Origin of the sequence: Streptomyces sp. NPDC004658 (assembly GCF_040609555.1) — a bacterium.
GTDB lineage: Bacteria > Actinomycetota > Actinomycetes > Streptomycetales > Streptomycetaceae > Streptomyces.
The window spans coordinates 54,891-111,979 of record NZ_JBEXKG010000006.1 but is presented as its reverse complement, the minus strand read 5'-3'; the positions used below and the strand labels follow the sequence as shown (position 1 = coordinate 111,979).

The following is a 57,089-nucleotide window of genomic DNA, read 5'->3' as shown; positions in this document are numbered from 1 at the left end:
GCTGGTGAAGACCATCTCGGAACTCGACGAGCGCGGTGAGCTGCCCGACGTGGTGGTCGCGGACGTACGGATGCCGCCGACGCACACCGACGAGGGCGTCCGGGCGGCCGTACTGCTGCGCCGGCTCCACCCGGGTCTCGGGGTGCTGGTGCTGTCGCAGTACGTCGAGGAGCGCTACGCCACCGAACTGCTGGCCGGTTCCAGCCGGGGCGTCGGTTACCTGCTCAAGGACCGGGTGGCGGACGTCAGGGAGTTCGTGGACGCGGTCGTGCGGGTCGCCGAGGGCGGTACGGCGCTGGACCCGGAGGTGGTGGCGCAGCTCCTCGGCCGCAGCCGCAAGCAGGACGTGCTGGCAGGGCTGACGCCCCGGGAGCGCGAGGTGCTGGGGCTGATGGCGGAGGGGCGGACGAACTCGGCGATCGCCCGGCAGCTGGTGGTCAGCGACGGTGCCGTGGAGAAGCACGTCAGCAACATCTTCCTGAAGCTCGGTCTGGCCCCGAGCGAGGGGGACCACCGGCGGGTTCTGGCCGTTCTCACCTACCTGAACTCCTAGTCGGCCGGTCCGGTGCCAGCCCCCCGTCAGCGCCGCGTCAGCCGCTCCCGCTTCGGTGGAGGGCGGGTACCCGGGAGGAAGGCCGGAGCGGCCCGCGAGGGGCGGCCGGAGGTCCGGACGGGAGCCGGAGGAGAGAACCTGCACACGCGCGGGGAGCGCCTTGACCGGTGCTTGGGCGATGCGGGACATGATGTGCACACAGCGCGACAGGCCGTCTCGAAATGTCGTCCAATCCATGGACGGCCTCGGGAAGGCGACCCTAACCGACGTAGGGTTGATCCTGGGATGGTCCGTGGGACGACCAGGCCCCGGACAGCCGCCTCGAAGGAGGTCCAGTTCAGTGACCAGCCAGGTCAGCAGCCCAGCGGAGCAGACCGACGGAACCGTCGTGGGAGAGCAGCGCAAACCGGGCGGCGTGAAGGACGTGCGGCGCTTGGACCGGGTGATCATCCGGTTCGCGGGGGACTCGGGTGACGGCATGCAGCTCACCGGGGACCGTTTCACCTCGGAGACCGCTTCCTTCGGCAACGACCTCTCCACCCTCCCGAACTTCCCCGCCGAGATCCGCGCCCCCGCCGGCACCCTGCCGGGTGTCTCGTCCTTCCAGCTCCACTTCGCCGACCACGACATCCTCACCCCGGGCGACGCGCCGAACGTCCTGGTGGCGATGAACCCGGCCGCTCTGAAGGCCAACATCGGCGACCTCCCGCGCGGGGCCGAGATCATCGTCAACACCGACGAGTTCACCAAGCGCGCCCTGCAGAAGGTCGGGTACGCGAGCGACCCCCTCCAGGACGGCTCGCTCGACGGCTACAGCCTCCATCCGGTGCCGCTGACCACGCTCACGGTGGAGGCGCTGAAGGAGTTCGACCTCTCCCGCAAGGAGGCCGAGCGCAGCAAGAACATGTTCGCGCTGGGCCTGCTGAGCTGGATGTACCACCGGCCCACCGAGGGCACCGAGAAGTTCCTGAAGTCGAAGTTCGCGAAGAAGCCGGACATCGCGGAGGCCAACATCGCGGCGTTCCGCGCGGGCTGGAACTTCGGCGAGACGACCGAGGACTTCGCGGTCTCCTACGAGGTCGCGCCGGCCACCAAGGCCTTCCCGGTCGGCACCTACCGGAACATCTCGGGCAACCTCGCCCTGGCCTACGGCCTGATCACCGCCTCCCGCCAGGCGGATCTGCCGCTGTTCCTGGGGTCGTACCCGATCACGCCGGCCTCGGACATCCTGCACGAGCTGAGCAAGCACAAGAACTTCGGCGTGCGCACCTTCCAGGCCGAGGACGAGATCGCGGGCATCGGCGCGGCGCTGGGCGCGGCGTTCGGCGGCTCGCTGGCGGTGACCACGACGAGCGGCCCGGGTGTCGCCCTGAAGAGCGAGACGATCGGTCTCGCGGTCTCGCTGGAGCTGCCCCTGCTGGTGGTGGACATCCAGCGCGGCGGCCCGTCGACGGGTCTGCCGACCAAGACCGAGCAGGCCGACCTGCTCCAGGCGATGTACGGCCGCAACGGCGAGGCGCCGGTGCCGGTGGTCGCGCCGAAGACCCCGGCCGACTGCTTCGACGCCGCCCTGGAGGCGGCCCGGATCGCGCTGACGTACCGGACGCCGGTGATGCTGCTGTCGGACGGCTACCTGGCCAACGGCTCCGAGCCGTGGCGCATCCCCGACCTGGACGAGCTGCCCGATCTGCGGGTGCAGTTCGCCGCCGGCCCGAACCACACGCTGAAGGACGGCACCGAGGTCTTCTGGCCGTACAAGCGGGACCCGCAGACCCTGGCCCGGCCGTGGGCGATCCCGGGCACCCCGGGTCTGGAGCACCGCATCGGGGGCATCGAGAAGCAGGACGGCACGGGCAACATCTCCTACGACCCGGCCAACCACGACTTCATGGTCCGCACCCGGCAGGCCAAGGTGGACGGCATCGACGTCCCCGACGTGGAGGTCGACGACCCGCACGGCGCGCAGACACTGGTCCTCGGCTGGGGCTCGACCTTCGGCCCGATCACGGCGGCGGTACGGCGGCTGCGCGCGGCCGGCGAGTCGATCGCCCAGGCCCACCTGCGCCACCTCAACCCCTTCCCGCGCAATCTCGGCACGGTGCTGAAGGGCTACGACAAGGTCGTCGTCCCCGAGATGAACCTCGGTCAGCTCGCCACCCTCGTGCGGGCGAAGTACCTGGTCGACGCCCGCTCCTACAACCAGGTCAACGGCATGCCGTTCAAGGCGGAACAGCTCGCCGCGGCGCTGAAGGAGGCCATCGATGACTGACGCCACCAACGGGCTGCTCCAGCTGGTCCCCAAGGCCGAGGCCAAGCAGTCGATGAAGGACTTCAAGTCGGACCAGGAGGTGCGCTGGTGCCCGGGCTGCGGTGACTACGCGATCCTCGCGGCCGTCCAGGGCTTCATGCCGGAGCTGGGCCTCGCGCGGGAGAACATCGTCTTCGTCTCCGGCATCGGCTGCTCCTCCCGCTTCCCGTACTACATGAACACCTACGGGATGCACTCCATCCACGGCCGCGCCCCGGCGATCGCGACGGGCCTGGCCTCCTCCCGCCGGGACCTGAGCGTGTGGGTGGTCACCGGTGACGGCGACGCGCTGTCCATCGGCGGCAACCACCTGATCCACGCCCTGCGCCGCAACGTCAACCTGAAGATCCTGCTGTTCAACAACCGGATCTACGGCCTGACGAAGGGCCAGTACTCGCCGACCTCCGAGGTCGGCAAGATCACCAAGTCGACGCCGATGGGCTCGCTGGACGCGCCGTTCAACCCGGTGTCGCTGGCGATCGGCGCGGAGGCGTCCTTCGTGGCGCGCACGATCGACTCCGACCGCAAGCACCTGACCGAGGTGCTGCGCGCCGCCGCCGACCACCCGGGCACGGCGCTGATCGAGATCTACCAGAACTGCAACATCTTCAACGACGGCGCGTTCGACGCCCTGAAGGACAAGCAGCGGGCCGAGGAGGCGCTGATCCGGCTGGAGCACGGGCAGCCGATCCGCTTCGGCGCGGACGGCGCCAGAGGGGTCGTGCGCGACCGGCAGACCGGCGATCTGAAGGTGGTGACCGTGACCCCGGAGAACGAGGCGGACGTCCTGGTGCACGACGCCCACGCCGATTCGCCGACCACGGCGTTCGCGCTGTCCCGGCTGGCCGACCCGGACACCCTGCACCACACCCCGATCGGAGTGTTCCGCTCCGTCGAACGGCCGGTCTACGACACGGCGATGGCCGAGCAGCTCGACACCGCGATCGAGCAGCACGGCAAGGGTGACCTGGCCGCGCTGCTGGCGGGTGGGGACACCTGGACGGTCGTCGGCTGATCCGTCCGTCGGCTCAGGAGGCCCGGGGCTGGTTTCCCCGGGCCTCTTCGTATGCGCGGCGGCTGTCGTCGTAGGCCCGGCGGCTCTCGTCGTAGGCCCGGCGGGCCTCCTCCACCGCGTCCATGCGGGCGTGCGTCCACCGGGCGAGGGCCCGGACCTGCTCCGCCGCCTCGCGGCCGAGGTCGGTGAGCGAGTAGTCGACGCGGGGCGGGATGACCGGCTTGGCGTCCCGGTGGACCAGGCCGTCGCGCTCCAGGGTCTGGAGGGTCTGGGTGAGCATCTTCTCGCTGACGCCCCGGCCGCCGAGGCCGCTGATCGCACGGCGCAGCTCGCTGAACCGGTACGGCCGCTCCAGCAGTTCGATCAGGACGAGGACGCCCCAGCGGCTGGTGACGTGTTCCAGGACCAGGCGGTGCGGGCACATCGCCTCGGCATCCACCGCGTTCTTGCTTACCGACATACCAGTACCTTACCTCAAAGTGGGTACTTTCGCTGGGTTAGTGCAGCTCCTAGGGTGAGTGACATACCCACTGGAGAAGGAGTCACCCACCATGAGCATCGTCGTCACCGGAGCCACCGGACACCTCGGCCGGCACGTCGTGGAGCAGCTGCTGGAGAGGGTCCCGGCCGATCAGATCACCGCCGTCGTGCGGGACGAGGCGAAGGCCGCCGGCCTCGCCGCCCGCGGAGTGAAGCTGGCCGTCGCCGACTACAACGCGCCCGAGACCTTCGACGGCCTGTTCGCCGCCGGTGACAAGGTCCTGCTGATCTCCGGCAACGAGTTCGACAAGGGCCGGGTCGGACAGCACACGGTCGTCATCGAGGCGGCCAAGGCGGCCGGCGTGGCACTGCTCGCCTACACCAGCGCCCCCGGCACTCTGACGGCCGCCCTGGCCGACGACCACCGGGCGACCGAGCAGGTGCTGCTCGCCTCCGGCCTGCCCTACAGCCTGCTGCGCAACGGCTGGTACCACGAGAACTACACCGAGAACCTGGCGCCGGTGCTGGAGCACGGCGCGGTGGTGGCCGCCGCCGGCGACGGCCGGCTCTCCTCGGCCGCCCGCGCCGACTACGCCGCCGCCGCGGTCGCGGTGTTGACCGGTGAGGGCCACGAGAACACGACGTACGAGCTGGGCGGCGACGAGGCGTGGAGCTTCGCCGAGTACGCGGCCGAGCTGAGCCGGCAGACCGGCCGGGAGATCGCCTACAACCCGGTCTCGGTGGAGGTGCTCACCGGCATCCTGACCGGCGCCGGGGTGCCCGCGCCGGTGGCCGGGATCCTGGCCGGCGTGGACGCCTCGATCGAGAAGGGCGAGCTGGTCGTCTCTTCCGGTGACCTGTCCCGGCTGATCGGCCGCCCGACCACGCCGCTCGCGGAGGCCGTCACCACCGCACTCAAGGGCTGATCCGGGCGGACCGCCCCGGTTGTCATGACCGTATGGCGATACGAGCATGACAGCCGGGGACGCCCGGCGTTACCTTCGTTCTCGTGCGTCCACGCCGGACGCGGAGCGAGAAGGAGGGGACGTGGCCGGGACATCCGAGGGTGAGCACCGCACAGGCCTGCTGAACGGCTTCGCCGCCTACGGGATGTGGGGGCTGGTGCCCCTGTTCTGGCCGCTGCTCAAGCCGGCCGGCGCCATGGAGATCCTGGCCCACCGCATGGTGTGGTCCCTGGTGTTCGTCGCCGCCGCGCTGCTCTTCGTACGCCGCTGGGCCTGGGCCGGAGAGCTGCTGCGCCAGCCCCGGCGGCTCGGCCTCGTCGCCGTGGCGGCCGGCGTCATCACCGTGAACTGGGGCGTCTACATCTGGGCGGTGAACGCCGGCCACGTCGTCGAGGCCTCGCTCGGCTACTTCATCAACCCGCTGGTCACCATCGCGATGGGCGTGCTGCTCCTCAAGGAGCGGCTGCGGCCCGTGCAGTGGGCGGCGGTCGGCATAGGCCTGGCGGCCGTGGTCGTGCTGACCGTCGGCTACGGCCGCCCGCCGTGGATCTCCCTCTGCCTCGCCTTCTCCTTCGCCACCTACGGGCTGGTGAAGAAGAAGGTGGACCTCGGCGGTGTCGAGTCGCTGGCCGCCGAGACCGCCATCCAGTTCCTGCCGGCGCTCGGCTATCTGCTGTGGCTGACCGCGCACGGTGGGGCCAGCTTCGTGAACGAGGGCGCCGGACACGCGGCCCTGCTCGCCTCCACCGGCCTCGTCACCGCTCTCCCGCTGGTCTGCTTCGGCGCCGCGGCGATCCGCGTGCCCCTGTCCACGCTGGGCCTGCTCCAGTACCTGGCCCCGATCTTCCAGTTCCTGCTCGGCATCCTCTACTTCCACGAGGCCATGCCGGCCGAGCGGTGGGCCGGGTTCGCGCTCGTCTGGCTGGCGCTGATCCTGCTCACGGGCGACGCGCTGCGGTGGGCGAGGCGCCCGGTGCGGATCGCGGTGCCGACGGCCCGCACGGCCGAGACGTCGGCACCGGCATCGGCACCGACATCGGCATCGGCATCGGCATCGGCATCGGCATCGACGCCGGCTTCCGCGTCGGCGTCGACTCCGGCGGACGCCTGACCCGGCGGGGCACGGCAGCGCGAGCGGGCGGAGTTCCCCCCTCCGCCGGCGCGTCCGGCTATAAGTGGGAGCCATGACCACTCAGGCGCCCGCCCCGCTGCACTGGAAGCTCGTCATCGACGCCGCCGACCCGCACGCCCAGGCCGACTTCTGGGCCGCCGCGCTGCACTACACCCCCGAGGACAACAGCGCCCTCGTCGAACGGCTGCTGTCCGTCGGCGCGCTGTCCGGGGAGGCCACCGTCGAGTACCACGGGCGGGCCGCGTTCCGTGATCTGATCGCCGTACGGCACCCCGACGACCCGTACGACCCCGAGACCGGCACCGGGCTCGGGCGGCGGCTGCTGTTCCAGCGGGTACCGGAGCCGAAGACCGTGAAGAACCGGCTCCACCTCGATCTAGACGCCGGCCCGGAGCGGCGCGCGGAGGAGGTCTCCCGCCTTCAGGCGCTGGGCGCCCGGGTGGTGCGCGAGGTGAAGGAGCCCGCGGGCCAGTGGGTGCTGATGGCGGACCCGGAGGACAACGAGTTCTGCGTGCAGTGACCCGGGGCCCTTGCACTCCGCGCGGGACGGGGCCGGTCAGGCCCGCGCCGCCGCCTCGGCCGCGCGGTCGGTCAGGCGGACCATGCGGGCGCGGGCGGACTCCAGCGGGCCCGGGTCGTCCGCGGCGGGTCCCGGCTCGGCGGTGAGGTCCGTCCACAGGTCGATCAGGTCGCGGCCGAGCCGCAGACCCTCCTCCGGGTCGCGGACCGCGCGCCAGGCGGTGGCCGCGCTCCTGACGTTGTCGTAGGCGGCCTCCCCGTCCCGCGCCTGGCGGCGCAGCCGGGCGACGTCCAGGGACAGCCGGAAGGCGCGGACCGGGTCACCGGCCAGGTAGGCGATGTAGGCGGACAGTTCGCGCAGGTGCAGCACCTCGGCGTGGTGCGGGCCGAACACGGCGGAGGCCTCGGCGAGCGTCCGGTCGGTCAGTTCCGCCGCCGTGTCGATACGGCCCGCGCGCACGGCCTCGTTGATCCGGCTCATCGGCTCGGTGAGCAGCCGCGCACCCTCGGCGGTCTCGGTCAGCGGCCCGTCCCCGAGCACCTCCTCGGCGACGGCGTCGAAGCCACGGGCCGGGGTGGGGGTGGGCGCGGAGGGCTCCGGCGGTACGGCGGCGAGGGGGCTGGGGGCGGCGGGGCCCTGGCTGTCCGTGGCGGGCCCGTCGGTCACCGGCGCCGGTCCGGACTGCCCGGTCGGGGCCTGCGCGGTGCCCGGCGTGCCGGCCGCCGGCCGCGGGGTCAGCCGGACCGGCTCCCCCGTCACCCGGCTGGAGCCGTCCGCGGAGACCTCCAGGGGGACCACGCAGCCGGCGAGGTCGTCGTGGACCGTGGCGCGTATGGGCGCGCCGACGCTGATGGCCAGGCGCTGAAGGTGGTCGAGCACGGTCTGCTGGATCTCCTCGCCCGGTGCCGCCGCGACCGACACCCCGTCCACCGACGCGTCTCCCGCGCCGAACACCCGGACGGACACCGCCGCCGCGGGTCCCACGGGCTGCCGCGCCCGCTTCTTCTCGAAGCTGACTCCAGCCATCGGTGTCCCTCACTCCCCCGGCGTCGCAGTCCGGTCGTACGCGTCCTGCCCACCAGTGTGTCCGCTCCCACGAGGTTTCCACGTCACCGCGACGTCACAGCCTCGCACCAGCCGCACCCTGGCCAAAATTAATTGCTTATGCATAGAATGCACACGCATTCATTGCGGTACGACATGACGCGTCTGGGGGACCCATGAGCCGCCGCTTCCTCTTCGTCCTGGGCAGCGCCCGCGAGGCGGGCAACACCGAACTGCTGGCCCGGGAGGCCGCCGCGCAGCTGCCCGGCGACACCGAACAGCACTGGATCCGCCTCGCCGACCACCCACTGCCCGACTTCGTCGACCTGCGGCACGACAGCGACCACGTCCGGCCGTCCCCGGACACCCCGGCCGGCCTGCTGCTGGACGCCACGCTGGCGGCGACGGACATCGTGATCACCTCGCCGCTGTACTGGTACTCGGTGTCCAGCCTCACCAAGCGCTACCTGGACTACTGGTCGGCCTGGCTGCGCACCCCGGGCGTCGACTTCAAGGCGACGATGGCCGGCCGCACCCTCTGGGGCATCGCCGCGCTGGCGGACGACGAGCCGTCCGTCGCCGACCCGTACGCCGGCACCCTCAACAACTCTGCCGCCTACCTGCGGATGCGCTTCGGCGGGGTCCTGCTCGGCAACGGCAGCGCGCCCGGCGACGTACGCAGGGACACCGAGGCGCTGGCGCGCGCGAAGACGTTCTTCGCGCAGGACGCGCCCCTCGCGCGCTTCCCGTACGAGGCCGCCGGCGCCCGACTCCGGTGAGCGGACGCTAGGCGTTGATGTCCTTCGCCGTGAACCGCGCCCAGGCCGCCGCGCCGAACACGGCCGCGTACAGCGCCTGGAGACCGAGGTTCCTCACCAGGTCGTCCCAGTAGACGGGGTCGCGCATCAGGTCGGCGAAGGACAGCCAGTAGTGCGAGAACAGGTACGGCTGGAGCGCGTGCAGCTGGGGTATCTGGTCGACGATCTGCACGGTGATGAGCAGGCCGACCGTCGTCGCCATCGCCGCGATGCCGCTGTTGGTGAGCGTCGACACGAACAGGCCGAGGGCCGCCACCCCGACCAGTGACGCGGCGACGACCAGGGCGATCAGCAGAGCGCGGCCGAGTCCCTCGGCGAAGCTGATCCGGGTGCCGGAGATCGTCGTCAGCTCGCCGAGCGGGAAGAGCAGCGCGCCGACGAGCAGTGCCGAAACGGCGACGACCAGCGTGGCCAGCAGACAGAACGCCAGCACGGTCGCGTACTTCGTGAGCAGCAGCCGGGTGCGGCCGGCCGGGGCGACCAGCAGATAGCGCAGGGTACCCGCGCCGGCCTCCCCGGCGATCGCGTCGCCCGCGACGACGCCGACGGCCATCGGCAGGAAGAACGGCAGGGTCGCGGCGAGCGCGGTGAACACCAGGAACAGACCGTTGTTGGTGATCTGCGCGATGAACGCGGGGCCCTCGCCGCCGCCTCCGCCCGCCGGCCCACCGTCCCGCGTCTCGATCCTCACCGCGATCCCGACCAGCACCGGCACCGCGGCCAGCACCCCGAGCAGAGCGAGCGTGCGCCAGCGGCGGACGGTGGTGACCAGCTCGCTGCGCAACAGCCCGAGGGCCCACAGGGGGTTCGGCCGGCGCCCGGCGCCCGCCGGGTGCACATCAGCCCGCGACATCGAAGCCCTCCCCGGTCAGCGCCACGAACGCGTCCTCCAGCGAGGCCCGTTCGACGGTGAGGCCCCGCACCCGCACGCCCGCCGCGACCAGGGCCGCGGTCACCTCGGCGAGATCCCGCGCCGGGGGTTCGCCGGTGACCCGGTCACCGTCGGCCGTCACGTCCCCGACACCCAGCTCCTTCAGCACCCGTGCCGCCTCGGCCGGGTCCGGGGTGGTGACCACCAGCCGGTCGCGCGCCCCGGCGGCCAGGTCGGCCACCGCGCCCTGGGTGACGAGCCGGCCCTGTGCCATGACCGCCGCGTGGGTGCACACCTGCTCGATCTCGTCGAGGAGGTGGGAGGAGAGGAAGACGGTCGTACCGTCGGCCGCCAACTCCCTGACCAGGGTGCGGATCTCGCGCATGCCCTGCGGGTCGAGTCCGTTGGTGGGCTCGTCCAGGACGAGCAGTCTGCGCGGCTGGAGCAGCGCGGCGGCCAGTCCCAGCCGCTGCTTCATGCCGAGCGAGTACGCCTTCGCCTTCTTGCCGGCGGCGGCCGCGAGACCGACCCGGTCCAGTGCCGCGGCGACACGGGCGCGCCGGGTGCGCGGGTCGGCGGTCGGGTCGGCGGCGTCGTAGCGCAGCAGGTTGTCCCGGCCGGAGAGGAAGCCGTACAGGGCGGGGCCCTCGATGAGCGCGCCGACCTGCGGGAGGACCGCACGGGCCGCCCGCGGCATGGGCCGGCCGAGCACCCGGGCGGTGCCCGCGGTCGGCTCGATCAGGCCCATCAGCATGCGGATGGTGGTGGTCTTGCCGGAGCCGTTCGGGCCGAGGAAACCGAAGACGCTGCCCGCCGGGACGGTCAGGTCCAGACCGTCCACGGCGAGCTGTCCGCCGCGGTAGCGCTTGGTGAGGCCGCGCGTGGCGATCACACTCGCCGTCGCGTCGCCCGGGTCCGGCTGCGTGGCGGACGGTTCGTCCATCGGCTCCCCTCGGTTCATCCGGTACGTCTCATCCGGTGCGCCTCACCTGGTGAGTCTCATCCGGTGCGTCTCACCCGGTGCGACCCGCCGGTGAGGTCACTTCCCCGCGTCGGCCGCCTTCACCAGGGCGTCCTTGGTCACCGCGCCGGCGTACACCTTGCCGTCGTCGGTGATCAGGGCGTTGACCAGGCGGGTGGAGAAGACCGTGCCCTTGCCGAACTTCCCGGAGACCGGGTCGCCCAGCGAGCCGAGGAAGCCGCCGAGGTCACCGCCCTGGGAGCCGGTCGGCAGGCCGCCCTTGGCACCGGTGTCGAAGGTGGCGACGGACGTCCAGCCCTTGCCCAGCACGTTCAGCCCGTCCATGCCCTTCAGGCCCCCGGCGAGGTCCTCGCCGTGCTCCGGGGCGTGCTCCCGGGCCCCGGCCGCGTCCTTCTCCTCGGTGACCTTCGCGCCCTTGGGCGGGGTGAAGTCGAACGTGGAGGCGGCCGGCCGGGCGAAGGAGACCTGGGTGAAGCCCGCGTCGAGCACGGCGGCGCCGCCGCTCCTCGGGGTCAGCGTGAACTTGAGCGGCATGCCGGTCTTCGCGTCCACGGCGATGCTGATCGCGCCCACCGTGGTGCCGGACTGCCTGGGCCGGATCAGCAGCTTGTAGGCGTCGCGCCCGGCGACCTGCGCGGTGCCGTCGACGGTGACGGAGGTCGTGTCGTCCACCGACTTCAGGGCCTGGTCGGCGAAGTCCTTGGGCGTGGCCGGCGGCTCCGCCTCGCGGTCCTTGCCGGAGCGGGCCCCGGTGGAGTGGTAGACCTCGTTGCTCTTGCTGTCGTAGCCCCAGACGTCCTTGCCGTCGTGGATCAGGCTGTACTCGGCGCCGCTCTCCAGCAGCGACAGCTTCTGCCGGTCCGGGCCGTCGGCCGCGACGCGCAGGGTGTGCGTGCCGGAGACCAGCTCGGTGAGCTTGGCCTGCGGGTCGGCGGAGGAGCCGTCGCCCGAACCGCCCCGGTCCGCGCCGGACATCAGGCCGTTCTCCAGGCCGCCGAGGTCGGGCAGGCCGAGGTCGGTGCTGATCTTCACCGTGCCGGACAGCTGCTGCACGTCCGACTTGGCGATCTTCTCGATGAGCTGCTGCGCGCTGATCTTCGGCAGGTCGGGGTCACCGGAGTCGGCGAGCGCCGGGACCAGCCCGATCGTGGCCGCCGCCACCCCCACCACCGCGACCGGCACGGCGTACCGGGCGGCCTTGCGCCGGCCGGAGCGCGAGTGCTCGTCCCGCGCGGCGCCCACTGCGTCGTCGGATTCGTACGGTGCCATGTGTGCCTTACCTCCGTCGTCGGCGGCGGCTGTCCTCACGCTGGTCCGCTGGTTCCGCTGGTCCACCCTGAGCCGCCATTCTCACCCGAAACGGTGAGGAGTGGTGATTTCCGTGGTGTCCATCTGACCAAATCGCCCGTGAACAAGCGTCAGACCTCGGAGCCAACTCCGTCTACACCTGCGGTATGACACCCGGGGGTGGTTTCTCCCCCGACCCGTAGGGGTCGCCCCGGCCCGAAGGGGTCGTCCTGGCCCGTAGGGGTCGCCCCGACGCGTAGGGGTCGCCCCGACGCGTAGAGGTCCGCCTGACCCCAAGGGGCCGTCTCGGGCACCGGCGCCCGTACGGGTGACGACCGGGTCAGCCGGCGCGGTGCACGACCGCGTCGCACAGCTCCAGCAGCGCCGCCTTGGCGTCGCACTCGCGCAGCGGGGCGAGCGCGGACCGCGCCTCCTCCGCGTACCGGACGGTGTCCCGGCGGGCCTGCTCCAGCGCGGGGTGCGCGCGCAGCGCGGCCAGCGCCTCGGCGTGCCGGGCGTCGTCGCTGAGGTCGGAGTCCAGCAGCTCGCACAGCGCGACGTCCTCGGCCAGCCCCAGCCGGGCGGCCCGCTCGCGCAGCCGGAGCACCGGCAGGGTCGGGATGCCCTCGCGCAGGTCGGTGCCCGGGGTCTTGCCGGACTCGTGGGAGTCGGAGGCGATGTCCAGGACGTCGTCCGCGAGCTGGAAGGCGACCCCGAGCCGCTCCCCGTACTGGGTGAGCACGTCGACGATCCTCTCGTCGGCGCCGGACATCATCGCGCCGAACCGGCAGGACACCGCCACCAGGGAGCCCGTCTTGCCGGCGAGCACGTCCAGATAGTGCTCGACCGGGTCTCGGCCGTCCGAGGGACCCGCGGTCTCCAGGATCTGGCCGGTGACGAGGCGTTCGAACGCGAGGGCCTGCACCCGGACCGCCTCGGGTCCGAGGTCGGCGAGGATCTGGGAGGCGCGGGCGAAGAGGAAGTCGCCGGTGAGGACGGCGACGGAGTTGCCCCAGCGGGTGTTCGCGCTGTCCACACCACGCCGTACGGCCGCCTCGTCCATGACGTCGTCGTGGTACAGCGTGGCAAGGTGGGTCAGCTCCACGACCACGGCCGACGGCACCACGCCCGGCGCGTAGGGGTCGCCGAACTGGGCGGCGAGCATCACGAGGAGGGGCCGGAACCGCTTCCCGCCCGCCCGCACGAGGTGCTGCGCGGCCTCCGTGATGAACGGGACCTCGCTCTTGGTGGCTTCGAGCAAGCCTTCCTCGACAGCCGCCAATCCGGCCTGGACATCGGCTTCCAGAGCCTGGTCCCGCACGCTCAGCCCGAACGGCCCGACGACGGTCACGAGGGGTCTCCTGTCTGCTGGTGTCTGCTGGCGATTACACGGTTTGTCGATAGGTCGCTGCCATCACTCAAGTCAGCGTATCCGGTCCTCTTTCGATCACCGATAGCGCCCACCGGTCCAGCCCGGGCGATACCGGATCATGACCGGCATGGTTTTGATCACACGGTGTGAACGGATATTTATCCATATAAGAGTAATCCGGACACTGTGCCCTCACCTCCGCAACGACGCGCCCCGCACGCCAGGTTTCACCATCTCCCCGACTTCCGGTGCGAATCCCCCTAATCCCCCTTGTCCGATTTAAAACCGTTTGCTATTTCGTGAATTGGGTCACGCGACCAGCCGACCCACTCCCTCCCCCAGGCCCCCCTGAGCCCTTGCGTCATCGGCGAGTTGAGGATTGGCAACCGCAAAGGATCAAGCACCTCATACACCGTCGATCAAGGTCAAATCGCACGTTGTATGAATCCGGCCCTTGTTCCCGACATGTGCTCTCGCATACGTTCCGGGCCGTCGGGCGGACGCCGAATCCTGCCGCCGCCCGCATACCCATCGACGAACTCATTCGCACGGCAGGAGCGGGGGACCCAGGTAAGCCGCCGGTCCGGAACGGCACACGCCGCGCCGGGACGGCTAGGGGTGAAGCCATGCCTCCGTCAGGGGCACGGCCGGGCACCTCCCCGCCCGAACCCGACAGCTCACCTCGCAGGCGCCGGAGAGGAACGCCCCCATGTCTGCTGTCGCTCAGCCCCGCCGTACCCGGAACAGCCGCCTCGTCCGTGTGCTCACCGCCGCCGGCACCGGCGCCGCCGTCCTCGCCCTGCCGCTCATCGGCGCGACCAGCGCCTCCGCGGCCCCGAGCACCGTCACCACGGCCGCCACCACCCCCGCCGGCTACCCCAACAACCTCGACGGCTGGATCCGCGAGTCGCTCGCGATCATGGCCGAGAAGCACATCCCGGGCACCTACAACGGCATCTACCGCAACATCATCCGCGAGTCCTCGGGCAACCCGAAAGCCATCAACCTGTGGGACTCCAACGCCGCCAAGGGCATCCCGTCCAAGGGCCTGCTCCAGGTCATCGACCCGACGTTCAACGCCTACCACGTGGCCGGCACATCCTTCGACATCTACGACCCGGTCGCCAACATCACCGCCGCCTGCAACTACGCGGCCGCCCGCTACGGGTCCATCGACAACGTGTTCGGCGCGTACTGACCCGCACCGGCGGCCTGACCGGGCGCCCCGGAGATTCCGGCCCGTCGCCCTCCTGGCGTTCCGGTCAGCCGCGCCCCTGGCGTTCCGGTCAGTCGCGCTACTGATATTCCGGTCAGTCGGTCGGGAAAAGTCTTTCGAGGACGACGGCGATGCCGTCGTCCTCGTTCGACAGGGTGATCTCGTCGGCCACCGCCTTGAGTTCGGGATGCGCGTTGGCCATGGCGACACCGCGCCCGGCCCAGTCGAACATCGGGATGTCGTTGGGCATGTCACCGAAGGCGAGGGCCTCGTCGGCCACGATCCCGAGCCGCTCGGCGGCCAGCGCCAGCCCGGTCGCCTTCGTCACCCCGCACGGCTGGAGCTCCACCGTGCCCGGCCCCGACATCGTGACCGTCGCCAGCGAACCCACCGCCGCGCGCGCCACGGCCGCCAACTCGTCGTCGGACAGGGTGGCGTGCCGCAGCAGCACCTTGCTGATGGGCGCGCACCACAGATCGTCCCGCCGGCCGACCCGCACCGCCGGCAGCGTCGGGTGGGGCATCCGGTAGCCGGGCTCGATGAGCGTGAGCCCGTCCACACCGTCCTGGTCGACCGCCGCGTAGACCTGTCCCACCTCCGCCTCGATCTTGCCGAGCGCGGTCTCGGCCAGCTCCCGGTCCAGCCGGACCGACCACAGCAGACGGTCGGACCCGGCGTCGTACACCTGCGCCCCCTGTCCGCACACCGCGAGTCCCACGCAGCCGAGGTCCGCGAGCAGCGGCCGTACCCGCGGGGCCGGGCGGCCCGTCACCACCAGATGCCGGGCGCCGGCCCGCGCCACCCGCGCGAGCGCGGCGAGGGACCGGTCCGAGACGGTGTCGTCGCCGCGCAGCAGCGTCCCGTCCAGGTCCGTGGCGATCAGTGCGAATGCCGGGGTGGGTGCCATGATCAGAGAATACGGACAGGACACCCCGCCGACTCACCCGTCATGGCCCGCACTTACGTGCCGCTTCGTCCCAACCCCGCGCCGTGGACCGCGCGATGGGCGACATCAGGGCCGTGGGTCGGGGCCACGTGTGCGACCAGGCCCGGCGGAGCCGGTTCCGCACCGCAGGGGCAGGGCGTCACCGGCTGTACGACGACGCGGCACGCGAACTCTTCTGGCACGGCGCGAGCAGCCGTGCGCGCACCTGGTGAGGCACTGCCCAAGACACGCAGCTCCGCCGTAACGTGTGGCCCGACCACATGGAACGCACTGCCATGCATGGCCCGGATGAGAGTGAGGCAGCACCCCATGCCCCCCTTCGACGTCCCCGAGGGCGACCCCTTCGGCCCGCACAACCTCCCCTACGGCGTGTTCTCGCCCCCCGGCAGCACGGAGCGGAGGGTCGGCGTCCGGCTCGGGAACCACGTCCTCGACGCGGGCGCCGCAGCCGCCGCGCTCGGCTCGCCCCACCAGCCGCTGCTCGCCCGGCCCACCCTCAACCCGCTGCTGGCCGCAGGCCGCTCCACCTGGTCGGACGTACGGCGCGCCGTCACGTCCTGGGTCACCGACCCGGCACACCGCGCGACCGTCGAGCCGCTGTTCCACCCCCTGTCCGAGGTGACCCTGCACCTGCCCTTCGAGGTCGCGGACTACGTCGACTTCTACGCCTCGGAGAACCACGCCCGGAACGTCGGCCGGATCTTCCGCCCCGACGCCGAGGACTCCCTCACCCCCAACTGGAAGCACCTGCCGATCGGTTACCACGGCCGCTCCGGCACCGTGGTCGTCTCCGGCACGGACGTCGTACGGCCCTCCGGGCAGCGCAAGGGTCCGACCGACCCCGCGCCCGTCTTCGGCCCCTCGATCCGGCTGGACATCGAGGCCGAGGTCGGCTTCGTCGTGGGCGTGCCGTCGCGGCTGGGCACCCCGGTCGCGCTCGGTGACTTCCGGGAGCACGTCTTCGGGCTGTGCCTGCTGAACGACTGGTCCGCACGCGACATCCAGGCCTGGGAGTACGTCCCCCTCGGCCCGTTCCTCGGCAAGTCCTTCGCCACCTCGGTGTCGGCGTGGATCACCCCGCTGGAGGCGCTGGAGCACGCGCGCGTGGCGCCTCCCGAGCGCACCCATCCGCTGCTGCCCTACCTGGACGACTCGGCGCCCGGCACCGAGCCCGGCGGGTACGACCTCCGCATCTCGGTCGCGATCAACGGCCATGTGGTCTCCGAACCGCCCTTCTCCACCATGTACTGGACCGCCGCCCAGCAGCTCGCCCACATGACCGTGAACGGCGCGTCCCTGCGCACGGGCGACCTGTACGGCTCCGGCACGGTGAGCGGCCCCGCCGAAGGCCAGCGCGGCTCCCTGCTGGAACTGACGTGGAACGGCCGTGACCCCCTCGACCTCCCGGACGGCAAGCGGACGTTCCTGGAGGACGGGGACGTGGTCACCCTGTCGGCGTGGGCACCGGGCGCGGACGGGCGCCGGGTGGGGCTCGGGGAGGTCAGCGGGCGGGTGGTGTCGGGCTGACGCCACGGGGGTTGCCGGACGGCGCGCCCTCCGGGGGTTGCGCCGGCCGGGCGGCTCGTGTGGCGGGCCGGGCTGGCCGGGCGGCCGGGCACGAAGGAAGGGCCGGGGGCCTGGGCCGGGCACGGCGGGGCCGCGGGTCCGGGCCGGGCACGGCGGATCGGTATCGGCACCTGACTCCGACCGCCCGTCTTCGTCATACTGACGGGGACACGCACCACGCGCGAGCCGCCGTCGCGTGACGCGTGCCCGGCACCACCGTCACCCGCACACCTCTCCGACCAGGAACCGGAGCCCCGGCATGACTGTCTGCCTGCTCCTGCTGAGCGTCGTCGCCTTGACGGCCGCCGTACCGGCGCCGCGCGCGCTGACCCGTGCCGCCTGGCCCGAGCGGGAACCCGTGGTCGCCCTGTGGGTGTGGCAGTGCCTGGTCGCGACCGTCCTGCTGTGCTGCCTGACCGCGCTGGTCCTGGGCGCGGCGGCCGTCTTCCACACCGTCCGCGACCGCGTGTTCGCACCGGCACCGCCCGCCGTCACGGCCGCGTACGACCTGTCCACGGCACCGGTGTGGGCCGCCGCGCTCACCGTGCTGCTGGCCTGCGGGGCCGCCTGGACGACGGCGATGCTGGCCCGCGAACTCGTCGAGGCCCGCCGCAGCCGGGGCCAGGCCCGGGCGCACCTGCGGGAGCGCGCCCCCGAGCTGCCGGCCGGGCTGCCGGCGGCGCGCGGGCCGATGCTGGTGCTGGAGGACGAGTACCCGGACGCCTGGTGGATGCCGGGGCACCCGCCGCAACTGGTCGTCACCACGGGGGCGTTGCACCGCCTGACCGACCTCCAGCTGGACGCCGTCCTCACCCACGAGCGCGGGCACGCCCGCGCCCACCACGACTGGCTGCTGCATCTGTCCACGGCCCTCGCCACGGGCTTCCCGCGCGTGCCGCTCTTCGCCCACTTCTGCGACCAGACGCACCGCCTGGTCGAGCTGGCCGCCGACGACACGGCCTCCCGGCGCTGCGGGCACCTCACCACGGCACTCGCCCTGATCGAGCTGAACCAGCACCGGGGCGTCCTGTCCTGCGACTCCAGCCGCCGTCTCCTGGGCGAGCGGGTGGACCGCCTGCTGCAGCCGCCGCCTCGGCTGCTGCGCCGGCACCGGGCGCTGACGACGACGGTGGCCGCGCTGGTGCCACTGCTCCCGCTGCTGATCACCTTCGCGCCTGGTTTGACGGCACTGTCCTGACCGGGCCCACCGGGTGGCAGATCTTGCCCCGGAACAGGAGAACGCCCAGGTCAGCGACCCGCTCAGTGTGGCCTGACCTGGCGCAACACTTCAGCAACACGCCATTCCCTACCGCATGGGTATGGTTCCAGCCATGCCACCCACCGACCGCCCCCGAGACCATGCCGGGCAGGGCGCCGCGAACACCGTCGCCGCCCACCGCGCACGGCGCCGGCTGCGGGCGGACCGGGCCAGGCAACTCGCCGACCTGCTGCGCCGCCAGATCCTCACCGGCGCCTTCCACAACGGCAGCCTCCCCCACGAGTCCACCCTCGCCACCGACTACCGCGCCTCCCGCAACACCGTCCGCCAAGCGCTGGACCTGCTCCGGGCCGAGGGCCTGGTGGACCGGCTGCCCGGAGTCGGCACCGTCGTCGTCGCCCGTAAATACCCGCACGGGCTCGACCGTCTGATGGGCCTCGCGGAAACCCTCCGCGAACACGGCCGCGTCACCAACGAGGTCCGCACCATGGGCCCCGCCCCGGCACCCGTCCCCGTGGCCGAACGCCTCCGCGTTCCGGCCGGCGCCGACGTGCTGTACATCGAGCGCCTGCGCCGCCTGAACGGCCTCCCGCTCTCCCTCGACCTCACCTACATCCCGCTCGACATCGGCACCGGCCTGCTCGGCGCCGACCTGGAGAACACCGATGTCTTCCGCCTCCTGGAAGCCATCACCGGCCGGCGTCTGGGCCACGCCGAGATCACCCTGGAGGCGGTGAACGCGGACGCCCACTCCGCAGCCGTACTCCAAGCTCCCCGCGACGCCGCCGTACTGATGCTGGAACGACTCACCCACCTCGCCGACGGCCGCCCCGTCGACCTGGAGTTCATCCGCTTCCGCGGCGACCGCATCACGATGAGCGGCCTGCTGAACCGGTCGTAACCGCCCCCGCCTGCACGCTTCCTGGAGACAGCCATGCCCTTGGCGCCCCAGCGGGCCGACGTGCCCGTGACCATCGACGAGTCGAAGTGCATCGACGGCTGCACCCTCTGCGTGGACATGTGCCCGCTGGACTCCCTCGCCATCGACGTCACCAGCGGCAAGGCGTACATGCACGTCGACGAGTGCTGGTACTGCGGCCCCTGCGCGGCCCGCTGCCCCACCGGAGCCGTCACGGTCAACATGCCCTACCTGCTGCGGTGAGAGGTACCACCATCATGAAACGCACGACAGTCGCCCTGTCCGCCGCCGCGCTCCTGCTGCCCCTGTCCGCCTGCGGCGGCAGCGCCGAGGCGGGCAGCGGCTCCACGGTCACCGTGACCGTCGGCTACCAGTCCAAGACCATCAACACCGTCACCGCGGGGACGCTGCTGCGCTCGCTCGGATACTTCGAGAAGCAGCTCGACTCCCTGCACGACGGCCACACCTACAAGGTCGACTGGCAGGACTACGCCACCGGCGCCCCGATCACCGCCCAGATGACCGCCGGGAAGATCGACATCGGCTCGATGGGCGACTTCCCGCTGCTGCTCAACGCGGCCCGCGGCAAGCAGCTCGGCCGGCCGACGCACCTGGTCTCCGTCACCGGCTACAACCTGCGCGGGGGGCTCAACACGATCGTCACCGCGCCGGACTCCACGCTCACGTCCCTGAAGGACCTGAAGGGCAAGAAGGTCTCCACGAGCATCGGCTCGGCCGCCGACGGCACCCTCGTACGCGCCCTGCGACAAGCCGGCATCGACCCGGACAAGGGGATCTCCAAGCTCAACCAGCAGCCGGCGGTGGGCGCTTCGGCGCTGTCCGCCGGCAGCGTGGACGCGCTGTCCCAGTTCGTGGCCTGGCCGGGCCTGCTCGCCCGCCAGGGCAAGGCCAAGGCCCTGTACGACGGAGCCCAGCTGAACCTGCCCACGTTCCACGGCGTGACCGCACGCGAGGACTTCGCCCAGCAGCACCCGGCCGTCCTGGAGGCGTTCCTCACAGCGCAGGCCCGGGCCACGGACTACCTCAACGGCCACCCCGTCGCGGCGGCCGAGAAGGTCGCCGAGGCCACCGGCCTGCCTGCGGAGGTCGTCTACCTGTACAACGGCGCCCACGGCATCGCCACGTTCAACCCGGCGATCACCCCTCAGCTCGTCTCCGCGCTGAAACAGGACGTGTCCGTACTGAAGTCGGCCAAGCTGACCGGCGACATCGACGTGGACGCCTTCGTCGACGACCAGTACGTGAAGAAGGCCCTCACCACGTCGTACGCCAAGCGGCTCGCCGCGTCGCTCCCGCCTGCCGCGAGCGAGGTGTGGCCCAAGGGCAGCAGTAGAACGCTCTCCTACAAGTCCCCGAAGCAGCTGCTGGCCTACGTGGCCGCGCATCAGGGCGGCATCCGCGCCGCCTACGTGCCCGACGCCACCACCGGCACCCTCTGGTTCGCCGACAAGGCCGTCTGGGTGGCCGACGGCGACCGGCTGCTGCCCTTCGTCACCCCCGCCACCGCGCGGGACTACGTCTCCGCCCACGGCGGTGCCCGCACGGTGTCGTACCGCGAGGCTCTGGAGCGGGCCTCATGACCCGGCCCCTGTCCCGGTATGCGCTGCGGGCGGTGTCGCTGGCCGCCGCCCTGGGCCTGTGGCAGCTGCTGACCGGCCTGAACGTCGACCTGTGGCTGCGGTTCTCGCAGTTCCCGACGGTCACCGACGTGGCCCGCGCCTTCGCCGACCGGCTCTCCGGCGGCGACTACTGGACCGACCTCACCGACAGCCTCACCCGTATCCTCACCGGCTTCGCGCTGGCGGCGGTCCTCGGCGTGGCGGCCGGCGTGCTCGTGGCCCGCTCCCGCCTGGCCGAGGACCTGCTCGGCCCGGTGCTGGAAGTGGTCCGCCCGATCCCGGCGATCGCCCTCGTCCCGGTCGCGATCCTCCTGTTCCCGTCGAACGAGCAGGGCATCGTCTTCATCACCTGCACCGCCGCCTTCTTCCCCGTACTGGTCTCCACCCGGCACGCGGTCCGCGCGCTGACCCCGGTCTGGGAGGAGGCGGTGCGCACCATGGGCGGCGGCCGGCTCCGGATCCTCGGCTCGGTCGTGCTGCCGGGGGCGCTGCCCGGCGTCTTCGGCGGGCTGTCGGTCGGCATCGGCGTGTCGTGGATCTGCGTGATCTCCGCGGAGATGATCTCCGGCCAGTACGGGGTCGGCTACCGCACCTGGCAGGACTACACGGTGGTGAACTACCCGGGCGTCTTCGTCGGCATGGTCACCATCGGCGTCCTCGGCTGGATCACCTCGACGGCCGTGGAACTCCTCGGCCGCAGGCTGACCCGCTGGCTTCCCCGCACCTCGTACGTCCCCGGAGGGCGTCCCCGCGCGCCCCGGCCGCTCGCCGCAGCCGCTCGTCCCGAAGGCGATGCCCAGCAGCAGGCCAAGTCCGAGCAACACGGCGAGAACGACACCGAGGAGGCCCGTGATGAGCACCTCGTCTGAGACCGTCACCGCTCCCGTCGCGCCGGTACCGGCGGCCGTGCGCGGCACCCGGCTGGCCTTCCGGTCCGCCGTGCTCGGCCGCCCGGGCGCGCCGGTCCTCTCCGACGTCGACCTGGAGGTCGCTCCCGGTGAGATCCTCACCGTCGTCGGCCCGTCCGGCTGCGGCAAGTCCACCCTGCTGCGTACGCTCGCCGGGCTGCTGCCACCGCTGGACGGCGCGGCCGAGGCGGACGGAAGCCCGCTGACCGGGCCGTCGGCCGACCGCGCGCTGGTCTTCCAGGAGGACGCGCTGCTGCCCTGGCGCAGCCTGCGCGGAAACGTCGAACTCCCCCTGGCCATCGGGGGCGTACCGCGTGCGGAACGGCGTTCCCGGGCCGAGTCCTGGCTGGCACGGGTCGGAGTCAGCGCACAGGCGGGGCAGTTGCCGCACCGGGTGTCCGGCGGGCAGCGCCAGCGCGCCCAGTTGGCCCGGGCGTTGGCGGACAGCCCGCGGGCGGTCCTCATGGACGAGCCGTTCGGCGCCCTCGACGCGCAGACCCGGTCCGGCATGCAGGACCTGCTGGTGGAGGTGTTGCGGGGCACCGGAGCGACCGTCGTGTTCGTCACGCACGACGTGGACGAGGCCCTCTTCCTCGGCGACCGCGTGGCCCTGCTCGGTTCGGGACGGGTGTCCTGCGTACGCGAGGTGCCGCGCCCCCGTGATCGTGCGGCCTTCGACGATCCGGCCCGTGTGGCGCTGCGCCGCGCCGTCCTCAGCTCGCTCGGCTCCTGAAAGGCATCCCGGTGACCACCCTCGCGTCCGACTCCCTGCAGATTCCCGCCGTCACCGATGCCGAGGAGCTGATCTGCGACGTCCTCGTCGTCGGCGGCGGTACCGCCGGCACCATGGCCGCCCTGACCGCCGCCGAGCGCGGCGCCAACGTCCTGCTGCTGGAGAAGGCCCACGTCCGGCACTCCGGCGCGCTCGCCATGGGCATGGACGGCGTCAACAACGCGGTCGTCCCCGGCCGTGCCGAGCCCGACGACTACGTCGCCGAGATCACCCGCGCCAACGACGGCATCGTCGACCAGTCCACGGTCCGCCAGACCGCTACGCGCGGCTTCGCGATGGTGCAGCGGCTGGAGTCGTACGGGGTCAAGTTCGAGAAGGACGAGCACGGCGAGTACGCGGTCCGCCAGGTCCATCGCTCCGGCTCGTACGTACTGCCGATGCCAGAGGGCAAGGACGTCAAAAAGGTCCTGTACCGGCAGTTGCGGCGGCGGGAGATGCGGGAGCGGATCCGGATCGAGAACCGGGTGATGCCGGTCCGGGTCCTCACCGCCGACGGACGGGCCGTGGGTGCCGTCGGGTTCCAGACCCGTACCGGCGCGTTCGTCACCGTCCGCGCGGGTGCGGTGATCCTCGCGACCGGTGCCTGCGGCCGGCTCGGTCTGCCGGCCTCCGGTTACCTTTACGGCACCTACGAGAACCCCACCAACGCCGGTGACGGGTACGCCATGGCCTACCACGCGGGCGCCGAGCTGACCGGTATCGAGTGCTTCCAGATCAACCCGTTGATCAAGGACTACAACGGACCGGCCTGCGCCTACGTCGCCAACCCGTTCGGTGGCTACCAGGTCAACCGGCACGGCGAGCGGTTCGTCGACTCCGACTACTGGTCGGGGCAGATGATGGCCGAGTTCGCCGCCGAGGTCGCCGGTGACCGGGGCCCGGTCTACCTCAAGCTGAGCCATCTGCCCGAGGAGTCGATCTCCGCCCTGGAGTCGATCCTGCATTCCACCGAGCGGCCCACCCGCGGCACCTTCCACGCCGGGCGCGGGCACGACTACCGCACCCACGACGTCGAGATGCACATCTCCGAGATCGGCCTGTGCGGCGGCCACTCCGCTTCGGGCGTCCGCGTCGACGACCACGCGCGTACGACCGTGCCCCGCCTCTACGCCGCCGGCGACCTCGCCTGCGTCCCGCACAACTACATGATCGGCGCCTTCGTCTTCGGTGACCTCGCGGGCGCGGACGCCGCCCGGTACAGGGCGTACGACGGTGAGCTTCCCGCGGACCAGGTGCGCGAGGCCCACGAGTTGATCTACCGCCCGCTGCGCAACCCGGACGGCCCGCCGCAGACCCAGGTCGAGTACAAGTTGCGCCGCTTCGTGAACGACTACGTGGCACCGCCGAAGTCCGGCGCGCGGCTCTCCCTCGCGCTGGAGGCGTTCGAGCGGATGCGCGCCGACATCGCTTCGATGGGGGCCCGGACTCCGCACGAGCTGATGCGCTGTGCCGAGGTCACCTTCATACGCGACTGCGCGGAGATGGCCGCCCGCGCCTCTCTGGCCCGTACCGAGTCCCGCTGGGGGCTCTACCATGATCGTCTCGATCATCCCGGGCGCGACGACGTCTCCTGGTTCCACCATCTCGATCTGCACAAGTCCCCCTCTGGTGCGATGGAGTTCACGGCCCGTCCCGTGGCTCCCTATCTGGTGCCGGTGGAGGAGTTCACGCCTGTCGGCGGTCCCTCCCGGCCACTCGGCGAGGTCCGTCCCGAGCACGTGGCCACGGCCGGACCGCGTGAGGTGGCGCCGGTGGCCGTGCGGGCCGCGTCCGCGCCCGCCGCCGGTTCCGCGGACCGGGCGCACCCGCGGGGTGCCGCCTCGCCCCGGCTGCTGGAGCTGCTCGGGCTGGCCGAGGCGGAGCCGGAACTCGCGGCGGTCGAGCCGTACCTGGCCGACTCGGATCCCGCTGTGCGCCGTACGGCCGTCGCGGTGCTCACGGAGACCGTGCCGCCCGGCACCGGGCGGGCCCTCGCCGGTGCGCTCACCGACCCCGATGCCGAGGTCCGCGCGGCTGCCGCGGCCTCACTGCGGGAGCTCGTCGAGACGCTGCCGCCGGAACCGGCTCTGGGCGCCGCCCTCGTCGGTGCCCTCGCCGAGGCCGACCCCGTCGTCCGGGCCGCCGCCCTCGATGTGCTGCGGGCCCTGCGGCTCGGCGAGGCCCGGGTGTTCGCGGCGGCGCTGGACGATCCCGACATCGCCGTCCGGACGGAGGCGGTGCGGGCGCTCGTCTCGGTGGACGCGGTCCGGGCACTGGCGGGCGCGGCGGACGACGCCTCCCGGGAGGTCCGGGTCACTGTGGCGAAGGCCCTGGCCACGGTCGGTACGGCGTCCCTCGCCGCGGCCGACCGGGACCTGCTCACCGCGGCTCTGGGACGGCTGACCGAGGACGGTGATCCTCTGGTGCGCGGCACGGCGCTCGGTGCGCTGGCCGCCACCGGCTGCCCGGCGCCGCTGGCCGCACGTGCCGTGGCCGCGCTGTCCGACCCGGCCTGGCAGGTGCGGTCCGGTGCCGCGACCGCGCTGTCGGCCGCGACCGCCGACACGGCCGTCCCGGCCCTCGCCAAGTCTCTCGCCGACCCGAACGCCGACGTCCGTAAGGCGGCGGTGCTGGCGCTGGGCCGGCACCGGGCCTCGGCGGAGGCCCGCGCGGCCCTCGCCACGGCCACGTCCGACTCGGACGCGGACGTCCGGGCCTACGCGGCGCGGGGGCTGTGAGTCCCGCACCGTGCGGGCACGTGCCGGGCTATATCCAGTCGTCCGGCTCCGGCTCGTCGGCCGGTTCGGGCCAGTCGGACTCCGGCGTGTCGGCGGCGGCCGGGGCTTCGTCGGCGGCCTTGGCGGCTCCGTCCAGGGAGGCCAGTACGTCGAGCAGCCCTTCGCCGTACGTCGCCAGCTTCTTCTCACCGACGCCGTTCACCGTGCCCAGCTCCCGCACCGAGCCGGGCCACCGGGTCACGATCTCGCGCAGGGTGGCGTCGTGGAAGATGACGTACGCCGGGACGCCCTGTTCCCGGGCCTGTTCGGCGCGCCAGGCCCGCAGGGCCTCGAACGCGGGGAGCAGTGCCTCGGGAAGCTCGGCCGCGACGGCCTTGGCCTTGCGGTCGCCTCCGGAGGAGCCGGCGGACCGCGACCGTGAGGTGGCCGGCTTTTTCGGCTCCTTGCGCAGGGGCACCTCGCGCTCGCGCCGCAGCACCGAGCCGCTCGCCTCGGTCAGCACCAGCGTGCCGTACTCCCCCTCGACCGCGAGGAGCCCCTGGGCCAGCAGCTGCCGGATGACCCCGCGCCACTCGCCCTCGGAGAGGTCCTGGCCGATGCCGAAGACGGACAGCTGGTCGTGGTCGAACTGGATCACCTTGCCGGTGCGCTTGCCGAGCAGGATGTCGACGATCTGCATCGCGCCGAACTTCTGCCCGCGCTCCCGCTGCAGCCGCACCACCGTGGAGAGCACCTTCTGTGCGGCGATCGTGCCGTCCCAGGTCTCGGGCGGGGTGAGGCAGGTGTCGCAGTTGCCGCAGGCCGCGGCCTCGGGGTCCTGGCCGAAGTAGGCGAGCAGCTGGCCCCGGCGGCACTGGGCGGTCTCGCACAGCGCGAGCATGGCGTCGAGGTGGGCGGCGGCCCGGCGGCGGAACGCCTCGTCGCCCTCACCGGACTGGATCAGCTTGCGCTGCTGTATGACGTCGTTCAGGCCGTACGCCATCCAGGCCGTGGACGGCAGGCCGTCGCGGCCCGCCCGGCCGGTCTCCTGGTAGTACCCCTCGATCGACTTGGGCAGGTCCAGGTGGGCGACGAAGCGGACGTCCGGCTTGTCGATGCCCATGCCGAAGGCGATGGTCGCGACCACGACCAGGCCGTCCTCGCGCAGGAACCGGGCCTGGTGGGCCGCGCGCGTGGCCGCATCCAGGCCCGCGTGGTACGGCACCGCCGCGATGCCGTTGGCGGTCAGGAACTCCGCCGTGCGCTCCACCGAGTTGCGCGAGAGGCAGTACACGATGCCGGCGTCGCCCGCGTGCTCCTCCCGGAGGAAGGCGAGCAGCTGCTTTTTGGGGTCGGCCTTGGGCACGATCCGGTACTGGATGTTGGGCCGGTCGAAGCTGGCGACGAAGTGCCGGGCCGTCGGCAGGTTCAGCCGTTGGGTGATCTCCTGGTGGGTGGCGCGGGTGGCCGTGGCGGTGAGGGCGATCCGCGGGACGTCCGGCCAGCGCTCGCCGAGCAGGGAGAGGGAGAGGTAGTCGGGGCGGAAGTCGTGGCCCCACTGGGACACGCAGTGGGCCTCGTCGATCGCGAAGACGGAGATCTTGCCGCGGGAGAGCAGGTCCAGCGTGGCGTCGACGCGCAGGCGCTCCGGTGCCAGGTACAGCAGGTCCAGCTCGCCGGCCAGGAACTCGGCCTCGACCATGCGCCGCTCGTCGAAGTCCTGGGTGGAGTTGATGAAGCCGGCGCGGACACCGAGGGCGCGCAGGGCGTCCACCTGGTCCTGCATGAGGGCGATCAGGGGCGAGACGACCACGCCGGTGCCGGGCCGGACCAGGGCCGGGATCTGGTAGCACAGCGATTTGCCGCCGCCGGTCGGCATGAGGACGACGGCGTCGCCGCCCGCCACCACGTGCTCGATGATCGCCTGCTGCTCGCCTCTGAAGGCGTCGTATCCGAAGACCCGGTGCAGCGTGGCCAGCGCCTCGCTGTCGGTCGTGCCCGGCCCTTCGGTCACCCGTGCCATCTCGCTGATCCCGCCCGTCACGCCCATCGTCCTGTCCCCCGTCGGTCCCCCGTGTGTCGTCTCTCGACCGCTGCATCCACCATAGGGGTCCGGACCGACAGCCCCGGAGTTATCCACAGGCTCGGTCGTTTCCGTGCGCCACCGGTCAGCCGCGGCCGGCGGGACCCGGAGAACGCCGCTGCCCGGCGCCCTCCGGTGAGGGTGCCGGGCAGCGGCGCGGGTGACGCGGGGGTCAGCGCACGAAGACTCCCGCCTGGTTCGCCAGGTCCAGGAAGTACTGCGGCGCCACGCCGAGGACCAGGGTCACGGCCACGCCCAGGCCGATCGCGAGCATGGTCAGCGGGGACGGGACGGCGACCGTCGGCCCTTCCGGTCGCGGCTCGCTGAAGAACATCAGCACGATCACGCGGATGTAGAAGAACGCGGCGATCGCCGAGGAGATCACACCGATCACGACCAGTGGGGCCGCGCCGCCGTCCGCCGCCGCCTTGAACACGGCGAACTTCCCGGCGAACCCGGAGGTCAGCGGGATGCCGGCGAAGGCCAGCAGGAACACGGCGAACACGGCCGCCACCAGCGGCGAGCGACGGCCGAGGCCGGCCCACTTCGACAGGTGCGTCGCCTCGCCGCCCGCGTCGCGCACCAGCGTGACCACGGCGAACGCGCCGATCGTCACGAAGGAGTAGCCCGCCAGGTAGAAGAGGACCGACGACACGCCGTCCTTCGAGGTGGCGATCACACCCGCGAGGATGAAACCGGCGTGCGCGATGGACGAGTACGCCAGCAGCCGCTTGATGTCGGTCTGGGTGATGGCGACGATCGCACCGCCCAGCATGGTGACGATCGCCACGGCCCACATGACCGGCCGCCAGTCCCAGCGCAGCCCGGGCAGGACGACGTACAGCAGGCGCAGCAGCGCGCCGAACGCGGCGACCTTCGTCGCCGCCGCCATGAAACCGGTCACCGGGGTGGGCGCGCCCTGGTAGACGTCGGGCGTCCACATGTGGAACGGCACCGCGCCCACCTTGAACAGCAGGCCCATCAGGAGCATGGCGCCGCCGACCAGCAGCAGCGCGTCGTTGCCCATGGTGTTGGCGAGGGCCGGGTCGACGTCGGTGACGGTGCCGTCGACGACCTGGGCGATGCGCGCGTACGACATCGAGCCCGCGTAGCCGTACAGCAGCGCGATGCCGAACAGGGTGAACGCGGAGGCGAACGCGCCGAGCAGGAAGTACTTGACCGCGGCCTCCTGCGACATCAGCCGCTTGCGGCGGGCCAGCGCGCACAGCAGGTACAGCGGCAGGGAGAAGACCTCCAGGGCGACGAACAGGGTCACCAGGTCGTTCGCCGCCGGGAAGATCAGCATGCCGCCGACCGCGAAGAGCAGCAGCGGGAAGACCTCCGTGGTGGTGAAGCCCGCCTTCACGGCGGCCTTCTCGCTGTCGCTGCCGGGTACGGAGGCGGCCTGCGCGGCGAAGGAGTCGACGCGGTTGCCGTGCGCCGCCGGGTCCAGGCGCCGCTCGGCGAAGGTGAACAGGCCGACGAGGCCGGCCAGCAGGATCGTGCCCTGGAGGAAGAGGGCCGGGCCGTCGACCGCGATGGCGCCCATGGCCGCGATGTGCGCCTTCGTGGTGCCGAACCCGTCGGCCGCGAGCGCGACGACCGCGGCGAACGCGGCGCACAGGGCGACGACGGACACGAACACCTGCGCGTAGTAGCGGGACCGGCGCGGCACGAACGCCTCGATGAGCACCCCGACCAGTGCCGCACCGATGACGATCAGCGTCGGCGACAATTGTCCGTATTCGATCTTCGGCGCGTCGATCTTCGAGATCGGTTCGGCCGCGGTTGTCCACAGGCTGTGGACGGCTGGTGCGCTCACTTGGCCGCCTCCACCTCGGGCTTGGGGTCCTTCTTCTGGACGTCGGACATGGTCTGCTTGACCGCCGGGTTGACGATGTCCGTCACGGGCTTCGGATAGACGCCCAGGAAGATCAGCAGCACGATCAGCGGGGCGACGACCACCAGCTCACGCACCCGCAGGTCGGGCATCGCGGAGACCTCCGGCTTCACCGGGCCCGTCATCGTCCGCTGGTACAGCACGAGGGTGTACAGCGCGGCGAGGACGATGCCGAAGGTGGCGATGATCCCGATCACCGGGTAGCGCGTGAAGGTGCCGACCAGGACGAGGAACTCGCTGACGAACGGCGCCAGTCCGGGCAGCGAGAGGGTGGCGAGGCCGCCGATCAGGAAGGTGCCGGCGAGCACCGGGGCGACCTTCTGCACGCCTCCGTAGTCCGCGATGAGCCGCGAGCCGCGCCGGGAGATGAGGAAGCCGGCGACCAGCATCAGGGCGGCCGTGGAGATGCCGTGGTTGACCATGTAGAGCGTGGCGCCGGACTGGCCCTGGCTGGTCATCGCGAAGATGCCCATGACGATGAAGCCGAAGTGCGAGATCGACGCGTAGGCCACCAGGCGTTTGATGTCCCGCTGGCCGACGGCGAGCAGTGCGCCGTAGACGATGCTGATGAGCGCCAGGACGAGGATGACCGGTGTCGCCCACTTCGACGCCTCCGGGAAGAGCTGGAGGCAGAAGCGGAGCATCGCGAAGGTGCCCACCTTGTCGACGACCGCGGTGATGAGGACGGCGACCGGTGCGGTGGACTCCTGCATGGCGTTGGGCAGCCAGGTGTGCAGCGGCCACAGCGGCGCCTTCACCGCGAAGGCGAAGAAGAAGCCGAGGAACAGCCAGCGTTCGGTGCTGGTCGCCATGTGCAGCGAGCCGTTCGCGCGGGCCTCGGCGATCTGCGTGAGCGAGAAGTTCCCGGCGACCACGTAGAGGCCGATCACCGCGGCCAGCATGATCAGACCGCCGGCCAGGTTGTAGAGCAGGAACTTCACCGCCGCGTACGACCGCTGGGTGGCGGCCGTCTCCTCGCCGTGCGCGTGGGCACGGTCCCCGAAGCCGCCGATGAGGAAGTACATCGGGATGAGCATGGCTTCGAAGAAGATGTAGAAGAGGAAGACGTCGGTGGCCTCGAAGGAGATGATCACCATCGCTTCCACGGCCAGGATCAGCGCGAAGAAGCCCTGCGTGGGCCGCCAGCGGCGGCTGCCGGTCTCCAGCGGATCGGCGTCGTGCCAGCCCGCCAGGATGATGAACGGGATCAGTGCGGCGGTCAGCGCGATCAGGGCGACCGCGATGCCGTCGACACCCAGTTCGTACCGGACCCCGAAGTCCTTGATCCAGGCGTGGGACTCGGTGAGCTGGTAGCGGGAGCCGCCCGGGTCGAACCGGACCAGGACGGTGATCGCCAGGGCGAGCGTGGCGAGCGAGACGAGCAGCGCCAGCCACTTGGCGGCGGTGCGCCGGGCGGCCGGTACGGCGGCCGTGGCGACCGCCCCGAGGGCCGGGAGCGCCGCCGTCGCTGTCAGCAGAGGAAAGGACATCGGTATCAGACCGCCCTCATCAGCAGGGTCGCGGCGACCAGGAGTGCCGCGCCGCCGAACATCGAGACCGCGTAGGAGCGGGCGAAGCCGTTCTGGAGTCGGCGCAGCCGCCCGGACATACCGCCGAAAGCGGCCGCCGTGCCGTTGACGACGCCGTCGACCAGGGTGTGGTCGACGTACACCAGGGAGCGCGTCAGGTGCTCGCCGCCGCGCACCAGCACCACGTGGTTGAAGTCGTCCTGGAGCAGGTCGCGGCGGGCCGCGCGGGTGAGCAGGGAGCCGCGCGGGGCGACGGCCGGGACGGGCTTGCGGCCGTACTGCGCCCAGGCGATGGCGACGCCGATGACCAGGCAGACCATGGTGGCGCCGGTGACGGTCGCCGCGCTGAGCGGGGAGTCGCCCTCACTGTGTCCGGTGACGGGCTCCAGCCAGTGCAGGAAGCGGTCGCCGATGCTGAAGAAGGCACCGCCGAAGACCGAACCGACGGCGAGGACGATCATGGGGATCGTCATGACCTTCGGGGACTCGTGCGGGTGCGGCTCGGAGTGCTCGCCCCGGGTCTCGGCGGCGGGCTCCACGCTGGGCTCGGCCGGGGACGGGGTCGGGGCGTTGCGCCACCGCTCCTCGCCGAAGAACGTCATCAGCATCACGCGCGTCATGTAGAAGGCGGTGATGGCCGCGCCCAGCAGGGCCGCGCCGCCGAGGATCCAGCCCTCGGTGCCGCCCTTGGCGAACGCCGCCTCGATGATCTTGTCCTTGGAGAAGAAGCCGGACAGGCCGGGGAAGCCGATGATGGCGAGGTAGCCGAGGCCGAAGGTGATGAACGTGACCGGCATGTACTTGCGCAGGCCGCCGTAGCGGCGCATGTCGACCTCGTCGTTCATGCCGTGCATCACGGAGCCGGCGCCGAGGAACAGCCCGGCCTTGAAGAAGCCGTGCGTCACCAGGTGCATGATCGCGAAGACGTAGCCGATGGGGCCGAGGCCGGCCGCGAGGACCATGTAGCCGATCTGCGACATGGTCGAGCCGGCCAGCGCCTTCTTGATGTCGTCCTTGGCGCAACCGACGATCGCACCGAACAGGAGCGTGACCGCGCCGACGACCGTGACGGCCAGCTGTGCGTCGGGGGCGGCGTTGAAGATGGCGCCGGAGCGGACGATCAGGTAGACGCCCGCCGTCACCATCGTCGCCGCGTGGATGAGGGCGGAGACCGGGGTCGGGCCCTCCATGGCGTCCCCGAGCCAGGACTGGAGCGGCACCTGGGCGGACTTGCCGCAGGCGGCGAGCAGCAGCATCAGGCCGATCGCGGTGAGCTTGCCCTCGGAGGTGTCACCGGTGTGGCTGAGGACCGGGCCGAAGGCGAAGCTGCCGAAGGTGGTGAACATCAGCATGATCGCGATCGACAGGCCCATGTCGCCGACCCGGTTGACCAGGAAGGCCTTCTTCGCGGCCGTGGCGGCGCTGGGCTTGTGCTGCCAGAAGCCGATCAGCAGGTACGAGGCGAGGCCGACACCCTCCCAGCCGACGTACAGCAGCAGGTAGTTGTCGGCGAGGACGAGCAGCAGCATCGCCGCGAGGAACAGGTTCAGGTAGCCGAAGAAGCGGCGCCGCCGCTCGTCGTGCTCCATGTACCCGACCGAGTACAGGTGGATCAGCGAGCCGACGCCCGTGATGAGCAGGACGAACGTCATGGACAGCTGGTCCAGGCGGAAGGTGACGTCCGCCTGGAAGCCGGCCACCGGGACCCAGCTGAACAAGTGCTGCGTCAGGGTCCGGTGCTCCGCGCCCTTGCCGAGCAGGTCGGCGAAGAGGAGGAGGCCGAACACGAAGGAGGCGGCCGACAGGAGCGTGCCGATCCAGTGGCCGACGCGGTCCAGGCGCCGGCCGCCGACCAAGAGGACGGCCGCTCCGAGCAGGGGCGCCGCGATGAGCAGCGCGATCAGGTTCTCCACGATTCTTCCGACCCCTTACAGCTTCATCAGGCTGGCGTCGTCGACCGAGGCCGAGTGGCGGGCACGGAACAGCGACACGATGATCGCGAGACCCACCACGACCTCCGCGGCGGCGACGACCATCGTGAAGAAGGCGATGATCTGGCCGTCGAGGTTGCCGTGCATCCGGGAGAAGGTGACGAACGCGAGGTTGCAGGCGTTCAGCATCAGCTCGATGCACATGAAGACCACGATGGCGTTGCGCCGGATCAGGACGCCGGTCGCACCGATCGTGAACAACAGGGCGGCGAGGTAGAGGTAGTTGACCGGGTTCACTTCGACGCCTCCTCGGGCCGCTTGAACGTCTCCGGCTCGATCGCCCGGCGCTCCAGGCGCTCCTCCGCGCGCTGCTCCAGCGCCCGCAGGTCGTTGAGCGCCTCCGCGGACACGTCACGGATCTGGCCGCGTTCGCGCAGCGTCTTGTTGACGGTCAGCTCGGACGGGGTGCCGTCGGGCAGCAGGCCCGCGATGTCCACGGCGTTGTGCCGGGCGTAGACACCGGGGGCGGGCAGCGGCGGGATGTGCTTCCCCTCCCGGATGCGCTGTTCGGACAGCTCGCGCTGGGTCCTGGCGCGCTCGGTGCGCTCCCGGTGGGTGAGCACCATGGCGCCGACGGCGGCCGTGATGAGCAGCGCGCCGGTGATCTCGAAGGCGAAGACGTACTTGGTGAAGAGGAAGGACGCCAGGCCCTCCACGTTGCCGTTCGCGTTCGCCCGGCCGGTGCCGTCGAACTCCTTCAGGGAGGCGTTGCCGATGCCGGCGAACAGCAGGACCCCGAAGCCGACCCCGCACAGCAGGGCCAGCCAGCGCTGGCCCTTGATGGTCTCCTTCAGGGAGTCCGCGGCCGTGACGCCGACGAGCATCACCACGAACAGGAACAGCATCATGATCGCGCCGGTGTAGACGACGATCTGCACGATTCCGAGGAAGTAGGCGCCGTTGGCGAGGTAGAACACCGCCAGGACGATCATGGTGCCGGCGAGGCAGAGCGCGCTGTGCACGGCCTTCTTCATGAAGACGGTGCACAGGGCGCCGATCACCGCGATCGTGCCGAGGACCCAGAACTGGAAGGCCTCACCGGTGGAGGTGGTGTAGGCGGCGAGGTGCTGCGCGGTCATCGGCCGATCACCTTCTCCGAGGCCGGCTCGTCCTCGCCGAAGGTGGAGGCGGCCTCCTGCGGGACCTCGCCCTTGGAGACGGCCACCTGGCGGACCGTACCGGGCGCGGCCTGCGTCACCAGGCCGCGGTAGTAGTCCTGTTCGTCCGTCCCCGGGAAGATCGCGTGCGGCGTGTCGACCATGCCCTCTTCGAGACCGGCGAGCAGCTGCTCCTTGGTGTAGATGAGGTTGGCGCGGCTGGAGTCGGCCAGTTCGAACTCGTTCGTCATCGTGAGCGCGCGCGTGGGGCACGCCTCGATGCACAGCCCGCACAGGATGCAGCGGGCGTAGTTGATCTGGTAGACGCGGCCGTACCGCTCGCCCGGCGAGTAGCGCTCCTCGTCGGTGTTGTCGGCGCCCTCCACGTAGATGGCGTCGGCGGGGCAGGCCCAGGCGCACAGCTCGCAGCCGACGCACTTCTCCAGGCCGTCCGGATGGCGGTTGAGCTGGTGCCGTCCGTGGAACCGCGGAGCCGTGGTCTTCTTCTGCTCCGGGTACTGCTCGGTCAGCCGCTTCTTGAACATGGCCTTGAAGGTCACGCCGAAGCCGGCCACGGGGTTCTGGAAGCCGGGCTTGGTCTGCCCGGACTCCTGAGGCTCCTCAGCCATCGGACGCCTCCTTTCCATCCGAAGATCCGTCACTGACAGTGTCCGGTCCACCACTGACAATCAGCTCCCGCTCGCCCCAGCGCGGGCGGCGCCTGGGCACCGGCGGCAGCTGCTGTCCGGGCAGCGGCGGCACGGGGAACCCGCCCGCCATCGGGTCGAAGGCCGGCTGCTGGTCGGCGGGTGGCGCGGCCGGCTTCGCCTTGTCGCGGAACATGTCGGCGGCGAAGGAGATCAGCAGCAGGGCGAGGACACCACCGCCGACGTAGAGGGCGATGTCGGCGAAGTCGTAGTTCTCGTTGCGCAGGGCGCGGACCGTCGCGACCAGCATCAGCCAGGTCACGGAGACCGGGATGAGGACCTTCCAGCCGAGCTTCATCAGCTGGTCGTAGCGGACGCGCGGGAGCGTGCCGCGCAGCCAGATGAAGAAGAACAGCAGCAGCTGGACCTTGATGACGAACCAGAGCAGCGGCCACCAGCCGTGGTTCGCGCCCTCCCAGAAGGAGCTGACCGGCCAGGGGGCGCGCCAGCCGCCGAGGAACAGGGTGGTCGAGACGGCCGAGACCGTCACCATGTTCACGTACTCGGCGAGCATGAACATCGCGAACTTGATCGACGAGTACTCGGTGTTGAAGCCGCCCACCAGGTCGCCCTCGGACTCCGGCATGTCGAAGGGGGCGCGGTTGGTCTCGCCGACCATCGTGACGATGTACAGGATGAAGGAGACCGGCAGCAGCAGGATGTACCAGCGGTCGTGCTGCTGCTCCACGATCGTGGACGTCGACATCGACCCCGAGTAGAGGAACACGGAGGCGAACGCGGCGCCCATGGCGATCTCGTACGAGATCATCTGCGCGCAGGAGCGAAGGCCGCCCAGGAGCGGGTAGGTGGAGCCGGAACTCCAGCCCGCCAGCACGATGCCGTAGATGCCGACCGAGGCGATCGCGAGGATGTAGAGCATCGCGATCGGCAGGTCGGTGAGCTGCATCGTGGTGCGGTGACCGAAGATCGAGATCTCGTTGCCGGCCGGGCCGAAGGGGATCACCGCGATCGCCATGAAGGCCGGGATGGCCGCGACGATCGGCGCCAGGACGTAGACCACCTTGTCCGCGCGCTTGACGATGACGTCTTCCTTGAGCATCAGCTTCACGCCGTCGGCGAGCGACTGGAGCATGCCCCAGGGGCCGTGCCGGTTGGGGCCGATGCGCAGCTGCATCCAGGCGACGACCTTGCGCTCCCAGACGATGGAGAACAGCACGGTCACCATCAGGAACGCGAAGCAGAAGACGGCCTTGACGACGACCAGCCACCAGGGGTCGCGGCCGAACATCGAGAGGTCTTCAGCGGCGAGGTACGGGCTCATGCCTCCACCTCCTTGGGGGCCTCTTCGGCGACTGCCGCCGGGCCGATGCGGACGAGGGAGCCGGGCTGTGCCCCGGTGTCGGAGGCGACGCCGGCACCGGCGGAGTTCAGCGGGAGCCAGACCACGCGGTCGGGCATCTCGGTGATCTGCAGGGGCAGTTCGACCGTGCCGACGGGGCCGGTGACGGCCAGGACGCCGCCGTCCGTGACGCCCGCCTCGGCGGCCGTCGCGGCGGACACGCGCGCGCGTGCGGCGTGCCGGGTTCCGGCGAGCGCCTCGTCGCCCTCCTGGAGGACGCCCTGGTCGAGCAGCAGCCGGTGCCCGGCGAGCACGGCCTCCCCGGCGGCCGGGCGGGGCAGCGCGCCCGCGGTCTCCGTGGGTCCGGAGGCGCGGGGGCCGTCCCAGGAGCCGAGCCGGTCGATCTCCGCGCGCGTGGTGCGCAGATCCGGCAGGCCCAGCTGCCGCCGCCCGTCGGCGCCTTCGACGCCGTCCATGGCGTCGGCGAGCATGTGCAGCACCCGCGTGTCGGTCGGCGCGAGCGGGCGGGTCATCTGGTCGGGCTTGAGCGCGGCCTCGAAGAGGCGCACACGGCCTTCCCAGTTCAGGAAGGTCCCCGCCTTCTCGGCGACCGCGGCGACCGGCAGGACGACGTCGGCGTGGGCGGTGACCTCGCTGGGCCGCAGCTCCAGCGACACCAGGAAGCCGACGTTCTCCAGCGCCTCACGCGCGCGTGCCGGGTCGGGCAGGTCGGCGACCTCCACGCCGGCGACCAGCAGCGCCGAGAGCTCGCCGGTGGCGGCGGCCTCGACGATCTGGTGGGTGTCGCGGCCGTAGCGCGCCGGGAGTTCGGCGAGGCCCCAGGCCGCGGCGACCTCCTCCCGCGCGCGCGGGTCGGTCGCCGGGCGGCCTCCCGGCAGCAGCGAGGGCAGCGCGCCCACCTCGACGGCCCCGCGCTCACCGGCCCGGCGCGGGATCCACACCAGTTCGGCGCCGGTCGCGGTGGCGGCGCGCAGCGCGGCGGTGAGTCCGCCCGCGACACCGGCCAGCCGCTCTCCCACGACGATGACGGCGCCCTCGGTGCGCAGGGCCTCGGCGGCGAGCGTGCCGGGCTCCTCCAGGCCGACGCCGCTCGCGAGCGCGTCCAGCCACTCCGTCTCGGTGCCCGGAGCGGCCGGCAGCAGCGTGCCGCCCGCCTTCTCCAGACCCCGGGTCGCGTGTGTGGCCAGCGAGAACACCCGCTGCTTGCGCTTGCGCCAGGCCTTGCGCAGCCGCAGGAAGACGCCGGGTGCCTCCTCCTCCGACTCGAAGCCGACCAGCAGGACGGCGGGCGCCTTCTCCAAGGAGGTGTACGTGGCGCCCGTACCGTCGAGGTCCCGGCCGCGGCCGGCCACCCGGGCGGCCAGGAAGTCGGCTTCCTCGCCGCTGTGCACGCGCGCGCGGAAGTCGATGTCGTTGGTGTCGAGCGCCACGCGCGCGAACTTGCTGTACGCGTAGGCGTCCTCGACGGTCAGCCGGCCGCCGATGAGGACACCGGCCCGGGAGCGGGCGGCGCTCAGGCCGCGCGCGGCCGCTTCCAGGGCCTCCGGCCAGGAGGCGGGCTCCAGGACACCGTCGGCGTTGCGCACCAGCGGCGTGTCGAGGCGGTCCTTCATCTGCGCGTACCGGAACGCGAAGCGTCCCTTGTCGCAGATCCACTCCTCGTTGACCTCGGGGTCGTAGGCGGCGAGCCGCCGCATGACCTTGCCGCGCCGGTGGTCGGTGCGGGTGGCGCAGCCGCCGGAGCAGTGCTCGCACACCGACGGGGAGGAGACGAGGTCGAAGGGGCGGGAGCGGAACCGGTAGGCGGCCGAGGTGAGCGCGCCGACCGGGCAGATCTGGATGGTGTTGCCGGAGAAGTACGACTCGAACGGGTCGCCCTCGCCGGTACCGACCTGCTGGAGCGCGCCCCGCTCGACCAGCTCGATCATGGGGTCGCCCGCGATCTGGTTGGAGAAGCGGGTGCAGCGGGCGCACAGCACGCACCGCTCGCGGTCGAGCAGCACCTGGGTGGAGATCGGTACGGGCTTCTCGTAGGTCCGCTTCTTGCCGTCGAAGCGGGACTCGGCGTTGCCGTGGGACATCGCCTGGTTCTGCAGCGGGCACTCGCCGCCCTTGTCGCAGACCGGGCAGTCCAGGGGGTGGTTGATGAGCAGCAGCTCCATCACACCGCGCTGGGCCTTCTCGGCGACCGGCGAGGTCAGGTGGGTCTTGACGACCATGCCGTCCGTGCACGTGATCGTGCAGGACGCCATCGGCTTGCGCTGGCCCTCCACCTCGACGATGCACTGGCGGCAGGCGCCGGCCGGGTCCAGCAGGGGGTGGTCGCAGAAGCGGGGGATCTCGATGCCGAGCTGCTCGGCGGCCCGGATGACCAGGGTGCCCTTGGGCACGCTGATCTCGATGCCGTCGATCGTCAGCGTGACGAGGTCCTCCGGCGGGACCGCCGCCTCTCCCCCACCCGCGGGAGCACTGGTGGTCACGGTCATGCGTTCACCTCCGGGCGGTCCGCCCAGGCCGTCGACTTGGCCGGGTCGAAGGGGCAGCCCCGGCCCGTGATGTGCTGCTCGTACTCCTCGCGGAAGTACTTCAGTGAGGAGAAGATCGGGGACGCGGCGCCGTCGCCGAGGGCGCAGAAGGACTTGCCGTTGATGTTGTCGGCGATGTCGGCGAGCTTGTCGAGGTCGGACATCACGCCCTTGCCGGCCTCGATGTCCCGCAGCAACTGCACCAGCCAGTACGTCCCTTCGCGGCAGGGTGTGCACTTGCCGCAGGACTCGTGGGCGTAGAACTCGGTCCAGCGGGTCACCGCCCGCACCACGCAGGTCGTCTCGTCGAAGCACTGCAGCGCCTTGGTGCCGAGCATGGAGCCGGCGGCGCCGACGCCCTCGTAGTCGAGGGGGACGTCGAGGTGCTCGTCGGTGAACATCGGCGTGGAGGAGCCGCCCGGCGTCCAGAACTTCAGGCGGTGGCCCGGCCGCATGCCGCCGCTCATGTCGAGGAGCTGGCGCAGCGTGATGCCGAGCGGGGCCTCGTACTGGCCGGGGCTCGCGACGTGGCCGCTGAGCGAGTAGAGCGTGAAGCCCGGGGACTTCTCGCTGCCCATCGACCTGAACCAGTCCTTGCCGTTTTTCAGGATGGCGGGAACCGACGCGATCGACTCGACGTTGTTCACGACAGTGGGACAGGCGTAGAGGCCTTCCACCGCAGGAAAGGGGGGACGGAGCCGCGGTTGACCACGGCGGCCTTCGAGCGAGTCGAGCAGTGCGGTCTCCTCACCGCAGATGTACGCGCCGGCGCCCGCGTGCACGGTGAGCTGGAGGTCGAGTCCGCTGCCCAGGATGTTCTCGCCGAGGTAGCCCGCCGCGTAGGCCTCGCGCACGGCCTCGTGCAACCGCCGCAGGACGGGGACGACTTCACCCCGCAGATAGATGAAGGCATGCGACGACCTGATGGCGTAGCACGCGATCACGATGCCCTCGATGAGGCTGTGCGGGTTCGCGAAGAGGAGCGGGATGTCCTTGCAGGTACCCGGCTCCGACTCGTCGGCGTTGACAACTAGATAGTGCGGTTTTCCATCACCCTGCGGGATGAACTGCCACTTCATCCCGGTCGGGAATCCCGCGCCGCCGCGGCCCCGCAGCCCGGAGTCCTTGACGTACGCGATCAGGTCGTCCGGCGACATGGCGAGGGCCTTGCGGAGCCCCTCGTACCCCTCGTGCCTCCGGTAGACGTCCAGAGTCCAGGACCGGTCCTCGTCCCAGAAGGCCGACAGCACGGGTGCGAGCAGCTTCTCCGGGCTCGGGTCCTTGACCTCGGATACCACGGTCATCACTCACCCTCCTCGGCGGTAGGCCCCGCGGGGTGGGCAGGGTCGGAGGCCGATGTGTCCTGCGGCGCGTCATGGGAGCTGAGGTGCTCGGCCGGCGACGGCTCGTGCACCTTGTCCTGCGGTTCCTCGTGCGGACCTCCGCGCGGATGGACCACGCGCGCGGGTGCGGCCTCTCCCCTCGCCAGGCGAAGGCCCACCAGTGACGCGGGTCCCGCACTGCCGCCCTCCTCGACGGCCCCGGGCCGCTCGTCGGGGAAGCCGGCCAGAATCCGCGCGGTCTCCTTGAAGGTGCACAGGCGCGCCCCGCGCGTGGGCTGCACGGAGCGTCCCGCCCGCAGGTCGTCGACCAGGCGCTTGGCGCTCGCCGGGGTCTGGTTGTCGAAGAACTCCCAGTTGACCATCACGACCGGCGCGTAGTCGCAGGCCGCGTTGCACTCGATGTGCTCCAGGGTGACCTTGCCGTCGTCGGTGGTCTCGCCGTTGCCGACGCCCAGGTGCTCCTGGAGGGTCTCGAAGATCGCGTCGCCGCCCATGACCGCGCACAGCGTGTTGGTGCAGACGCCGACCTGGTAGTCACCGGACGGCTTGCGCCGGTACATGGTGTAGAAGGTGGCGACGGCGGTGACCTCGGCCGTGGTCAGGCCCAGCATGTCCGCGCAGAACCGCATGCCGGTGCGCGTGACATGGCCCTCCTCCGACTGCACGAGGTGGAGCAGCGGCAGCAGGGCGGAGCGGGAGTCCGGGTAGCGCGCGATCACTTCGCGCGCGTCCGCCTCCAGCCGGGCCCGGACGTCGTCCGGGTACGCGGGTGCGGGCAGTTCGGGCATGCCCAGGCTGACGCCCCGCTCGGAAGAAGAGGTGGTCACCGGTCGACGCCTCCCATCACGGGGTCGATGGACGCGACGGCGACGATGACGTCGGCGACCTGGCCGCCCTCGCACATCGCCGCCATGGCCTGAAGGTTGGTGAAGGACGGGTCGCGGAAGTGGACCCGGTAGGGGCGGGTGCCGCCGTCGGAGACCGCGTGCACCCCGAGTTCGCCCTTGGGCGACTCGACGGCCGCGTACGCCTGTCCCGGCGGGACCCGGAAGCCCTCGGTGACGAGCTTGAAGTGGTGGATCAGGGCCTCCATGGAGGTGCCCATGATCTTCTTGATGTGGTCGAGGGAGTTGCCGAGTCCGTCCGGGCCCAGGGCGAGCTGGGCGGGCCAGGCGATCTTCTTGTCGGCGACCATGACCGGGCCGGGCTGGAGCCGGTCCAGGCACTGCTCGATGATCCCGAGCGACTGGCGCATCTCCTCCAGGCGGATGAGGAAGCGGCCGTAGGCGTCGCAGGTGTCGGCGGTCGGGACGTCGAAGTCGTACGTCTCGTAGTCGCAGTACGGCTGGGCCTTGCGCAGGTCGTGCGGCAGGCCGGTGGCGCGCAGGATCGGGCCGGTCGCGCCGAGGGCCATGCAGCCGGCCAGGTCGAGATAGCCGATGTCCTGCATGCGGGCCTTGAAGATGGGGTTCCCGGTGGCGAGCTTGTCGTACTCCGGGAGGTTCCTCTTCATCTTCTTCACGAACTCGCGGATCTGGTCCACCGCGCCGGGCGGCAGGTCCTGGGCGAGTCCGCCGGGCCGGATGTACGCGTGGTTCATGCGCAGGCCCGTGACCAGCTCGTAGATGTCGAGAATCATTTCACGATCACGGAATCCGTAGATCATGATCGTGGTGGCGCCCAGCTCCATGCCGCCGGTGGCGATGCACACCAGGTGGGAGGACAACCGGTTCAGCTCCATCAGGAGCACCCGGATGATCTTGGCGCGCTCGGTGATCTGGTCCTCGATGCCGAGGAGCTTCTCGACGGCGAGGCAGTAGGCGGTCTCGTTGAAGAAGGACGTCAGGTAGTCCATGCGGGTCACGAACGTGGTGCCCTGCGTCCACGTGCGGTATTCGAGGTTCTTCTCGATGCCCGTGTGGAGGTAGCCGATGCCGCAGCGGGCCTCGGTGACCGTCTCGCCCTCGATCTCCAGGATCAGACGGAGCACCCCATGGGTGGACGGGTGCTGGGGACCCATGTTGACGACGATGCGCTCGTCGTCGGCGCGGGCCGCGGACTGGACGACCTCGTCCCAGTCGCCACCGGTGACCGTGTAGACGGTGCCCTCGGTGGTCTCGCGTGCGGACGCGGCCGACGCGGCGGATGCTGACTGCGTGCTCACGAGTACGACCTCCGCTGGTCCGGAGCCGGGATCTGGGCGCCCTTGTACTCGACGGGGATGCCGCCGAGGGGGTAGTCCTTGCGCTGCGGGTGGCCCTGCCAGTCGTCCGGCATCATGATCCGCGTCAGGGCCGGGTGACCTTCGAAGACGATGCCGAAGAAGTCGTAGGTCTCGCGCTCGTGCCAGTCGTTCGTCGGGTAGACGGAGACCAGCGACGGGATGCGCGGGTCGCCGTCGGGGGCGCTGACTTCGAGGCGGATCAGCCGGTTGTGGGTGATCGAGCGCAGGTGGTAGACCGCGTGCAGCTCGCGGCCCTTGTCGTTCGGGTAGTGGACGCCGCTGACGCCGGTGCACAGCTCGAAGCGCAGGGCCGGGTCGTCGCGCAGGGTGCGGGCGACGCGGACCAGGTGCTCGCGTTCGATGTGGAAGGTCAGTTCGCCGCGGTCGACGACCGTCTTCTCGATGGCGTTGCCGGGGAGGAGCCCCTGTTCCTCCAGGGCGCCCTCCAGCTCGTCGGCGACCTCGTCGAACCATCCGCCGTAGGGCCGGGTCGCCGGTCCCGGGAGTCGGACCGAGCGGACCAGCCCGCCGTAGCCGGAGGTGTCGCCGCCGTTGTTGGCGCCGAACATGCCGCGCTGGACGCGGATCTCCTCGCCGCCCTGGCCGCGCTGGCCGGGGAGGTTGGAGGCGGAGAGATCCTTCTCGGGGTTCACCCCGTTCGCGGAGCCGTTCGCCCCGTTCGCGGAGCCGTTCACCCCGTTCGCGGAGCCGTTCGCCCCGTGGTTTCCCTGGGTGCTGTTCGCGTCGCTCACCGCAGCAGCCCCTTCATCTCGATCGTGGGAAGGGCCTTGAGCGCCGCCTCCTCCGCCTCGCGGGCCGCCTCCTCGGCGTTCACGCCGAGCTTGGAGGACTGGATCTTCTGGTGGAGCTTGAGGATCGCGTCCATCAGCATCTCGGGGCGGGGCGGGCAGCCGGGCAGGTAGATGTCGACCGGGACGATGTGGTCGACGCCCTGGACGATCGCGTAGTTGTTGAACATGCCGCCGGAGGAGGCGCAGACACCCATGGAGATCACCCACTTGGGGTTGGGCATCTGGTCGTAGACCTGCCTCAGGACGGGCGCCATCTTCTGGCTGACCCGGCCGGCGACGATCATGAGGTCCGCCTGGCGCGGTGAGCCGCGGAAGACCTCCATGCCGAAGCGGGCCAGGTCGTAGCGGCCGGCGCCGGTGGTCATCATCTCGATGGCGCAGCAGGCGAGGCCGAAGGTGGCCGGGAAGACGGACGCCTTGCGCACCCAGCCTGCGGCCTGCTCGACGGTGGTCAGCAGGAAGCCGCTCGGCAGCTTTTCTTCGAGTCCCATGTCGTTAAAGGCCCCTCAGTCCCATTCCAGGCCGCCGCGCCGCCATACGTACGCGTACGCGACGAAGACGGTGAGCACGAAGAGCAGCATCTCCACGAGCCCGAAGATCCCCAGGGCGTTGAAAGTGACGGCCCAGGGGTAGAGGAAGACGATCTCGATGTCGAAGACGATGAAGAGCATCGCCGTCAGGTAGTACTTGATGGGGAAGCGCCCGCCGCCGGCCGGCGTGGGGGTCGGCTCGATGCCGCACTCGTAGGCTTCGAGCTTCGCGCGGTTGTACCGCTTCGGACCGATCAGCGTGGCCATGACCACGGAGAAGATCGCAAAGCCTGCCCCGAGGGCTCCCAGTACGAGGATGGGCGCATACGCGTTCACCGCTCCTCGCTCCTCTCAGTCGGCACTGACTGCTGGCGGTTGCACTGGGCTCACATCCGTCTCACCGGTCCCACGAACCCCGCTCGCCCCGGCGAAGATCGCGAACATGTGAAGCAGGTCACAAGCCCAACTGCCTCGCATCTTATGCCCGCCGCTCTGTGATCTGCGACACGGGGTATTGCACAAGCTTTGTGATCTCTACCACCTGACGAAGGATCATGAAGTCGGATGATGAGTGATCTTCATACGCGAAGCGTTCAGTTGATCACCAGAAGTGACAATCTTGCATGTCATCGCAGGCCGGAGGGGGCGTCTCCATATCAAGAGAGTTCCGGTGCATGCAAATTCGCGGTGGACGCGGGTCCCTGGTAGTGGAGCGCGTTCACACCTCGGAGGGAGTCCGGGGCGGGGTGTGGACGCGGTCCGGGGCGCGTGCATGCGTTCACGAGCCGAGCACGCGTCGGACGCGACGCTTCCGGTAATCGTTCCGTGACCTCCGCCACATTCATGAGAGGCGTCTGAGAACCGGGCTTGGCCAATGAAGCCAACCAGTGGTAAGCGGGGGGCAATTCGGACGTAATGATCAAAGACCGTGATCAAGGGCTTGATCGCGGGCGTCCGCAATGTCCGTTACGGCGTCAATAAAGAGCGACACGCCCGGGTTTCCGGGTCTCGATTGAACAACTGTGGCGCAGCACACGTTTCTTGAAGATATGAAGGAGCCCCTGGTACCGGTTGTTCCCATGTCCCACACCGCTCACATACGCAGCCACCGGAAGCCCCGCCGCAGCGCGTCGACCCTCGCGATGCGGGCCGGAGTTGCCGGTGGCGTTCTCGGCACCCTGGCAGTCGCCGGGGCGTCCGGCTCGGCGAACGCGGCCGAGCCGGTGACGCAGACCCTCGAACTGCCCACCCTGACGGCCGACCTGGCCGCTCAGGCGGCCCAGTCCGCGGACGCCACCGAGCAGGCCGCCGCGAACTACCAGCTGCAGGCCGAGCGTGACGCGGCTGCCGCAAAGGCCGCGAAGCAGGCGAAGGCGGACCTCGCCGACGCCAAGAAGAAGGCGGCGGAGGCCAAGAAGAAGGCCCAGGAGGCCGCCCGCAAGGAGGCCGCCGCCCGCGCCTCCCGCTCCGCGGAGCGGACCACGCTCTCCACCACGGCGGACGTCGGCTCCACCTCGACGTCCACCTCCACCTCCACCAGCACGTCCACGGCCACCGGTTCGGCCGCGGCCGTCATCAGCTTCGTCAAGGCCCAGGTCGGCAAGGCGTACGTCTCCGGTGCCACCGGTCCCTCCGCCTACGACTGCTCCGGCCTGGTGCAGACGGCCTTCAAGCAGGTCGGCATCAGCCTGCCGCGCGTCTCCCAGGACCAGTCGACGGCCGGCACCCAGGTCTCGCTGAGCAACCTCCAGCCGGGCGACATCCTGTACTGGGGCGGCGCGGGCAGCGCCTACCACGTCGCCGTGTACGTCGGCGACGGCATGTTCGTGGGCGCGCAGAACCCCTCCACCGGCGTCGTGGAGCGCCCGCTGTCGTACGACCCGCCCACCGGTGCCGTGCGGGTGCTCTGAGCGCACTCCGCACCTCTCACACGCGTAGGGCCGCAGCCACTCGGGGGGCAGCGGCCCTCGCGGCGTACCCGGAACCCGTGCGCCGCCCCTGACACGCCTCGCCTCGCCCCTGGCATGCTCTGCTCGGGCCGCCGTCCGGTGGTCCGCCGCCGAGCGAAGGAGTCCACGCGATGCCACGCGTGTTCGTACAGGGAAGTCCCGCCGACCACTACCCGCGCCACGCCCCCGAGGCCGCGCGGGGCGCGGTGCGCCGCGTCACCGAGGTCGGCGAGGAGGTGCTGCACAAGCCGTGCCGGGACGTCACGGAGTTCGGGCCCGACCTCGCCGCGCTCATCGACGACATGTTCCGCACCATGTACGTCGCCGAGGGCGCGGGACTGGCGGCGAATCAGGTCGGCGTGGATCTGCGCCTGTTCGTGTACGACTGCCCCGATGACGACGGAGTCCGACATGTCGGGCACATCGTCAATCCGGTGCTCGAAACGCCCACGACCGGGCGACGGCTGCTGGACGAGGGCGAGGGGTGCCTGTCGGTGCCGGGTGCCGTGATGGCCGTACCGCGGCCGGACCGGGCCGTCGTGCGCGGGCAGGACAGGGACGGCGAGCCCGTCGCCATCGAGGGCACCGGATACTTCGCGCGGTGCCTGGCCCACGAGACCGACCACACCAACGGGTACGTCTATCTGGACCGGCTCTCGAAACGGGACAAGAAGGACGCGCTGCGGCAGATGGCGGACCGGCGGGACGCGGTGTACGCGCGCCGGGCCGCCAACGCCGCGGCCTTCAGCGCCTAGTCACGCCTTCGGGGCCACCTTGCTCAGGCCGTTGATGATGCGGTCCATCGCGTCGCCGCCCGTCGGGTCGGTGAGGTTCGCCAGCAGCTTCAGGGTGAACTTCATCAGCACCGGGTGGGTCAGACCGCGCTGGGTGGCGATCTGCATGACCTTCGGGTTGCCGATGAGCTTCACGAAGGCGCGGCCGAGCGTGTAGTAGCCGCCGTAGGTGTCCTTGAGGACGCGCGGGTAGCGCTGGAGGGCGATCTCGCGCTGGGCGGGCGTCGCGCGCGCGTGGGCCTGCACGATGACGTCGGCGGCGATCTGGCCGGACTCCATGGCGTAGGCGATGCCCTCGCCGTTGAAGGGGTTCACCAGGCCGCCGGCGTCGCCGACGAGCAGCAGCCCGCGCGTGTAGTGCGGCTGGCGGTTGAAGGCCATGGGGAGGGCGGCGCCGCGGATCGGGCCGGTCATGTTCTCGGGGGTGTAACCCCAGTCCTCCGGCATGGAGGCGCACCACGCCTTGAGGATCTCGCGCCAGTCCAGCTCCTTGAAGGAGGCGGAGGTGTTCAGCACGCCGAGACCCACGTTCGACGTGCCGTCGCCCATGCCGAAGATCCAGCCGTAGCCGGGCAGCAGGCGGTCCTGGGGGCCGCGGCGGTCCCACAGTTCCAGCCAGGACTCCAGATAGTCGTCGTCGTGGCGGGGGCTCTGGAAGTACGTGCGGACCGCGACGCCCATGGGGCGGTCCTCGCGGCGGTGCAGGCCCATCGCCAGGGACAGGCGGGTGGAGTTGCCGTCGGCGGCGACGACGAGCGGCGCGTGGAAGGTGACCTCGCGCTTGTCCTCGCCGAGCTTGGCGGTGACGCCGGTGATGCGGCCGGTGCGGTCGTCGAGGACCGGGCCGCTGACGTTGCAGCGCTCGTAGAGGCGGGCGCCGGCCTTCTGGGCGTTGCGGGCGAGCTGCTCGTCGAAGTCGTCGCGCTTGCGGACCAGGCCGTAGTTCGGGTAGGCGGCGAGATCGGGCCAGTCGAGCTGGAGGCGGGAGCCGCCGCCGATGATGCGCAGGCCCTTGTTGCGCAGCCAGCCGGCCTCCTCGGAGATGTCGATGCCCATGGCGACGAGTTGCTTGACCGCGCGCGGCGTGAGGCCGTCGCCGCACACCTTCTCGCGCGGGAACTCGGTCTTCTCCAGGAGCAGGACGTCGAGACCGGCCTTGGCGAGGTGGTACGCGGTCGTGGAGCCGGCTGGCCCCGCGCCCACGACGATCACATCGGCGGTGTGGTCGGAGAGGGGCTCGGTCACGGCGGGATCTCCCCAAGGTTTCGAAATCTGCGTGCCGACCGGCACTGGACATGGGCAGTCTATTCAGCGGACTTGATCACCTGGCTGAAGGGCTGCCCTGTGAACCGACCTCTCCCCGCGGTACGGCTGCGCGTTCCCACGCACGAGGACGCGGTCACCTGGCACCGGATCTTCGCCGACCCGGAGGTCATGGAGTTCCACGGCGGCAGGCCGGCGGAGCTGTCGGTCTACGAGGAACTCACCGCGCGCCAGCGGCGGCACGACGCGGAGCACGGCTTCTGCCTGTGGACGGTGCTGGACGAGTCCGGTGAGGTCATCGGCTTCACCGGTGCCCAGCCGTGGCGGCCGGACTGGGGACCGGTCGGCGAGACCGAGATCGGCTGGCGGCTCGGGCGGGCGCACTGGGGCAAGGGGTACGCGACGGCGGCGGCGCGGGAGACGCTGCGGCGGGTGCGGGAGGCCGGGGTGCCGGAGGTGGTGGCGATGGTGCGGCAGGGCAACGAGCGGTCGATCGCGGTGACCCGGCGGCTCGGCATGGAGCGGGCGGAGAGCTACACGCACCCCACGCTGAACGAGCCGGCCCTGTGCTTCCGGCTCCGCTTCCATCACCCTGAGTAGCCATCTGCTACAGAAAGACACCGGCGCCTTCCGGGCGGGCCGGACGGGAGTTACCCTGCCAGTACCGCTGGGGGTGACATCTGTGCGTATAACACCCAAAACACCCGAAGTGCGCGTCCCTCGTCTGGTCGGTCTGATGGCCGTGGACGCGCGCGAGACGGCCAGGGCGCGGGGTCTGTTCCTCAACGCGCCGGACCGCCCGGACTTCCACCGCACCGTCGTCGACTACGTCGTACGCCAGTATCCGCAGCCCGGTGCCGAGGTGCCGCCGGACTCGATGGTGTACGTGTGGTTCGACTTCGGTGAGGGCGAGGGCGGCGGAGGCGTGCGCGAGCCGCGCGTTCCGCGACCGCCGACGGGCGGGATGCAACGGGAGCTGGAGCAGCCGGGCGACCCGTACGCGGTGGCCGGGTTCGGCTCCTCCTGAAGCTCCTCCTGAAGCTCGTCCTGAAGCCCCGGCCCACCCCGGGACCCACCGCTCCTCGAAGCCCGCTACTCCTTGAAGCCCCGGTGCAGTGCGACCACCCCGCCGGTGAGGTTGCGCCACGCCACCTTGGACCAGCCCGCCTTGCGGAGGCGTTCGGCGAGCGCGGGCTGGTCGGGCCAGGCCCGGATGGACTCGGCGAGGTAGACGTACGCGTCCGGGTTCGAGGAGACGGCGCGCGCGACCGGCGGCAGCGCCCGCATCAGGTACTCGGTGTAGACGGTGCGGAACGGCGCCCAGGTCGGGTGGGAGAACTCGCAGATCACCACGCGCCCGCCGGGGCGGGTGACCCGGTACATCTCGCGCAGCGCCGCGTCCGTGTCCTGGACGTTGCGCAGCCCGAAGGAGATCGTCACCGCGTCGAACGTGTCGTCCTTGAAGGGCAGCCTGGTCGCGTCGCCCGCCGTGAACGGCAGCCAGGTGTGCTTCCTCTTGCCGACCTGGAGCATGCCGAGGGAGAAGTCGCAGGGGACGACGTACGCGCCGGTCCGCGCGAAGGGCAGCGAGGAGGTCGCCGTGCCGGCGGCGAGGTCCAGGACCTTCTGCGCGGGGCGCGCGTCGACCGCCGTCGCGACCTCCTTGCGCCAGCGCCGGTCCTGGCCGAGCGACAGCACGTCGTTCGTCAGGTCGTACCGTTCCGCCACGTCGTCGAACATCGAGGCGACTTCGTGCGGCTGCTTGTTCAGGGAAGCGCGGGTCACCCGCCCATTCTTGCAGCCCGCCCTCCCGGCAGGAGCGCCGGCTTCTTGCGCGCCGCCACGTCCTCCACCCACCCGCACGCCAGCACGAAGAAGGCGATCAGCACCCAGCCGACACCGAACAGGAACCACTGGCTGTCCAGCGGGAGGTACGTCTCGAAGGCCGGCACGTTCCAGAGCCGGTCGATGAGCGGGACGGCCAGCACCAGCGCGATCTGGTGCCACAGGTAGATCGTCACCGCGCGGGCGTTGAAGACGGTGACCGCGCGGTCCAGGCGCGGGAACCGGGTCAGCCGGCCGAAGTCGATCCGGAAGCGCGCCTTCGCCCACATCAGCAGCAGCACGAAGCCGGCCGACCAGAAGGCCTGGGCGAGGGGGTTCTCGTCCAGGTCGTACGTCCCGAAGTCCGCCTGGTGCGCGAAGGCGTACCAGGCGCCGTAACCGAGGGCGGCGAGCGCCAGGACGACCACCGGGGCGGGTTTCGCCCGCTGGAGCACGCCGTCGCGGTGGGCGAAGCCGAGCAGCCAGCAGCACAGGTACGTCGACAGGTCCCACAGGGCGCTGCCCAGCCGGTCGTCCGGGCCTGACCAGACGAAGTTCAGCACCAGGACCGGCGCGAGGGACAGCACCAGGACCGGGACCGGGGCGAGCCGGAAGACCCGCAGCAGCAGCGGGGAGAGCAGCACGAACCAGAGGTAGGTGCGCAGGTACCAGAGGATCTCCCAGGCCTGCTCGCCCCACGCGTCGCCCGGCGGGTCGCCGAGCGGGACGACCCAGTAGACGATCTCCCGGCCCGGTATCCAGCCGTGGACCAGCATCGCGAGCACCACGAAGAACCCCCAGAACCAGAACGGGGGCAGGAGCCGTCTGAGCCTGCTTCCGAGGACCTTCGCGGCCGGGCGCTGAAGGGACTTCGCCATCAGGGTCCCGGCCAGGGCGAACATGACGCCCATGGAGGGGAACACCAGGCCGCACCAGGCCCAGCCGAAGGTGTGGTAGGTCACCACTCTGACCAGCGCAAGGGCTCTGAGCGTGTCGAAGTAGCGGTCGCGCCCGGCCGGTTCGGGGCGGGACGGCCCTACGGCGGGAACGGCCGCTGATCTGCTGTGCGCCCCCATGTCAGGCCGCCCCCGCCGGGGTCCCGACCTCGCCCGTCCGCTTCAGCTTCTGCCAGCGCAGGCGCCCGCCCGTGAGCGCGGTGACGCAGGAGTGGATGAGGACGAGGTACATCATCTGGCGGTAGGCCAGTTGCTGCAGGGGCATCATCAGGAGGTAGCGGTACTTCTCGCGGTCGAGGCGGAAGGCGTAGCCCGCGCAGAGGAGCTGGACACCGAGGACCGCCAGCCAGGCCAGCAGGGCCGCCCGGAAGTCGACGAAGATCATGGAGTAGAGGGTGAAGACGTCGATGAGGGGGGCGAAGAGCGGCGTGATGACCTGGAAGACCACCACCAGGGGCATGCCGACGCGTCCGAAGCGGCCCGACGGGCCCCGGTCCGTCAGGGACTTGCGGTGCTTCCACAGGGCCTGCATGGTGCCGTAGGACCAGCGGTAGCGCTGGGACCAGAGCTGCCCCAGCGAGCCCGGCGCCTCCGTCCAGGCCCTGGCGTGCTCCTGGTAGACGACCCGCCAGCCCGCGCGGTGCAGGGCGATGGTGATGTCGGTGTCCTCGGCGAGGGTGTCCTCGCTCATGCCGCCGACCGCCAGCACGGCGTCCCGGCGGAACGCGCCGATCGCGCCCGGGATGGTGGGCATGCAGCGCAGCAGGTCGTACATGCGCCGGTCGAGGTTGAAGCCCATCACGTACTCGATGTGCTGCCAGGCACCGATCAGGGTGGTGCGGTTGCCGACCTTGGCGTTGCCGGCGACCGCGCCGACGGACGGGTCGGCGAACGGCTGCACCAGCTGCCGCACGGTGTCCGGTTCGAAGACCGTGTCGCCGTCCATCATGACGACGATGTCGTGCGACGCGTTGCGCACGCCGTTGTTCAGGGCGGCCGGCTTGCCGGCGTTCTCCTGGCGGATCACCCGGACGTTCGTCATGCCGAGCGACTCGGCCGCGTCGCGGGCGATCCGCGAGGTGCCGTCGGTCGAGCCGTCGTCCACCACGATGATCTCGATCGGGTGGGTGCTGCGCGCCAGCGACCGAAGCGTGTGGGCGATGCACTCCTTCTCGTTGTACGCCGGGACGACGACGCTCACCGGCCTGGTGACGGGAGGGCCCCAGCCGAAGCGGTGTCTGTTGCGCTGCCGGTGGTGGCGGCGGGCGAGGACCAGCATCATCCCGAAGCGGCCCAGGACGGCCACCCCGACGATCGCCAGCCCGACCGACAGCGTGGGTACGGTCCACTCGGCGACGGCCACGGCCGCGATGAGGGCCTTGCCCTCGTAGAGGGTCAGGCCGGTGGCCCGGTGGTGGGCGGCCTGGAGGCGCGGGCCGGCCGCCGTGCCGCCGTCCGCCGTCTGCCGGGTGGCCGCGCGCTGCTGCTCCATGACCCCGCTGATGGTGGTGAAGGTGTAGCCCTTCGCCCTCATCTTCTCGATGTACCGCGGCAGCGCCGCGATCGTCTGCGAGCGTTCGCCGCCCGCGTCGTGGAAGAGCACCGAGGCGCCCTCGCTGCCCTGGGGGGTGGCCCACTTCACGATGTCGGAGACGCCCGGCCGCTTCCAGTCGTCGCTGTCGGTGTCGACGAAGACGCTGGTGTAGCCGTCCTCGCCGAGCCGTTTGTAGACGGGCCAGCTGTAGTTGTCGATGGCGTCCGTCTCGGAGGAGTACGGCGCCCGGAACAGGGTCGTGGTGATGCCGGCCGCGCCGGCGAGGGCGAGCTGCGTCTGCTCCATCTCGCGGTCGACGCGGGACGCGGACTGGTACGACAGGTCGACGTGCGTGAACGTGTGGACGCCGACCTCGTTGCCCTGCTCGACCATCGTCCTCACGATGCCCGGGTAACGCGACACCATGGAGCCGACCAGGAAGAACGTGCCGGGGACGTCGTACTTCCGCAGGATCTTCAGGACCTGGGGCGTCCAGGCCGGGTTCGGGCCGTCGTCGAAGGTGAGGGCGATGGTCCTGGCGGGGACGGAGACCGTGGTGGCCTGGCCGCCCCGGAAGGTGAGGATCGGGCCGCCGCCGAGGATCGCGTCCGGGACCTCGCTGGAGTCGGCCCCGCTGCGCACGCGCTGGTCGCCGCCGACCTCGGCGCGCAGATAACCGTCGAGCAGCATCGCGCAGCTCAGCGCGAGCAGGAGCAGCAGGGCGAGGATGACGCGGGGGCGTTGCAGCGCCGCGGCCCTGCCTGCCGCGCGCTCGATGCGGGTGGGCGCGCGCCTGCGGCCCCGGGAGGACGTCGGAGTGGTCATGACTGCCACTGCGCTCCGGTCAGTTGGCGCCCGCGGACGCGGACGTGGTCGCGGACTCGGTGGGGGACGTGGTCGCGGACGCGGTGGGGGAAGCCGTCGGCTGGGTGGTGTGCGGCAGGTCCGCCTGGCGGCCGGCACCGCCCTCCGGCCGTATCCGACCGGGCACCGGGCCGCCCTCGGCGTCGAAGGGCAGCAACGAGGACGGGGTGAGCGAGGTGCCCCAGCCCATGAACGCGGCGGCGAGCACGCCCGCGTAGGCGAGGCAGACGGCGCCGAGGAACAGGCCGAGGCGGCGCAGCACCTTCGACCGGCGTCCGGTGGTGTCAACGAACACGGGTCCCTCGGTGGACCCGTTGCCATGTTTGCGGCGGCGACCGCGCCCGGCGGCGCGAGTTTCGATGGCGGGTTCGGATTGCATTCCTCGGATATTAGAGAGGCTTCATGTGGCCCTTTCTCTGGAATTCTTGTGAGCCACCCGAGATTCTTGTGAGCCGCCCATGAAGGCGCCTTGAACCTGTTGCCGGGCTGAGAGACCGGACGGAGCCCACATCCCGGTGTGAGAGATTTCCCCCATGAGGAGTCCACTGAGGCCCGTGGCCGGGGCCGGCTGCGCGGTCGCCCTCGCGGTGACGGGTTGTTCCGCCCAGGCCACGAGCGCCCCGCGCGCCGCCGTCTCCGGCACCGCCGCCGCCCCCGCGACCAGCACCGCCTACGCCCCTTACGTCAGCGCCAGCGAGGCCTCGGCCACCGACTCCGCCGGGTCCCCGGCGACGTACAACGTCGCCTTCGTGATCTCCGGTGGCGGTGGCTGCACGCCGAAGTGGAACGGCACCGAGGCGATCGCCGACTCCGCCGTGACATCGCGGATCTCCGCGCTGAGGAAAAACGGCGCGAGCGTCCGCGTCTCGTTCGGCGGCGCCTCCGGAAAGGAGTTGGCCGCCGCATGCGACAGTGTTTCGGAACTCGCCGCCGCCTACGGCGAGGCGCTGGACGCGGCGGGTGCCGGCGAAGCCGATTTCGACATCGAGGGTGACGAGCTGACGAACTCCGCCGATGTGGCACTGCGTTCGCGGGCGATAGCGCGGTTGCAGAAGCAACGCCCGGATCTGAAGGTGTCCTTCACGCTTCCGGTGATGCCGTCGGGGCTCGACGCGGACGGCCTCGCGCTGCTGGAGTCCGCGAACACGTACGACGTCCAGGTCTCCACGGTCAATCTCATGACCATGAACTACGGCGAGTCGTACGGCGGTGACATGGGGGACTACGCCGTGGCCTCCGCGACGGCCGCGCACGCCCAGTTGAAGAAGGTGTTCGGGCTGTCGGACGCGGACGCCTGGCGGGGCATGGCGCTGACCTCGATGATCGGCGTCAACGACGTGGCCGGCGAGACGTTCACGCTCCCCGACGCCGCGCAGGTGCGGCGGTTCGCGGAACGCAAGGGGGTCGCCTGGGTGTCGATGTGGTCGGCGTTCCGGGACCGGCAGTGCGCGGACGGGGAGTCCGGGCAGGACGACGCGGCCACGGACTGCAGCGGGGTGCGTCAGAGGCCGGGTGCTTTCGCCCAGGCGTTCGCCGGGTGACTGGCGCGGCTAGCGTCGTCTGTGCACAAGGCGCCCGGCGCACACCGTGGCGATGCACGCCCCCGCCCCGTCGAAGACGGCCAGGTCGGCCCGGCCGGTCTGCCGGATCGCCGGCGTTCCGGCCGTACTCGGGAACACCACGACGTCGTTGCGCTCGGCCGCGGCCCGAAGTTCCGGTGAGTCGGCGTACCGCTCCAGGATCGCCACCGCTCCCAGCTTCAGTACCGCGTGGACGCGTTCGCGCGGGCTGGGAGCGGCCGGAACGGGGCCGTCGTGGACGAGGGCAGGGCCGAGGGAGCCCGGCCAGTGGCGTACCCGGGCCTGCGGGAACCGCTCGCGCAGCTCGTCGTACGGGCCCACCGCGCCGACCCGGTCCCTCCCGACCACCACGGCGCCGTTCTCGATCGGCTCGGAGTCCCAGGTGACGAAGACCCGGTCCGCCGCGTGAATCGTCTCCACGGCGACGTCAGTTCGACGCGAGCAGCTTCAGCTCGGGGTGGGCCGTGCCGCCCTCGATGGCCGTGGAGGAGATGTGGGAGACCACGCGGTCGTCGACGGGGTCGTTCGCCGGGTCGTCGTGGACGACCAGGTGCTCGTACGTCGTCGAGCGCTGCGCCGGGACGCGGCCCGCCTTGCGGATCAGGTCGATGATCTCCAGGCGGTTGGAGCGGTGCTTGGCGCCGGCCGAGGAGACCACGTTCTCCTCCAGCATGATCGAGCCGAGGTCGTCCGCGCCGTAGTGCAGGGACAGCTGGCCGACCTCCTTGCCGGTGGTGAGCCAGGAGCCCTGGATGTGCCGGACGTTGTCCAGGAACAGGCGGGCGATGGCGATCATCCGCAGGTACTCGAAGAGGGTCGCCTGGGTGCGGCCCTTCAGGTGGTTGTTCTCGGGCTGGTAGGTGTACGGGATGAACGCGCGGAAGCCGCCCGTGCGGTCCTGCACGTCCCGGATCATCCGCAGGTGCTCGATCCGCTCGGCGTTGGTCTCGCCGGTGCCCATCAGCATGGTGGAGGTGGACTCGACGCCCAGCCGGTGCGCGGTCTCCATGATCTCCAGCCAGCGCTCGCCGCTCTCCTTGAGGGGCGCGATGGCCTTGCGGGGGCGCTCGGGGAGCAGTTCCGCGCCCGCGCCGGCGAAGGAGTCCAGGCCGGCCTCGTGGATACGGGTGATGGCCTCTTCCACCGAGACCCCGCTGATCCGGGCCATGTGCTCGACCTCGGAGGCGCCCAGGGAGTGGATGACGAGCTGCGGGAAGGCCTCCTTGATGGCCCGGAAGTGCTTCTCGTAGTACTCGACGCCGTAGTCCGGGTGGTGGCCGCCCTGGAACATGATCTGGGTGCCGCCGAGTTCGACGGTCTCGGCGCAGCGGCGCAGGATGTCGTCCAGGTCCCGCGTCCAGCCCTTCTCCTTGTCCTTGGGGGCCGCGTAGAAGGCGCAGAACTTGCACGCCGTGACGCACACGTTCGTGTAGTTGATGTTCCGCTCGATGATGTACGTGGCGATGTGCTCGGTGCCCGCGTACATGCGGCGGCGCACGGCGTCGGCGGCGGCGCCCAGGGCGTGCAGGGGGGCGTCGCGGTAGAGGGCGAGCGCCTCTTCCGGGGTGATCCGCCCACCGGCGGCGGCACGGTCGAGGACAGACGTGAGGTCGGCCTTCTCGGTCACCAGGGCGTCCCTTTCGTCAAGGGGGGTGTGGACGGACCGAACCAGCCTACGCCAGGCGTTTCGCCCCGAAGACCTCAGGCCGCGTACGCGCCGATCAGCAGTCCGGTGAGGGCACCGGCGAGGAGGAACGGGCCGAACGGCACGGCCGTCTTCCGGCCCGCCCGCCGGGCGAGGACGAGGACGCCGCCGTAGAGCGCGCCGAGCAGGAACCCGGCGAAGGTGCCGAGCAGCACGGTGGGCCAGCCGTACCAGCCGAGTGCGGCGCCCGTGCCCACGGCCAGCTTGACGTCGCCGAAGCCCATGCCGCCCGGGTTGACGAGGTGCAGCACGCAGTAGCCGGCGCCCAGCGCGAGGGCGCCGTAGAGGGCGGTGCGCCAGTGGCCGGCGTGTTCGGGGAGCAGGGCGGCGAGGCCGAGCAGGGCGAGGGCGGCGGCGGCGAGCGGGAGGGTCAGCGGATCGGGCAGCCGCTGGACCCGGAGGTCGACGGCGGCGAGCAGCACCCCGACGGGCGTGAGCAGCAGCCACACCGCCAGCTCGGGCCGGGTGCCGGTGGCGGCGGCGAGGGCGGCGCAGACGAGGGAGGTTGCGGTGGCGAGGAGGGGGGCGGAGGGGGCGTACGGCCGGTACGACGTGACGGGCGCGCGCTCCTCGGCTCCCCCGCGTCCGCCCGCGCGCGCGCACGGGCCGCACCGGATGCCGCCCAGCCACCCCCGGACCGGATGGTGGCCGGCGGGGCAGCGGTCGCGCCACGGCTCGCCGGACGGTACGGCGAAACGGTAGGCGGCGCGGGGCAGCAGCGCCCCCGCCAGCGCGCCCCACAGCAGGGCGCCGAGCACCAGCACTCCCGTGGTCACCCGGTCCACGCTTCCCTCCCCCTCGGCCGGCCCGCCCGGGTTCCTACCCCGCTCAGGGCTGGAGCAGGTCCACCTTCACGTCGGCCGGGAAGCCGGTCGTCGGGCCGACCCGGCGGGCGAACTCGGCGACGGCCTCCAGCTGCGGGGCGCCGAAGCTGAAGTCGAGGGTGGTGAAGTACTGCTCCAGGGTGGCCTCGTCGAAGTCCTCCCAGCGGGCGGCCTGTTCGGCGACCTTCTGGACCTCTTCCAGGGAGAGGTCGCGGGAGGCGAGGAAGGCCTCGTGGACCTTGCGGGTGATGAACGGCTCGCGTTCCAGGTAGTCCCGGCGGGCCGCCCACACCGCGAAGACGAACGGCAGGCCGGTCCACTCCTTCCACAGCGCGCCGAGGTCGTGCACCTGGAGGCCGAAGCGGGGGCCGTCGACGAGGTTGGCACGCAGGGCGGCGTCGCCGATGAGGACGGCGGCCTCCGCCTCCTGCATCATCAGGCTGAGGTCGGGCGGGCAGGTGTAGTAGTCGGGCTGGACGCCGTA

Annotated in this window: 52 protein-coding genes and 1 riboswitch (2 of these 53 cut by a window edge); of the genes, 21 read left to right on the top strand and 31 right to left on the bottom strand. The window is 71.2% G+C overall.

Annotated elements, in window-relative coordinates; genetic code table 11:
- From ABZV94_RS04720 to ABZV94_RS04710, 3 genes are all read left to right on the top strand, one after another.
- Positions 1-553 carry the 3' portion of a response regulator transcription factor gene (locus ABZV94_RS04720; protein ID WP_356337132.1) on the top strand. It extends 119 nt beyond the left edge of the window, so only the last 553 of its 672 coding nucleotides appear in the window; its start codon lies beyond the left edge, outside the window; its stop codon occupies positions 551-553.
- Between the two features lie 340 nt (positions 554-893).
- On the top strand, positions 894-2,822 hold the full coding sequence (locus ABZV94_RS04715) for a 2-oxoacid:acceptor oxidoreductase subunit alpha (RefSeq protein ID WP_356337130.1): 1,929 nt from the start codon (positions 894-896) through the stop codon (positions 2,820-2,822).
- Complete coding sequence (locus ABZV94_RS04710) at positions 2,815-3,876, top strand: 2-oxoacid:ferredoxin oxidoreductase subunit beta (protein ID WP_356337127.1); 1,062 nt, start codon at positions 2,815-2,817, stop codon at positions 3,874-3,876. The genes ABZV94_RS04715 and ABZV94_RS04710 overlap by 8 nt, the downstream gene beginning before the upstream one ends.
- A 13-nt stretch (positions 3,877-3,889) precedes the next feature.
- Here ABZV94_RS04710 and ABZV94_RS04705 read toward each other — a convergent pair whose 3' ends face one another.
- Positions 3,890-4,336, bottom strand: a complete 447-nt coding sequence (locus ABZV94_RS04705; RefSeq protein WP_356337126.1) for a helix-turn-helix domain-containing protein — start codon at positions 4,334-4,336, stop codon at positions 3,890-3,892.
- Positions 4,337-4,427: 91 nt separating this feature from the next.
- On the opposite strand from ABZV94_RS04705, the gene ABZV94_RS04700 reads away from it, so the two are divergent.
- The 3 genes from ABZV94_RS04700 (at position 4,428) to ABZV94_RS04690 (ending at position 6,973) form a co-directional block, all read left to right on the top strand.
- Positions 4,428-5,282 (top strand): SDR family oxidoreductase, encoded by an 855-nt coding sequence (locus ABZV94_RS04700; protein ID WP_356337123.1) that lies wholly within the window; start codon positions 4,428-4,430, stop codon positions 5,280-5,282.
- Between the two features lie 121 nt (positions 5,283-5,403).
- Entirely contained in the window at positions 5,404-6,432 is a 1,029-nt protein-coding gene (gene rarD, locus ABZV94_RS04695; protein WP_356337120.1) for an EamA family transporter RarD, read from the top strand.
- Between the two features lie 73 nt (positions 6,433-6,505).
- Complete coding sequence (locus ABZV94_RS04690) at positions 6,506-6,973, top strand: VOC family protein (RefSeq protein WP_356337118.1); 468 nt, start codon at positions 6,506-6,508, stop codon at positions 6,971-6,973.
- 36 nt (positions 6,974-7,009) lie between these two features.
- Here ABZV94_RS04690 and ABZV94_RS04685 read toward each other — a convergent pair whose 3' ends face one another.
- Complete coding sequence (locus tag ABZV94_RS04685; protein ID WP_356337116.1) at positions 7,010-7,999, bottom strand: hypothetical protein; 990 nt, start codon at positions 7,997-7,999, stop codon at positions 7,010-7,012.
- Between the two features lie 194 nt (positions 8,000-8,193).
- On the opposite strand from ABZV94_RS04685, the gene ABZV94_RS04680 reads away from it, so the two are divergent.
- On the top strand, positions 8,194-8,796 hold the full coding sequence (locus ABZV94_RS04680) for an NAD(P)H-dependent oxidoreductase (RefSeq protein ID WP_356337114.1): 603 nt from the start codon (positions 8,194-8,196) through the stop codon (positions 8,794-8,796).
- A 7-nt stretch (positions 8,797-8,803) separates the two neighbouring features.
- Here ABZV94_RS04680 and ABZV94_RS04675 read toward each other — a convergent pair whose 3' ends face one another.
- The 4 genes from ABZV94_RS04675 to ABZV94_RS04660 form a co-directional block, all read right to left on the bottom strand.
- Complete coding sequence (locus ABZV94_RS04675; RefSeq protein ID WP_356337112.1) at positions 8,804-9,688, bottom strand: ABC transporter permease; 885 nt, start codon at positions 9,686-9,688, stop codon at positions 8,804-8,806.
- Positions 9,675-10,649, bottom strand: a complete 975-nt coding sequence (locus ABZV94_RS04670; protein WP_356337109.1) for an ABC transporter ATP-binding protein — start codon at positions 10,647-10,649, stop codon at positions 9,675-9,677. The genes ABZV94_RS04675 and ABZV94_RS04670 overlap by 14 nt, the downstream gene beginning before the upstream one ends.
- Before the next feature lie 96 nt (positions 10,650-10,745).
- Positions 10,746-11,957, bottom strand: coding sequence for a DUF2092 domain-containing protein (locus ABZV94_RS04665; RefSeq protein WP_356337107.1), 1,212 nt, complete (start codon positions 11,955-11,957; stop codon positions 10,746-10,748).
- Between the two features lie 358 nt (positions 11,958-12,315).
- Positions 12,316-13,326, bottom strand: coding sequence for a polyprenyl synthetase family protein (locus tag ABZV94_RS04660; protein WP_356337104.1), 1,011 nt, complete (start codon positions 13,324-13,326; stop codon positions 12,316-12,318).
- A gap of 543 nt (positions 13,327-13,869) precedes the next feature.
- A riboswitch (cyclic di-AMP (ydaO/yuaA leader) is annotated at positions 13,870-14,051 on the top strand.
- Positions 14,052-14,056: 5 nt separating this feature from the next.
- Here ABZV94_RS04660 and ABZV94_RS04655 point away from each other — a divergent pair.
- The gene (locus tag ABZV94_RS04655) at positions 14,057-14,545 is read left to right on the top strand and encodes a transglycosylase SLT domain-containing protein (protein WP_356337102.1); all 489 of its coding nucleotides are present in this window, start codon (positions 14,057-14,059) and stop codon (positions 14,543-14,545) included.
- 112 nt (positions 14,546-14,657) lie between these two features.
- Here the strand turns inward: ABZV94_RS04655 and ABZV94_RS04650 are convergent, their stop codons facing one another.
- A complete protein-coding gene (locus tag ABZV94_RS04650) occupies positions 14,658-15,470 on the bottom strand; it encodes an HAD family hydrolase (RefSeq protein WP_356337099.1) in 813 nt (270 codons plus the stop codon).
- Between the two features lie 348 nt (positions 15,471-15,818).
- Between ABZV94_RS04650 and fahA the strand changes: the two genes are divergently transcribed.
- From fahA to ABZV94_RS04610, 8 genes are all read left to right on the top strand, one after another.
- A complete protein-coding gene (fahA, locus tag ABZV94_RS04645; protein WP_356337097.1) occupies positions 15,819-17,036 on the top strand; it encodes a fumarylacetoacetase in 1,218 nt (405 codons plus the stop codon).
- 298 nt (positions 17,037-17,334) lie between these two features.
- Complete coding sequence (locus ABZV94_RS04640; protein WP_356337095.1) at positions 17,335-18,273, top strand: M56 family metallopeptidase; 939 nt, start codon at positions 17,335-17,337, stop codon at positions 18,271-18,273.
- A 133-nt stretch (positions 18,274-18,406) separates the two neighbouring features.
- Positions 18,407-19,195, top strand: coding sequence for a GntR family transcriptional regulator (locus tag ABZV94_RS04635; protein ID WP_356337092.1), 789 nt, complete (start codon positions 18,407-18,409; stop codon positions 19,193-19,195).
- 33 nt (positions 19,196-19,228) lie between these two features.
- Complete coding sequence (locus tag ABZV94_RS04630) at positions 19,229-19,456, top strand: ferredoxin family protein (RefSeq protein ID WP_356337090.1); 228 nt, start codon at positions 19,229-19,231, stop codon at positions 19,454-19,456.
- A gap of 14 nt (positions 19,457-19,470) precedes the next feature.
- A complete protein-coding gene (locus ABZV94_RS04625) occupies positions 19,471-20,814 on the top strand; it encodes an ABC transporter substrate-binding protein (RefSeq protein ID WP_356337087.1) in 1,344 nt (447 codons plus the stop codon).
- Positions 20,811-21,722: an ABC transporter permease gene (locus ABZV94_RS04620; RefSeq protein WP_356337085.1), complete on the top strand. Its 912-nt coding sequence runs from the start codon at positions 20,811-20,813 to the stop codon at positions 21,720-21,722. The genes ABZV94_RS04625 and ABZV94_RS04620 overlap by 4 nt, the downstream gene beginning before the upstream one ends.
- The gene (locus ABZV94_RS04615) at positions 21,706-22,494 is read left to right on the top strand and encodes an ABC transporter ATP-binding protein (protein WP_356337083.1); all 789 of its coding nucleotides are present in this window, start codon (positions 21,706-21,708) and stop codon (positions 22,492-22,494) included. The genes ABZV94_RS04620 and ABZV94_RS04615 overlap by 17 nt, the downstream gene beginning before the upstream one ends.
- A gap of 11 nt (positions 22,495-22,505) precedes the next feature.
- Positions 22,506-25,271 (top strand): fumarate reductase/succinate dehydrogenase flavoprotein subunit, encoded by a 2,766-nt coding sequence (locus tag ABZV94_RS04610; protein ID WP_356337081.1) that lies wholly within the window; start codon positions 22,506-22,508, stop codon positions 25,269-25,271.
- Positions 25,272-25,299: 28 nt separating this feature from the next.
- Here ABZV94_RS04610 and recQ read toward each other — a convergent pair whose 3' ends face one another.
- From recQ to ABZV94_RS04535, 15 genes are all read right to left on the bottom strand, one after another.
- Positions 25,300-27,300 (bottom strand): DNA helicase RecQ, encoded by a 2,001-nt coding sequence (recQ, locus tag ABZV94_RS04605; protein ID WP_356337079.1) that lies wholly within the window; start codon positions 27,298-27,300, stop codon positions 25,300-25,302.
- Positions 27,301-27,505: 205 nt separating this feature from the next.
- Positions 27,506-29,155, bottom strand: a complete 1,650-nt coding sequence (nuoN, locus tag ABZV94_RS04600; RefSeq protein WP_356337077.1) for an NADH-quinone oxidoreductase subunit NuoN — start codon at positions 29,153-29,155, stop codon at positions 27,506-27,508.
- Entirely contained in the window at positions 29,152-30,723 is a 1,572-nt protein-coding gene (locus ABZV94_RS04595) for an NADH-quinone oxidoreductase subunit M (RefSeq protein WP_356337074.1), read from the bottom strand. Before ABZV94_RS04595 ends, nuoN begins: the two co-directional genes overlap by 4 nt.
- 5 nt (positions 30,724-30,728) lie before the next feature.
- Positions 30,729-32,675: an NADH-quinone oxidoreductase subunit L gene (gene nuoL, locus ABZV94_RS04590; protein ID WP_356337072.1), complete on the bottom strand. Its 1,947-nt coding sequence runs from the start codon at positions 32,673-32,675 to the stop codon at positions 30,729-30,731.
- Between the two features lie 15 nt (positions 32,676-32,690).
- Positions 32,691-32,990, bottom strand: a complete 300-nt coding sequence (gene nuoK, locus ABZV94_RS04585) for an NADH-quinone oxidoreductase subunit NuoK (protein WP_030641022.1) — start codon at positions 32,988-32,990, stop codon at positions 32,691-32,693.
- Positions 32,987-33,832 (bottom strand): NADH-quinone oxidoreductase subunit J, encoded by an 846-nt coding sequence (locus ABZV94_RS04580; protein WP_356337070.1) that lies wholly within the window; start codon positions 33,830-33,832, stop codon positions 32,987-32,989. Before ABZV94_RS04580 ends, nuoK begins: the two co-directional genes overlap by 4 nt.
- A complete protein-coding gene (gene nuoI, locus ABZV94_RS04575) occupies positions 33,829-34,479 on the bottom strand; it encodes an NADH-quinone oxidoreductase subunit NuoI (RefSeq protein WP_103812736.1) in 651 nt (216 codons plus the stop codon). The genes ABZV94_RS04580 and nuoI overlap by 4 nt, the downstream gene beginning before the upstream one ends.
- On the bottom strand, positions 34,472-35,839 hold the full coding sequence (nuoH, locus tag ABZV94_RS04570; protein ID WP_356337068.1) for an NADH-quinone oxidoreductase subunit NuoH: 1,368 nt from the start codon (positions 35,837-35,839) through the stop codon (positions 34,472-34,474). The genes nuoI and nuoH overlap by 8 nt, the downstream gene beginning before the upstream one ends.
- A complete protein-coding gene (locus ABZV94_RS04565) occupies positions 35,836-38,364 on the bottom strand; it encodes an NADH-quinone oxidoreductase subunit G (protein ID WP_356337065.1) in 2,529 nt (842 codons plus the stop codon). Before ABZV94_RS04565 ends, nuoH begins: the two co-directional genes overlap by 4 nt.
- Positions 38,361-39,710, bottom strand: coding sequence for an NADH-quinone oxidoreductase subunit NuoF (gene nuoF / locus ABZV94_RS04560; RefSeq protein WP_181140426.1), 1,350 nt, complete (start codon positions 39,708-39,710; stop codon positions 38,361-38,363). Before nuoF ends, ABZV94_RS04565 begins: the two co-directional genes overlap by 4 nt.
- A complete protein-coding gene (gene nuoE / locus ABZV94_RS04555; protein ID WP_356337063.1) occupies positions 39,707-40,573 on the bottom strand; it encodes an NADH-quinone oxidoreductase subunit NuoE in 867 nt (288 codons plus the stop codon). The genes nuoF and nuoE overlap by 4 nt, the downstream gene beginning before the upstream one ends.
- Positions 40,570-41,910, bottom strand: coding sequence for an NADH-quinone oxidoreductase subunit D (locus ABZV94_RS04550; RefSeq protein WP_356337062.1), 1,341 nt, complete (start codon positions 41,908-41,910; stop codon positions 40,570-40,572). Before ABZV94_RS04550 ends, nuoE begins: the two co-directional genes overlap by 4 nt.
- On the bottom strand, positions 41,907-42,665 hold the full coding sequence (locus ABZV94_RS04545; RefSeq protein ID WP_356337147.1) for an NADH-quinone oxidoreductase subunit C: 759 nt from the start codon (positions 42,663-42,665) through the stop codon (positions 41,907-41,909). Before ABZV94_RS04545 ends, ABZV94_RS04550 begins: the two co-directional genes overlap by 4 nt.
- A 53-nt stretch (positions 42,666-42,718) precedes the next feature.
- Complete coding sequence (locus ABZV94_RS04540) at positions 42,719-43,273, bottom strand: NADH-quinone oxidoreductase subunit B (protein WP_007383964.1); 555 nt, start codon at positions 43,271-43,273, stop codon at positions 42,719-42,721.
- Positions 43,274-43,288: 15 nt separating this feature from the next.
- Positions 43,289-43,648, bottom strand: coding sequence for an NADH-quinone oxidoreductase subunit A (locus ABZV94_RS04535; protein ID WP_356337060.1), 360 nt, complete (start codon positions 43,646-43,648; stop codon positions 43,289-43,291).
- A 743-nt stretch (positions 43,649-44,391) separates the two neighbouring features.
- On the opposite strand from ABZV94_RS04535, the gene ABZV94_RS04530 reads away from it, so the two are divergent.
- Positions 44,392-45,222 (top strand): C40 family peptidase, encoded by an 831-nt coding sequence (locus ABZV94_RS04530; RefSeq protein WP_356337058.1) that lies wholly within the window; start codon positions 44,392-44,394, stop codon positions 45,220-45,222.
- Positions 45,223-45,392: 170 nt separating this feature from the next.
- On the top strand, positions 45,393-46,016 hold the full coding sequence (gene def, locus ABZV94_RS04525) for a peptide deformylase (RefSeq protein ID WP_356337056.1): 624 nt from the start codon (positions 45,393-45,395) through the stop codon (positions 46,014-46,016).
- On the opposite strand, the gene ABZV94_RS04520 is transcribed toward def, so the two are convergent.
- Positions 46,017-47,300: a geranylgeranyl reductase family protein gene (locus ABZV94_RS04520; protein ID WP_356337054.1), complete on the bottom strand. Its 1,284-nt coding sequence runs from the start codon at positions 47,298-47,300 to the stop codon at positions 46,017-46,019.
- A 99-nt stretch (positions 47,301-47,399) separates the two neighbouring features.
- Between ABZV94_RS04520 and ABZV94_RS04515 the strand changes: the two genes are divergently transcribed.
- Both ABZV94_RS04515 and ABZV94_RS04510 read left to right on the top strand, forming a co-directional pair.
- Positions 47,400-47,918, top strand: a complete 519-nt coding sequence (locus ABZV94_RS04515) for a GNAT family N-acetyltransferase (RefSeq protein WP_356337052.1) — start codon at positions 47,400-47,402, stop codon at positions 47,916-47,918.
- Between the two features lie 109 nt (positions 47,919-48,027).
- On the top strand, positions 48,028-48,345 hold the full coding sequence (locus ABZV94_RS04510) for a PASTA domain-containing protein (protein ID WP_356337051.1): 318 nt from the start codon (positions 48,028-48,030) through the stop codon (positions 48,343-48,345).
- 65 nt (positions 48,346-48,410) lie between these two features.
- Here ABZV94_RS04510 and ABZV94_RS04505 read toward each other — a convergent pair whose 3' ends face one another.
- The 4 genes from ABZV94_RS04505 to ABZV94_RS04490 are packed head-to-tail and all read right to left on the bottom strand — an operon-like array spanning position 48,411 to position 52,791.
- Positions 48,411-49,103, bottom strand: a complete 693-nt coding sequence (locus tag ABZV94_RS04505; protein ID WP_356337049.1) for a demethylmenaquinone methyltransferase — start codon at positions 49,101-49,103, stop codon at positions 48,411-48,413.
- Positions 49,100-50,218, bottom strand: a complete 1,119-nt coding sequence (locus ABZV94_RS04500; protein ID WP_356337047.1) for an acyltransferase — start codon at positions 50,216-50,218, stop codon at positions 49,100-49,102. Before ABZV94_RS04500 ends, ABZV94_RS04505 begins: the two co-directional genes overlap by 4 nt.
- A gap of 1 nt (position 50,219) precedes the next feature.
- Positions 50,220-52,457 (bottom strand): glycosyltransferase, encoded by a 2,238-nt coding sequence (locus tag ABZV94_RS04495; RefSeq protein ID WP_356337045.1) that lies wholly within the window; start codon positions 52,455-52,457, stop codon positions 50,220-50,222.
- Positions 52,458-52,476: 19 nt separating this feature from the next.
- The gene (locus ABZV94_RS04490; protein ID WP_356337042.1) at positions 52,477-52,791 is read right to left on the bottom strand and encodes a hypothetical protein; all 315 of its coding nucleotides are present in this window, start codon (positions 52,789-52,791) and stop codon (positions 52,477-52,479) included.
- A 238-nt stretch (positions 52,792-53,029) separates the two neighbouring features.
- On the opposite strand from ABZV94_RS04490, the gene ABZV94_RS04485 reads away from it, so the two are divergent.
- Positions 53,030-54,037, top strand: coding sequence for a chitinase (locus tag ABZV94_RS04485; protein WP_356337041.1), 1,008 nt, complete (start codon positions 53,030-53,032; stop codon positions 54,035-54,037).
- Between the two features lie 9 nt (positions 54,038-54,046).
- On the opposite strand, the gene ABZV94_RS04480 is transcribed toward ABZV94_RS04485, so the two are convergent.
- The 4 genes from ABZV94_RS04480 to ABZV94_RS04465 all read right to left on the bottom strand — a co-directional run.
- The gene (locus ABZV94_RS04480) at positions 54,047-54,496 is read right to left on the bottom strand and encodes a hypothetical protein (RefSeq protein WP_356337039.1); all 450 of its coding nucleotides are present in this window, start codon (positions 54,494-54,496) and stop codon (positions 54,047-54,049) included.
- A 7-nt stretch (positions 54,497-54,503) separates the two neighbouring features.
- Entirely contained in the window at positions 54,504-55,703 is a 1,200-nt protein-coding gene (gene mqnC / locus ABZV94_RS04475) for a cyclic dehypoxanthinyl futalosine synthase (protein ID WP_356337037.1), read from the bottom strand.
- Between the two features lie 74 nt (positions 55,704-55,777).
- Positions 55,778-56,557, bottom strand: a complete 780-nt coding sequence (locus tag ABZV94_RS04470; protein WP_356337145.1) for an A24 family peptidase — start codon at positions 56,555-56,557, stop codon at positions 55,778-55,780.
- 52 nt (positions 56,558-56,609) lie between these two features.
- Positions 56,610-57,089, bottom strand: the 3' portion of a protein-coding gene (locus ABZV94_RS04465; protein WP_356337035.1) for a menaquinone biosynthesis protein. 369 nt of this gene lie beyond the right edge of the window; 480 of the gene's 849 nt are visible here — the last part of the coding sequence; its start codon lies off the right edge, out of view; its stop codon occupies positions 56,610-56,612.

Bases quoted from the DNA above. Each gene is read 5' to 3' on its own strand.
- ABZV94_RS04635 (WP_356337092.1), top strand. From the start codon at position 18,407: ATGCCACCCACCGACCGCCCCCGAGACCATGCCGGGCAGGGCGCCGCG.
- ABZV94_RS04565 (WP_356337065.1), bottom strand. From the start codon at position 38,364: ATGACCGTGACCACCAGTGCTCCCGCGGGTGGGGGAGAGGCGGCGGTC.
- ABZV94_RS04485 (WP_356337041.1), top strand. From the start codon at position 53,030: ATGAGGAGTCCACTGAGGCCCGTGGCCGGGGCCGGCTGCGCGGTCGCC.
- nuoI (WP_103812736.1), bottom strand. From the start codon at position 34,479: ATGGCTGAGGAGCCTCAGGAGTCCGGGCAGACCAAGCCCGGCTTCCAG.
- def (WP_356337056.1), top strand. From the start codon at position 45,393: ATGCCACGCGTGTTCGTACAGGGAAGTCCCGCCGACCACTACCCGCGC.
- ABZV94_RS04580 (WP_356337070.1), bottom strand. From the start codon at position 33,832: ATGACCGCGCAGCACCTCGCCGCCTACACCACCTCCACCGGTGAGGCC.
- ABZV94_RS04540 (WP_007383964.1), bottom strand. From the start codon at position 43,273: ATGGGACTCGAAGAAAAGCTGCCGAGCGGCTTCCTGCTGACCACCGTC.
- ABZV94_RS04665 (WP_356337107.1), bottom strand. From the start codon at position 11,957: ATGGCACCGTACGAATCCGACGACGCAGTGGGCGCCGCGCGGGACGAG.
- ABZV94_RS04650 (WP_356337099.1), bottom strand. From the start codon at position 15,470: ATGGCACCCACCCCGGCATTCGCACTGATCGCCACGGACCTGGACGGG.
- ABZV94_RS04670 (WP_356337109.1), bottom strand. From the start codon at position 10,649: ATGGACGAACCGTCCGCCACGCAGCCGGACCCGGGCGACGCGACGGCG.
- ABZV94_RS04620 (WP_356337085.1), top strand. From the start codon at position 20,811: ATGACCCGGCCCCTGTCCCGGTATGCGCTGCGGGCGGTGTCGCTGGCC.
- ABZV94_RS04595 (WP_356337074.1), bottom strand. From the start codon at position 30,723: ATGTCCTTTCCTCTGCTGACAGCGACGGCGGCGCTCCCGGCCCTCGGG.
- ABZV94_RS04500 (WP_356337047.1), bottom strand. From the start codon at position 50,218: ATGGGGGCGCACAGCAGATCAGCGGCCGTTCCCGCCGTAGGGCCGTCC.
- ABZV94_RS04630 (WP_356337090.1), top strand. From the start codon at position 19,229: ATGCCCTTGGCGCCCCAGCGGGCCGACGTGCCCGTGACCATCGACGAG.
- ABZV94_RS04640 (WP_356337095.1), top strand. From the start codon at position 17,335: ATGACTGTCTGCCTGCTCCTGCTGAGCGTCGTCGCCTTGACGGCCGCC.
- ABZV94_RS04675 (WP_356337112.1), bottom strand. From the start codon at position 9,688: ATGTCGCGGGCTGATGTGCACCCGGCGGGCGCCGGGCGCCGGCCGAAC.
- recQ (WP_356337079.1), bottom strand. From the start codon at position 27,300: ATGGGCGTGACGGGCGGGATCAGCGAGATGGCACGGGTGACCGAAGGG.
- nuoH (WP_356337068.1), bottom strand. From the start codon at position 35,839: ATGAGCCCGTACCTCGCCGCTGAAGACCTCTCGATGTTCGGCCGCGAC.
- ABZV94_RS04530 (WP_356337058.1), top strand. From the start codon at position 44,392: ATGTCCCACACCGCTCACATACGCAGCCACCGGAAGCCCCGCCGCAGC.
- ABZV94_RS04655 (WP_356337102.1), top strand. From the start codon at position 14,057: ATGTCTGCTGTCGCTCAGCCCCGCCGTACCCGGAACAGCCGCCTCGTC.
- ABZV94_RS04680 (WP_356337114.1), top strand. From the start codon at position 8,194: ATGAGCCGCCGCTTCCTCTTCGTCCTGGGCAGCGCCCGCGAGGCGGGC.
- ABZV94_RS04685 (WP_356337116.1), bottom strand. From the start codon at position 7,999: ATGGCTGGAGTCAGCTTCGAGAAGAAGCGGGCGCGGCAGCCCGTGGGA.
- fahA (WP_356337097.1), top strand. From the start codon at position 15,819: ATGCCCCCCTTCGACGTCCCCGAGGGCGACCCCTTCGGCCCGCACAAC.
- ABZV94_RS04705 (WP_356337126.1), bottom strand. From the start codon at position 4,336: ATGTCGGTAAGCAAGAACGCGGTGGATGCCGAGGCGATGTGCCCGCAC.
- ABZV94_RS04700 (WP_356337123.1), top strand. From the start codon at position 4,428: ATGAGCATCGTCGTCACCGGAGCCACCGGACACCTCGGCCGGCACGTC.
- ABZV94_RS04615 (WP_356337083.1), top strand. From the start codon at position 21,706: ATGAGCACCTCGTCTGAGACCGTCACCGCTCCCGTCGCGCCGGTACCG.
- ABZV94_RS04495 (WP_356337045.1), bottom strand. From the start codon at position 52,457: ATGACCACTCCGACGTCCTCCCGGGGCCGCAGGCGCGCGCCCACCCGC.
- ABZV94_RS04710 (WP_356337127.1), top strand. From the start codon at position 2,815: ATGACTGACGCCACCAACGGGCTGCTCCAGCTGGTCCCCAAGGCCGAG.
- ABZV94_RS04690 (WP_356337118.1), top strand. From the start codon at position 6,506: ATGACCACTCAGGCGCCCGCCCCGCTGCACTGGAAGCTCGTCATCGAC.
- ABZV94_RS04625 (WP_356337087.1), top strand. From the start codon at position 19,471: ATGAAACGCACGACAGTCGCCCTGTCCGCCGCCGCGCTCCTGCTGCCC.